The sequence below is a fragment of the Cellulomonas sp. Leaf334 genome, from assembly GCF_001424195.1.
In the GTDB taxonomy this organism is placed as follows: domain Bacteria; phylum Actinomycetota; class Actinomycetes; order Actinomycetales; family Cellulomonadaceae; genus Cellulomonas.
In genome coordinates, this window is sequence record NZ_LMOO01000001.1 from 1254864 (window position 1) to 1312534 (window position 57671).

Sequence of the window (57671 nt, forward strand, 5' to 3'; positions counted from 1 at the left end):
GTCCGGGTGTTCGGGTGCGTGCGCGGTGGCTCGGGTTCGCTCGTGCGGGAGCGACGCGACGGCGCGGGTCCCGTCGGCGGACCCGCTCAGTCGACGTCGAAGAGCGTGGGCACGACCGGCTGTGCCGGCCGACGCGTGGGAGCCGCCTTCGTGCCCTCCCAGCCGGGCCGGCGGTGCGTCGGCGCGTTCGTCCTCGAGCCGCGCCGGTTCGGCCGCGACTCGACGGCACCGGCCCCCTGCGGACCCTGCGCGCGTGTGGCCGAACGCAGCAGGGCGGTGATCTCGGCCTCGTCGAGCAGCCGCTCCGGGTAGACGGTCGCGCCTGCACCGACGTAGCAGAACGCCGCGCGCACCTGCTCCAGCGGCGTACCCGTCCAGCGCGACCACGCGAGCCGGTAGACGGCGAGCTGGAGCTCACGGGAGGCCCGGGCGGCCTCGTCCTTCGGCGGGGAACCCGTCTTCCAGTCGACGACGACGACGGCTCGCCGAGTGTCCCCAGCCGTGCGGGCGGGGTCGGGGAACACGGCGTCGATGCGGGAGCGCAGCACGTACCCGTCGACGGAGATCTCGATGTCCACCTCGACCGCGAGCGGTGACCTGTTGGCCCACTCGGTCGCCAGGAACGCGTCCCGGAGCGCCAGCTCGTCGAGGTCGAGTCCCGCCGAGTCGTCGTCGGCGCCCGGCAACGCGTCGACGTCCACCAGGGACGCGCTGCCGTACCAGCCCTCGACCCACGCATGGAACCGGGTACCCCGTCGGGCCTGCGGCGAGGGCTCGGCGGGCACCGGTCGGCGCAGGTGCTGCGCGAACTCTCCCGGGTCGCTCTCGAGTCTGACCAGCGCGGATGCCGACAGGTGCGCGGGGAGCTCCACCTCACCGGACGGCGTCCGCACCCGCTCGCGCTCGGCCAGCAACCGGTCGGCGAGGACGTCCCACGGGTGCGCGGCCGGCACCTCCGGGCCGCCGGACCGGTCGGGTACGTCGAGCGTCGTGTCCGGGACGACGACCACGGCCCGGCGGTCGTCGTGCGCCGCCATCGCCGCGCGGACCCGGACGGCCGCGTCCTCGACGTGCGCGCGGCGCGTCGACCCGACCTCGGTACCGAAGGGGTCCGCCGGCCAGGTCGCCGTCAGCACCAGTGACGCCCGGGGGTTGGAGCCACCCGCGTCCGGCACCTCCTCCCAGCCACCGGTCTCGACGAGCCCGGCCTCGGCGAGCTCGGTGAGGAACACGGAGACCTTGCGTACGCGGGAGCCGTCGCCCCACCACGCCGCGGTGAGGAGCAGGTCGGAGCGGGCACGGGTCAGCGCGACATAGGCGAGCCGACGTTCCTCGGCGACCTGGTGGTCCCCCGCGTCGAGCACGAACTGCTTGCGCCGCTCCTCCAGCTCCTTGGGGTCCTCCGCGCCCGAGTGCGCGAAGACCGGGAGGTCGTGACGGTCGCCACGCAGCGGGTACGGCAGCGAGCCCAGGCCGGTGAGCCAGGCCGAGTCCTTCGGTCCGTCCTTGCCCTGGGTCGCGGTGGCGGGCAGGCCGCCGTCGACCAGGCCCGCGACCGCGACGACGTCCCACTCGAGGCCCTTGGCGGCGTGCACCGTGATGAGCTGCACCGCGTCGGGATCGGGCTCCGAGACCGGCATGTCGAGGCCGTTCTCCCGGGTCTCCGCCGCTTCGAGCCAGGCGAGGAAGCCACCGAGGCTCGGGTGGTCGGCGGAGCGCGCGAACTCGACGGCCACGTCCCGGAACGCGTCCAGCTGCGCACGCGCCCGCCCCGGCGAGGTCCGTGCACGCGCGGCGACCTCGATGTCGAGCCCGAGCAGCCGCTCCGCCTCCCCGACCAGCTCCGGGACGGAGAGGTAGCTGTGCGCACGCAGCGCCCGCAGGGTCACCGCGAGGTCGGCCAGGCGGGCGCGACCGACCGCGCTGAGGGTCCGGCCGCCGCGGCTGGTCCAGCCCTCGGCGGGGAGCTCGGTGATCGCGTCGAGCGCGTCCACGATGCTGCGCTCGTCGACGGCGTCGGCCTCGACGACGACGTCGGACGCGTCCTGGGAGGGGTCGGTCGCGTCGGATGCAGAGGGCACGTCCAGCACCGGACCGCGACCCCCGTCACGCCGCCGGGTGCCGTGACGCGCGGCCAGCTCACCGGACCAGGCCGCGAGCGCGTGCAGGTCGGACGCCCCGAGCCGGGTGCGCGCCCCGGTGAGCAGCCGCATGAGCGCGTCACCGCGGGACGGGTCGTGCGCGGTCTGCAGGAGGGCCACGAGGTCGACGACCTCGGGGGCGGACAGGAGCCCGCCGAGGCCGACGACCTCGACGGGGAGCCCCGCATCCCGCAGCGCACGGCGCAGGGTCTCGAACTGGGACCGCTTCCGGCAGAGCACCGCGGCCGTGACCCGGTCCCGCCCCGCGCCGGCGGGCCGCCACCGGTCGCGGACGAACTGTGCGACGGCCCGCGCCTCGTCCTCGACGGTCTCCGCGACGTGGGCGTGCACCCGGCCGTCGCCGGCACCGGGCCGGGCGGCGAGCACGGGGACGGCCACGCGGGTCGCGGACGCACGCAGCGGCGCGGCGACGTGGTTGGCGGCCGCGAGGATCAGGCGGTCGTTGCGCCACGACGTGGAGAGCTGGTGCACGTCGGCCGGTGTACGGGTGCCGTCGGCGTGAACCTGCGGGAACGACGTGGGGAAGCCTTCCAGACCGCCCGCGCTCGCGCCGCGCCACCCGTAGATCGACTGGTTCGGGTCTCCCACGGCCGTCACGGGGTGCCCACCGCCGAACAGCGCGCCGAGCAGGGTGAGCTGGGCGTAGGAGGTGTCCTGGTACTCGTCGAGCAGCACCACCCGGAACCGCTGTCGTTCCCCGGCGCCGACCTCCGGCACGTCCAGGGCGAGCCGGGCCGCCAGGGCGACCTGGTCGCCGAAGTCGATCGCGTCGGCGGCGCGCTTGCGGGTGCGGTACTCGGCCACGAGCTCGAGGACGCGGACCCGCTCCCCCAGCGACCGCATCAGCTTCTTGACCTCCGCGTAGGGCTCACGCGGCGGTGTGCCCGCGGGCGTCGCGGCGAGCCCGTCGAGGATCTCCTCGATCCCGGACCGGGCCTGGACCGCGTCGAGCAGGTGCTCGTCCAGTGCGCCCGACAGCGCGAGGACCGCCTCGATCACGGTGGAGGTCGCGGCGTCGGTGTCGAGGTCGTCGCTCCAGGCCTCGACCACCTCGGAGGCCAGCTGCCACTGCGCGGCCTCGCCGAGCAGGCGTGCCGACGGGTCGAGACCGAGCCGCAGCGCGTGGTCGGACACCAGGGAGGCCGCGTAGGAGTTGTAGGTGGAGATCGTCGGCCGCGCGAGTCCCGCCAGTCCGTCGGTCCGTGCGGCGTCGACGGTTCCCCCGAGGACCAGCCCCTCGGCGGCTGCCGACCGCGCGAGGGTGCGCAAGCGCTTGCGCACCCGCTCCGCGAGCTCCCCGGCCGCCTTGCGCGTGAACGTGAGGCCGAGCACCTGGTCCGGCTCGACGATGCCGTTGGCCAGCAGCCAGACCACGCGGGCCGCCATCGTCTCCGTCTTGCCCGAGCCCGCACCCGCCACGACCAGCGACGGGGCGAGCGGCGCCTCGATCACGACCCGCTGCTCGGGGGTCGGCGGCGGCTGGCCCACGAGGGCGGCGATCCGTGCCGCGGACAGCGTCATGCGACCACCTGTCCGCCCTCGCCGCGGACCGGGCACGAGCGCCGGACCGGGCAGCGGTCGCAGAGGTCGTTGGCGGTCGCCTCGAACGTGGACGCGGCCATCCTGTCGGCCACCTGGTCGACCAGAGTCCGCGCCCAGCTGGGTCCGTCGACCTCGGGTCCGAGCGGCTCCTGGGACCGGGTCACCGCGGTCACCCCGGCACCGAGGAACACGAGCTGCGCACCGCCGCTCGTCGTGCCGTCGGGCAGCCCGTCGAACGCGCCGGCGTCGACCGCGAGCTGGTAGGCGCCGAGCTGCGGGTTCTCGGCGGCCTTGCTCACGCTCGGCGGGCTGGCACCGGTCTTGAGGTCGACGACGCGCACGACGGGCCCGCCGGCACCGTCCTCGACCAGCTCGATGCGGTCGACCGACCCCCGGAGCGACGCCCTGTCGGTGTCGACGGCGAAGGCGCCCTCGACCAGCAGCGGCTCACCCGCGTTCCGCAGGTACACGGCGAGCCGGTGCACCATCGCGTCCGCCTTGCGCCGGGTGGCCAGGGCGGGCCAGCCTGCGCCGAGCCCCAGCTCCGCCCAGCGCCGGTCGAGCGCGGCGGACAGCTCGGCCTCCGTGCCCTGCGGGTGCTCCTGCGCGATCGCGTGCAGCAGCGTGCCGAGGTTCTGCCCCCCGCTCGCGGTCGAGGTCCCGCCGGCGGCCTCCAGCGCCCACCGCAACGCGCAGCGCTGCGCGGTCTCGACCTTGGACGGCGAGACCGGCACGCGCGTGTCCGCGTCCCACAGGGGTGCGACGCTGGACGGCTCGGCGAGGCCGTGCCACTGCGCGGGGTCGGCGCCGGGCACGTCGGCCGCCGCGAGCCGTGCGAGCGTGCGCGCCGCCGCGGGGTCCGGATCGACGCCGTCGACCGCCGCCTGCTCGAGGTGCGCCCGCAGCTGCGCGACCAGGCCGCGCAGGTCGAGCGGCGCGGGCACGCTGGTGCGGCGGGTCTCGCCCTCGTCGTCGGACGGCTCCACGAGCTCGAGGAACGGCGACGGCTGCTGGTCGGTGTCGTCGACCGCCGTCACCAGCAGCGACCGGCGGGCACGCGAGCACGCCACGACGAACGACCGGAGCTCGTCGGCCAGCACCGCGTCGCGCGCGGCGGCCGCCGTCTCGGCGTCGTCGGCGGCGCCGGGCACAGCACGGCCGGCGACGACATCGACGAGCGCCTGCGCGCCGAGGAGCGAGTCGCGCAGGCGCAGGTCGGGCCACGCGCCCTCCTGCACACCGGCGACGACGACGAGGTCCCACTCCCGCCCTGCGGCCCCGGCCGGGGTCAGCACCTGCACGGACGCGCGGCGGGCGCGTGCCGCGAGGGAGTCCGACGGGAGGTCCTGGGCCTGCAGCCAGTCGACGAACGCAGCCGGCGTCGAGCGCGGCATGCGGTCCACGAACGTCTCGGCTGCGCGGAACAGTGCCAGCACCGCGTCCAGGTCGCGGTCCGCCCGCTCACCGGCCGCGCCCCCGGCGAGCGCGGACCGGCGCCAGGGCTCGGCCTGCTCGGCCGCGTCCCACAGCGCCCACAGGACGGTCTGCGCATCGGCGCCCACCACGGCCGCGGCCAGACGCCCCGCCTCGAGGACCCGGGCGAGGCGTGCGACCGGCCGGGCGCCCGGGACGTCGGTCGCCGCGTCCGACCCGAGCGCCTCGACGAGCAGCGAGTCGCTGGTCCGGCCACCCCCCTGCGCCAGCTCGTGGGCGCGCAGGGCGCGCCGGACCCGGCGCAGGCCGACCGTGTCCAGCCCTCCGAGCGGCGAGCACGCCAACCGGGCGGCGGTGGCGGCATCGAGCGTCGCCGCGCCGACGCAGACCCGCATGGCGTCCAGGAGCGGCCGTGCCGCCGGCTCCTCGCGCAGCGGCACGTCGCTGCCCAGCACGCTCACCGGGACCGAGGCCCCCGCCAGGGCCCGCCGCAGCGCGGTCACCTGGGCGCCGGACCGCGCGACGACGGCCATCTCGGACCACGCCATCCCGCGTTCGACGTGCGCGCTGCGCAGCGCGTGCGCCACGAACGCCGCCTCCTGCGCGGTGCTCGGCAGCACCGCGACCCGCACGTCCCCGTCACCGGGCCGCGCCGCGACCGCCCGCCGGTGCTGCACCGCACCGACCGCACCGACGCGCTCCGCGACCCGCCCGACGACCGACCGCAGCCCGGCGTCGTGCCGCCACGCGGTCCGCAGGACGATCGTGCGCGCACCGAGCTCGCCGGGTCCCGACCCGTGCACCGCAGCCCGCCCGACGAGCGACGGCGTCGCACCCCGGAACGTCTGCACCGCCGCGTCCGGGTCCGCCAGCAGGAGCACCCGCGCGCCGTCGGCGGCGAGGACCTGCAGCAGCCGGGCGGTGGCCGAGGTGCTCTCCTGATGGTCGTCGACGACCACGAGCCGCCAGCGCGGGCGCACCGCACCGGACACCTCGTCCTCCCACGTCAGCAGCGCCTGGGCGGCCTCGTCCACGACGACCGCCGGGTCCAGCCGGGCGCCGAGGTCCGGGGTGCCGGCACGCAGCTGCACGACGTCGAGGTACTCCTCGTAGAGGCGGGCCGCGCTGGCCCAGGCAGGACGGCGGTGCGCGTCGGCGAGGGCCGCGAGGTCCACCGGGGTCAGGCCGCGCTCGGCCGCGCGCATCAGCAGGTCGCGCAGCTCGTCGCGGAACGGGCGCAGGCCGAGCACGTCGGGCCGGACCTCGGGGGGCCACGCGAGCGGCACGCCCTCACCCGCGGCGTGCCCCGCGAGCAGGTCTCCGAGCAGCAGGTCCTGCTCGGCGCCGGAGACCAGGGTCGGGACCGGGTCGCCCAGGAGGGACGCACGTGCCCGGAGCACCGAGAACGCGGCCGCGGCGGCGGTCTGCACGAGCGGTCGCCCCGACGTCCGCCGCAGCCGTGCGGACACCCGGTCCCGCAGGTCGGCCGCGGCCCGCCGGCCCGACGACAGCACCAGCACGTCCTCCGGGGACAGGCCGCCCTCGACCGCGGCGACGACCGCCTCGAGCGCGACCGTCGTCTTGCCGGTCCCGGGAGCACCGAGCACGAGCACCGCGGGGTCCGTGGCAGCGACCGCCTCAGCCTGCTCGGGATCCAGCTCCACGAGGGCACCGGCACCGTGCTCGGGGACGTCCGCGAACGCCGGGCGCACGAGGCGCAGGGCGTGCGGGGAGCCGGTCACGTGCCGATCCCATCACGAGCCACCGACACCCCGGACGTACGACCCGCGCACCGGGGCGAGCTGTCAGGGGAACGGCCAGGGGTTCGGCACGCACGGCGCCGCCCGGTAGCTCTGCTGCTGCATCAGCGGCGCCGGCTGACCTGCACCGGGACACGTCTCGTGCCGGTGCCCGAGCAGGTGGCCGACCTCGTGGTTGACGAGGTACTGCCGGTACCCCGTCTTGTCGACGCCGTACTCCTGCGTGGCCAACACCCAGCGGCGCAGGTTCAGCACGGCACGGCCGCGCGTCCCGCACGACACCTGGCCCTCGGTCTCCAGCGGCGCGCACAGGTCGTCGACCGTGGTGGGCGAGGCGAGCAGGACACGGAACTCGGCCTCGCCGTCGGTCCGCGCGAACGACAGCGACCCGTCCGCGCCCCACCCGCGGGGGTCGTTGAGCGTCGCCATGACGGTCGCGGCGAAGGTGGGCCCGTCCACCTGCAGCCCGTCCTCCACCTCGACCCGCACCGTGCGGACGGCACCCGTCCCCGGCCCCGGGTCGGCGCCCGGGACGACGCTGAACGTGCCTGCGGCGGCCTCGACGACGTCGGCCGAGAGCAGCCCTGCCGCGACGTCCTGTGCGGTCAGACCCGGAGGCAGGGCGACGATGCCGGGCGGCGGGTCGGTCGGCAGCATCCCCGGCGGCACCTCCACCGGCTCGAGGACGCGCAGCTCACGGCCGGCGGACGCCCGGCTCTGCGACCCCGCCCGGTCGACGGTCTCGGCAGGTGCGGGCGACGCGGTGCCGAGCGCCGCGTCGACCAGCGCGGCGGTCCGCGGGGCGTCCGCGGCCCAGAGCGCGCTGCCCGCACCGACCGTGAGCCCGACGACCGCCACGACGGCGGGCAGGAGACGCCCTGCGGGCCGGCCCCGGCCCGTGCGGAGTCGACGACGAGGGACCGACGGTCGCAGGGACGCGCGCGTCGGTCCCTGGTCCGTCCGGAGCGGTTCCGGGGTCGTCACCCGGTCATCGTCGCATCTCGGACACGTCCCGTGGCTACCATCGCGGGATGACGGACGGGACAGACGACACGACCCCGCGGGCACGCAGCCCGCGGATGGCTCGCGACGAACGCCGCGCCCAGGTGCTGCGCATCGCCCAGGAGCTCTTCTCCTCCGAGGGCTTCCACCACGTCTCCATGGACGACATCGCCGAGCGGGCGGAGGTCAGCAAGCCGGTCCTCTACCGCCACTTCCCCTCGAAGCTCGACCTGTACCTCGCCGTCGTCGACCAGAACGGTGCGGACCTCCTGGTCGCCGTCGACGCCGCCGTGCAGGGGATCGAGCAGGGCCCGGTGCGCCGGGGCGACGGGCGCGACGTCATCGCCGCGATCGTCGAGGCGTACATCATGTTCGTCGAGGGCGCAGGAGAGTCGTCCGCGCTGCTCTTCGAGTCCGACGTGACGCACGACGCCGACGTGCGCGCCCGGGTCGAGCACGCCTCCTCCGAGGCGGCCCGTCGCATCTCCGTGGTCCTGTCGCAGGTCACAGCGCTGCCGCTGGACGACGCGAGCATGCTCGCGGTCTCGTTGATCTCCATGGCGCAGGGCGCGGCGACGTACCGGCTGCGCCAGCCGTCGGCCGCCGGGCCGGAACGCACCGTCGAGCTCGTCACCCAGCTGGCCTGGGGCGGGGTGTCCGCGTTGATCCGGCCCGACTTCGAGTACGAGGACGCCTAGGATCGGACGACGTGCCACGGCCCACCGGCAGTGGCAGACCGGAACGACCCCCGAAATACCACAGCGTGGAGTGAGGACGTGAAGGAGATGACGGTGGAGATCACCATCGGCGTGCAGAACCTGCCTCGGGAGATCAGCCTCGAGTCCGACCAGACGCCGGACGAGGTCGCTGCCGCCGTGGCCGCCGCCCTGAGCGGACGGCCGGCCCTGGAGCTCGTGGACGTGCGTGGCCGTCGGGTCATCGTGCCGACCGCGAGCCTCGGCTACGTCGAGATCGGCTCCGAGTCGAAGGGCCGCGTCGGCTTCGGCAACATCTGACAGCGCGCACGACGAAGCCCCGCACGGATCCGTGCGGGGCTTCGTCGTGCGGTCAGGCCCTCAGGCGGTCAGGCGGTCAGGCCGAGGCGGCTCATCCGACGCGTGTGCTGCGCCGTCAGCTCGCCGAAGAGCTTCGTCGGCGGGTTCGCGGACCCGCTGGAACCGACGGAGACGAGTCGGACCAGGGCCGGCCGCTGCACCAGGAGCCGCTGCACCACGCCGAGCGCCTCGCCCACCAGCCGCCGGCCCCACAGCGCGAGCCGGGCGGTGAGCACGCCGTCGGCGGACCCTGCGGCGTCGAGCTCCGCGACGGCCAGCTCCGCGTGGGAGGCGTCGTCGAGGACCTCGAGGACCACCGCGCGCGAACCCGCGTCGAGGCCCTCGGCCGCGAGCCGGCAGAAGTCGTCGGCGACGCCGTACCCGACGTAGGCCTTCAGCAGCCGCTCCCACCACGAGCCGGGCTGCGTGCGGGCGTCGAAGTCGTCGAGCACGTCGTCGTACTGGCGCACCGCCGCGACCGGGTCGCCGCCGATCTCGGTGATGCGGGCCAGGACCCGGTCTCGTCGTTCGACCGCGGCCGACGCGAAGCGGCTGAGCTCGAGACGCTGCTCGATGGTGGGGGCCAGTGCGGAGTCGGCGGCGAGCCGGGCGAAGGCCACGTGCTCGAGCTGCGCCACGAGGCCGAGGAGCTCGATCGCGTCCGAGTGCTCCAGGGTGCCCACCTCAGGAGTGGCCTCAGTGCGCGTCGTCGTCATCCGAGGATCGTAGCCCCGGCGGGGCGACGACCGGCCTGCCGGAGGCGTCGGATAGACTGTGCAGGTAATTCGGTTGCCCGGTCGTCTAGGAATCCCCGTTCGTTCGACGATCAGACCCATTCTCGCGCAGCCCCGGACCCGTCCGGACGACGCGCGCGAGTCGACTTGCACGATCGGCTGCCGGCCAACCCGCGTGGTGAACTCCGCTGTCGCCCGGGACGCTCCGACACCCGTCGGCCCCGGCCGCGCGCGGCACACCACCCTTCGCAGTGAAGAGTCCTCGTGACCACCACCGACGAGACGCCGGAGCAGGTCTCTGCTCTGGCCGAGCCCATGACCCGACCCCTCAAGAACACCTGGTCCTCCGTGCAGGCCGTCGAGGCCTCCTTCGCGGACTTCGACGTCCGCCCGGAGATCGTGCAGGCGCTGGCCGACGCCGGCATCACGCACCCGTTCCCCATCCAGGCGATGACGCTGCCCGTCGCGCTGTCCGGCCACGACATCATCGGCCAGGCCAAGACGGGCACCGGCAAGACCCTCGGCTTCGGCGTCCCGCTGCTGCACCGCGTGGTCGCCCCCGGCGAGGAGGGCTACGACCAGCTCCCCCACGCCGGCAAGCCGCAGGCGCTCGTCGTCGTCCCGACGCGTGAGCTCGCCGTCCAGGTCGCCGGGGACCTGGCCACCGCCAGCTCCCGCCGCAAGGTCCGGGTGCTCCAGGTCTACGGCGGGCGCGCGTACGAGCCGCAGATCGCCGCGCTGAACACCGGTGTCGACGTGGTCGTCGGCACGCCCGGCCGCATGATCGACCTGCTCAAGCAGAAGCACCTCGACCTGTCGCACGTGAAGGCGGTCGTGCTCGACGAGGCCGACGAGATGCTCGACCTGGGCTTCCTGCCCGACGTCGAGACGCTGCTGGCCGCCACCCCCGCGAGCCGTCACACCATGCTGTTCTCGGCGACGATGCCGGGCGCCGTCGTCGCGATGGCCCGCCGCTACATGACGCAGCCGACGCACATCCGCGCCGCGGACCCGGACGACGACGGCCAGACCGTCAAGAACATCAAGCAGGTCGTCTACCGCGCGCACGCCCTCGACAAGGTCGAGATGCTGGCGCGCATCCTGCAGGCTCGCGGCCGTGGCCTGACCATCGTCTTCGCCCGCACCAAGCGCACGGCCGCCAAGGTGGCCGACGACCTGGTCGAGCGCGGCTTCGCGGCCGGTGCGCTGCACGGCGACCTGGGTCAGGGTGCCCGCGAGCAGGCGCTGCGCGCGTTCCGCCACGGCAAGGTCGACGTGCTGGTCGCCACCGACGTGGCCGCGCGCGGCATCGACGTCGAGGCCGTCACGCACGTCATCAACTACCAGTGCCCCGAGGACGAGAAGACCTACCTGCACCGCACCGGCCGCACCGGCCGCGCGGGCGCCAAGGGCACCGCGGTCACGTTCGTCGACTGGGACGACATCCCGCGCTGGGGCCTGATCGACAAGGCACTCGGCCTGGGCATCCCCGAGCCCATCGAGTCGTACTCCTCGTCGGCCCACGTCTACGAGGACCTCGACATCCCCGAGGGCACGAAGGGCCGCCTGCCGAAGTCGCAGCAGACCCGTGAGGGCCTGGGCGCGGAGGTCCTGGAGGACCTGGGCGAGACCGGCAAGCGTGGTGGGGGCAGTGGCGGGCGTCCGGGGGGCTCGCACTCGGACCAGATCCGGGGCAACCGCGGTGGCGACTCGCGTCGCGGCAGCGACTCCCGCGGTGACTCCCGCCGGGGTAGCGACACCCGATCCGGTGACACCCGGTCCGTCGAGAACCGGACCGCGTCCGCCCCGCACGCCCAGGCGTCCGCACCGAGCGCCGAGCGCCCGGCCGACGAGTCCGGTGAGCCGCGCGAGAGTGGCAGCCGCCGCCGCCGTGGCGGCCGTGGCCGGGGTCGCGGTGAGGGCGGTGCCGAGGGTACGGAGACGACCTCGAACGCACCTGCCGCGGAGCAGGGCACCGACGGCCCGACGACCGGAGGCAGCCGGCGCAGCCGCAGCCGTCGGCGCACGCGCAGCGGTCAGACGGTCGAGGGCGGCAGCGCCCCGCAGGCGTCGGCCACCGAGGGCTGACAGCAGACGGACGGACGGGGTGCGGCTCACCTGAGCCGCACCCCGTCCGTCTATGCCGCTTTGATGAAGGCTTCCACCGCGTCGGCCACGAGCTGCACCGCGATGGCGGCGAGCAGGAGGCCCGCGATCCGGGTCACGAGGATGGTGCCGGAGTCGCCCAGGATGCGGTGGATGACGTTCGCGAACCGCATCGCCAGGTAGAGCGAGACGTGCACCGCGACGACCCCGGCGGCGATCGCGGTCCAGTCGGGGAGGGTCTTGTCGGACTGCTGGACGAACACCATGGTCGCGACGATGGCACCGGGGCCGGCCAGCAGCGGGGTGCCGAGCGGCACGAGCGCGACGTTGACCTTCCCGTTCCCCGACGGTTGTGGCTCCTCCATCTTGCCGGTCAGCAGCTCCATGGCGATGAGCAGCAGGAGCAGCCCGCCGGAGGCCTGCAGCGCGGGCAGCGTGATGTGCATGTAGTCGAGCAGCGACTGCCCGAACAGGGCGAACGCGACGATGACGCCGAGCGCGACGAGGACGGCCTGCCGTGCGGCCCGGTTGCGCTGCTGGCGGGTCATCGCGCCGGTGAGCCCGAGGAAGATCGGGACGACACCGGGCGGGTCCATGATCACGAACAGCGTGATGAACACGGACGCGAACAGGTACGCGTCGAAGAACTCGCTCACGGCCGGACCACCTCCGTCGCGCCCTGCTCCTCGATCGCCGCGAGCACCTCGGGCGTGGTCACGTTCTCCCCGAGCCGGTTGGCCTTCCCGGTGCCGTGGTAGTCGCTGGACCCGGTGACGAACAGCCCCAGCCGGTCGGCGATCGCGGTCAGCCGCTCGCGCTGCGCCGGCGAGTGGTCGCGGTGGTCGACCTCGAGGCCGCCCAGGCCGGCCGCGGCGAGCCGGTCGAACACGCGGTCCGGCACGATCCGGCCGCGGGCGTCGGCCCCGGGGTGCGCGAAGACGGGGACCCCGCCGGCCACGCGGATCGCGCGCACGGCGTCGGGCCCGTCGGGCGCATAGTGGGGGACGTGGTACGGCCCGGCGGCGGACAGCAGGTGGAGGAACGCGGTGTCCCGGTCGGGCACGATCCCGAGGGCCACCAGGGCGTCGGCGATGTGCGGGCGGCCGACGACGACCGCGTCGCGGGAGTGTGCCAGCACGTCGTCCCAGGTGATCGGCACGTCGACCGAGAGCAGGTCGACGATCGCCCGCGCCCGGCTGAGCCGCGCGTCGCGGGTCCGGTCCAGCTCGACGGTGAGCGCCGGGTGCGTCGGGTCCTGCAGGTAGGACAGCAGGTGGATGCTGATCCCGTGGGCGCGGGCCGAGACCTCGGTCCCCCGCACCAACGCGATCCCGTGCTCGTGGGCCGCCTCGGTCGCCTCGGCCCAGCCCGCCGTCGTGTCGTGGTCGGTGAGGGCGACCACGTCGAGCCCGGCCGCGGCCGCCTCGGCCACCACCCGTGCGGGTGCACCGGTCCCGTCCGACGCCGTCGAGTGGGTGTGGAGGTCGATGCGCACGGCCTCACGCTAGTCGGGCTGAGTGGGAGGATGACGCCATGAGCGAGGACCTGACGCCCGAGACCCCCACCGAGCAGCCGCTGGCCGATCGCGGGAGCAACCGCTCCCAGCGCCCCAGCTCGCCGGAGTTCGTCCGGTTCATCACGTCCGGCTGGGGCGAGCGGGCGTCGTCCACCCTCGAGCGCAGCCCGGCCGCCGACCACACGTCCGCGCGGCGTTCTGCGCTGTCGGCGCAGTTCCCCGGTGAGCGGCTCGTCGTCCCCGCCGGCACGTTCAAGCAGCGCTCCAACGACACGGACTACCGCTTCCGCCCCCACTCCGCGTTCGCACACCTCACGGGCCTCGGGTCCGAGCAGGAGCCGGACGCCGTGCTCGTCCTGCACCCCGTCGAGGACGGCTCCGGCGACGACGGCAGCGGCCACCACGCCGTCCTGTACATCCGCCCGCTGGCGGGACGGGACACCGAGGAGTTCTTCTCCGACGCGCGCTACGGCGAGTTCTGGGTCGGTGCGCGCCCCACCCTGGAGGACCTCGAGACGCTCACCGGGGTCAGCACCGCGCACCTCGACGACCTGCGTGACGCGCTGGCCAAGGACGTCGGCGTGGACGGCGTGCAGGTGCGGGTGGTCCCCGAGGCGGACGCGGCGATCGAGGAGCTGGTCGAGGAGATCCGCGCGACCGAGGCCGCCGGCGAGCGGGACGAGAGGCTGGCCGAGGCCCTGTCCGAGCTGCGGCTGGTCAAGGACGCGCACGAGATCGAGCAGATGCGCCTGGCCGTGGACACCACGATCGACGGCTTCGAGAAGATCGTCCGTGCCCTCCCCCAGGCCGTCGCCCACCGCCGTGGCGAGCGGGTCATCGAGGGCACGTTCATCGGCCACGCCCGGGTCGAGGGCAACGCGGTCGGCTACGAGACCATCGCCGCGTCCGGCGAGCACGCCACGACCCTCCACTGGACCGACAACGACGGCCAGGTGCGTGCGGGCGAGCTCGTGCTCGTGGACGCGGGGGTCGAGGTCGACTCGCTCTACACCGCGGACATCACGCGCACGCTGCCCGTCGACGGCAGGTTCACCGAGGTCCAGCGCCGCATCTACCAGGCGGTCCTCGACGCGGCCGACGCCGCGTTCGTCGCCGCCGTGCCGGGCGCCCGGTTCCGGGACGTCCACGCGGCCGCCATGAAGGTCATCGCCGAGCGCCTCGCCGAGTGGGGGCTGCTGCCCGTCACCGCCGAGGAGGCGCTGCTCCCGGAGAACCAGCACCACCGCCGCTGGATGGTGCACGGCACCAGCCACCACCTCGGTCTCGACGTGCACGACTGCGCGCAGGCGCGCGCGGAGCTGTACCTCGACGGGATCCTCGAGCCGGGCATGGTGTTCACCATCGAGCCCGGCCTGTACTTCAAGTCCGACGACCTGCTCGTCCCCGAGGAGTTCCGCGGGATCGGCGTGCGGATCGAGGACGACGTCCTCGTCACCTCCGACGGCAACGAGAACCTGTCGGCCGCGCTGCCCCGCGAGCCGGACGCCGTCGAGGCGTGGATGGCGGGCCTGCTCGGCCGCTGAGGGTGTCGATCGGGGTCACCGGTCGACGTCACCTCGTGTGAAGGGACATCCCGACACAGGAGGCTGACATGGACCCGAACCTCGCCCTGCTGTTCTCGAGGGCCGCGACGATCCGCCTGGTGCACGGCGGCATGGCCGACGGGCCGCAGGTCGACCCCGCCCCGACCTTCCGGGAGCGCCTCAGGGCGCGGTCGGCGGGCCGGACGACGGCCCGGGCTGGTCGGAAGGCGGTCCGCTCGGCGGAGCGGGTGGTCCGGGCGGCGGAGGCGGCGGCACGCTCGGCGAGCCCCACGGCTGGGACCCCGCAGCCGGTGGGTACGCACCCGACGGATCCGACGGGCTGGTGGTGGTGAGCGGGGCCGGTGGGCGCGCCGGCCAGCCGGACTGCACGCCACCGATCTCACGCAGCAGCTCGCGCGCCTTGTGCGCCTGCTCCTGCCGGCACAGCACCGCGTACGACGACGCGACGATCTGGCTGGTCGACGTGAAGTCGCGCTTCCCGCGGGAGAACGAGTACGTGAGGATCGCGAACAGCAGGCCGAACGCGCCACCGATGAAGATCGCGGGGACCAGCGGGCTCTGCGCACCGGGCGTCGTGAAGAGGCTGAGCAGGAGCCCGACGAACAGGCCGAACCACGCCCCGGACAGGAACCCGCCGAGCGCCACGCGAGGGTAGGAGAGGCGTCCGGTGACGCGCTCGACCATCTTGAGGTCCGTGCCGACGATGGTCACCAGCTGCACCGCGAACGCGTTGTCCGCGAGGTGGTCGACGGCCTTCTGCGCCTCGAGGTACGTGGAGTAGGCCGCGACGGTCTCACCCTGCGGTGGTGTAGGGGTGCGCGGGGGGCGGGCGTTACCGGAGAACGACATGTCGCGATCCTCTCCCAGGGCCGCACGGATCGCCAGGCCCGGTCGACGTGCGGGTGACGTGTGGTCCACCACCCGGCGGTGCGGCGGCTGACGTCGGGTGCCCGGTCTAGGCTGACCGCGTGAGCAGCGTCGGGACCAGGGTGTTCGTCGCGCGCCTTGCCGGGACCAACGTGTTCGACCCCCTCGGAGACCAGGTGGGACGGGTGCGCGACGTCGTCGTGCTGGTGCGTCCCAAAGGGCTGCCCCGCGCCGTCGGGCTCGTCGTCGAGGTGGCCGCGCGCCGCCGCGTGTTCCTCCCGCTGACCCGCGTCACCGCCATCGACGCCGGGCAGGTCATCTCGACCGGCCTGGTGAACATGCGCCGGTTCGAGCAGCGGGCCTTCGAGACCCTCGCCGTCGGCGAGCTGCTGGACCGGACGGTCGAGTTCGTCGACGGCTCCGGGCAGGCGAGCATCGAGGACGTCGCCATCGAGCTGCAGCGCAACGGCGACTGGGTGATCTCCAAGGTGTTCGTCCGTCGCAGCCCCGCCGGACGCTCGGGCATCCTGCGCCGCCGCGGCGAGACGCTGCTGGTGTCCGTCGACGAGGTCACGGGGCTGGGTCAGGCGAGCGCCGCCCAGGGAGCCGAGCTGCTGCTCGCGCAGTACGAGGACCTCAAGCCCGCCGACCTCGCCGACGTCCTGCACGACCTCGGCCTGACCCGGCGTCTGGAGGTCGCCAGCGCGCTGGACAACGAACGGCTGGCCGACGTGCTGGAGGAGCTGCCCGAGGACGACCAGGTGGGCATCCTGCAGGGCCTCGCCCTGACCCGTGCGGCCGACGTGCTGGAGGCGATGCAGCCCGACGACGCGGCCGACCTGCTCGGTGAGCTGCCCGAGAGCCAGGCCGCGGAGCTGCTCGAGCTCATGGAGCCCGACGAGGCGAAGGACGTCCGGCGCCTGCTCGCGTACGAGGACAACACCGCGGGTGGCCTCATGACCACCGAACCGGTGATCCTCGGCCCGGAGACGCCCATCGCCGCCGCGCTCGCGCACGTGCGCCGGCAGGACCTCACGCCCGCGCTGGCGTCGATGGTGTTCGTCGCGCGCCCGCCGCTGGAGACGCCGACCGGTCGGTTCATCGGCGTCGTGCACCTGCAGCGGCTGCTGCGTGAGCCCCCGCACGAGGCGATCGGCTCCATCGTCGACACCGACATCGAGTCCATCCCCGTCGACGCGCCGCTGCTGTCGGTGACCCGCAACCTGGCCACCTACAACCTGCTGGCCCTGCCGGTCGTGGACGCCGAGAAGCGTCTGCTCGGCGTGGTGTCCGTCGACGACGTCCTCGACCACCTGCTGCCCGAGGACTGGCGGGAGACCGACGACGAGGGCAACTTCCCGGACACGAGCGTCCTGGGCATCACGCGACCGGGGGCGAGCCGTGGCTGACCGCCTGGACACGCCGCTGGAGACGCGTCGACGGTTCATCCGTCGGCCCCAGCTCGACGAGGACGCGTCGGGCAAGGTCTCGGAGAGCATCGCCCGGTTCCTGGGCACCCCGCGGTTCATCATCTACCTGACGGTCTTCTGCCTCGTCTGGATCATCTGGAACGTGTGGGCGCCGCCCGAGATGCGGTTCGACTCGGCCGCGCGCGGGTTCACGGCCCTCACCCTGATGCTCTCCCTGCAGGCGTCGTACGCCGCGCCGCTGATCCTGCTCGCGCAGAACCGGCAGACGGACCGCGACCGCGTGCAGGCCGAGCAGGACCGTCAGCGCTCCGAGCGCAACCTCGCGGACACCGAGTTCCTGGCCCGCGAGATGGCGGCGCTGCGCATCGCGCTGTCCGAGGTGGCCACCCGCGACTTCGTCCGCTCCGAGCTGCGCAACATGCTGGAGGACCTCACGGCGGAGCGCGACGGGGACAGGGACCACGACAGCGAGCGTCCCGACAAGAAGGGCGACCGCACCCGCGGCGGCGGCGACCGGCAGGGACGGGCCTGACCACCGCCCGACCTACGATGGGCCCATGCCGGACCCCACCGACCCCCTGATCGACGCCATCCGCGACGCGCTGACGCACGTCCTCGACCCGGAGATCAAGCGTCCGATCACGGACCTGGGCATGGTCCGTTCCGTCGAGGTCGTCGGGTCTCGCGCGACGGTCGGCATCGACCTGACGACGCCGGGCTGCCCGCTGAAGGACACGCTGACGCGCGACGTCAGCGCCGCGGCGGCGACCGTCGACGGGATCGAGGACGTCGCGGTCGTGTTCGGTGTCATGTCGGCGGAGCAGCGGGCGGCGCTGCGGACCCTGCTGCGTGGTACCGACTCCGAGCCCGTCATCCCGTTCGCGCAGCCCGGCTCGCTGACGAAGGTGTTCGCGATCGCGTCGGGCAAGGGTGGCGTCGGCAAGTCGTCCGTGACGGCCAACCTGGCGGTCGCGATGGCCGCCGACGGGCTCAAGGTCGGCATCGTCGACGCCGACATCTACGGCTTCTCGATCCCGCGGATGCTCGGGGTCACGCGGCAGCCGACGCGGGTCGACGACATGCTGCTGCCGCCCGAGGCGTTCGGGGTGCTCGTCGTCTCGATCGGCATGTTCGTCCCGCCCGGGCAGCCGGTCGTGTGGCGCGGGCCGATGCTGCACCGGGCGCTGCAGCAGTTCCTCGCGGACGTCTTCTGGGGCGACCTCGACGTGCTCCTGCTCGACCTGCCCCCCGGTACCGGGGACATCGCCATCTCGGTGGCGCAGCTGCTCCCGAGCTCCGAGATCGTCGTCGTGACCACGCCGCAGGTCGCGGCCGCCGAGGTGGCCGAGCGCGCCGGGTCCGTTGCCGTGCAGACCCGGCAGCACGTGGTCGGCGTGGTGGAGAACATGTCCTGGCTGGAGCAGCCGGACGGGTCGCGGCTCGACGTGTTCGGCACCGGCGGCGGGCAGACCGTCGCCGACAACCTCACGCGCATCACCGGTGGCGACGTCCCCCTGCTCGGTCAGGTGCCGCTCGACGTGCGCCTGCGTGAGGCCGGCGACGCGGGGACGCCCGTGGTGCTCAGCGCCCCGGACTCCCCCGCCGCCCAGGCGCTGCTGGGCGTCGCCCGGTCCCTGACCGCCCGTCGCCGCGGCCTCGCGGGCCGCTCCCTGGGCCTGACCCCGGCGGTCCGGTAGCCGGACCGCGGGTGCACGACGCCCCGACGCCACCGCCCCGCTCGCAGCCCCCGCGCCCGCGCCCGTGCCCGTGCCCAGGAGCGTTCCGGGCGGTAGGCGCGTGTCCAACCCAGCCGCACTTGGTTCGAGAGTGACGGGTGTGGCGACGGCGGCGCCCCGGGAGTGCGCTCCCGCACCAGGTGCGGCGGGGTTGGACACCCGCAGCGCTAGCACGCGGACGTGCCCATGTTGAAGTTTGTTCGATCCAGTGCGATGCTGTTCGGGTGCTTGCGTCGCAGCGTCAGGAGCGGATCCTCGCTGCCGTGCGTGCCGACGGGGCCGCTCGCGTCGCCGACCTGGTGGAGAGCCTCGACGTCTCGGACATGACCGTCCGGCGGGACATCGCGGAGCTCGCGCGTGCGGGCCTGGTCCGTCGCGTCCACGGCGGTGCCGTGGCCGCGGACGCACTGGGCCGCCCCACCGATGAGCCGGGCTTCGACGCGAAGCGCTCCTGGGCCGGCCCCGAGAAGGCGGCGATCGCCCGTGCCGCGCTGGCCACCGTCGAACCGGGGCAGGCGGTCGCCCTGTCCGCGGGCACGACGACGTTCCTGCTGGCCGAGCTGCTCGCCGGAGCCGGCATCCCGGACCTCACGGTCGTCACCAACGGCCTGCGCATCGCCGACGCGCTGCACGGTGCGGCAGGGGTCGAGGTCATCCTCACGGGCGGCGTCCGCACCCCCTCCGACGCGCTCGTCGGCCCCGTCGCGGACGCCACGCTCGCGAGCCTGCGCGTCGACCGCACGTTCCTCGGCGTCCACGGCCTCGACGCCAGCGGACTGACCACCCCCAACCTCGCCGAGGCGGCCACCGACCGCGCCCTCATGGCCTGCGCCGCCGCGACCACGGTGCTCGCCGACCACACGAAGTGGGGGGTCGTCGGCCTGGCCAGGATCGCCCCCCTCGACGACATCGACACCCTGCTCACCGACGACGCCCTGCCCGCCGACGCCCGACGACACCTGACCGGCACCGCCCTCCGCCTGGTCACCACCCCAGGAGCCACCTCGTGAACACGACCGCGCGCATCACCCCGACCACGCTGGCCGACGGCCGCGAGCTGGTCTACTTCGACGACTCCGAGCCGTACGTCTCGGGCGCGGCGACCCGCACCCTGACCGACGCGCGCCCGCTGGCGGACCGGTTCGCACCCGTGCCCGACGCGGACGGCGTACCGCAGCCGGTGACCGGCCCCGAGCTGCGTCGCGACCCGCTCACGGGCGAGTGGATCCCGATGGCCGCACACCGGATGAACCGCACGTTCCTGCCGCCCGCCGACGCCAACCCGCTGGCGCCCGCGAAGCCCGGTGCGGTCTACCAGGACGGCGAGATCCCCGCCGAGGACTACGACGTCGTCGTGTTCGAGAACCGCTTCCCGTCGCTGCTCGCCGTCCCCGGCGTGCCGGACGCCCCCGTGCAGCGCGACGGSGAGCCGCTCTGGACCGTCCGGCCCGCCGCCGGCCGGTGCGAGGTCATCTGCTTCTCGTCGGACTCGACCGCGTCCCTGAGCACCGTGACCCCCCGCCGGATGCGCACGATCGTCGAGGCCTGGACGCAGCGGACGGAGGCCCTGAGCGCACTGCCGGGCATCGAGCAGGTGTTCGTGTTCGAGAACCGCGGCAAGGAGATCGGCGTCACGCTGCACCACCCGCACGGGCAGATCTACGCGTTCCCGTACGTCACGCCGAGGACGACCGCGATGCTCGCGCAGGCGCACGCCCACCACGAGCGGACCGGCCGCCTGCTGGGCCGGGACGTGCTGGACGCCGAGCTCGCCCACGGGGAGCGGATCGTCCTGGAGTCGGAGCACTGGGTGGCGTACGTGCCGTTCGCGGCGCGCTGGCCCGTCGAGGTGCACCTGGCGCCGCGGCGCGACGTGCCCGACCTGCCGGCCCTGACCGACGCGGAGCGCGACGACCTGTCGACCGTCTACCTGTCGCTGCTGCAACGGCTGGACCGGTTCTTCGTCGGCCCCGACGGCGAGGCCATCCCCCTGCCGTACATCTCCGGCTGGCACCAGGCACCCACCCGCGAGGGCCGGGACGTCTCGCGCCTGCACCTGCAGCTGTTCTCGGTGCTGCGCGCACCGGGCAAGCTCAAGTACCTGGCCGGCGTCGAGTCCGGCATGGGCGCCTGGATCAGCGACACCACCCCCGAGCGCATCGCGACCCGACTGCAGGAGCTGGCATGACCGCCGACGTGACCTGGCTGGACGTCTGGACCCCGCAGGAGGGCGCCGACCGGGTCCGCGGCCTGTTCGCGGGCCGGTTCGACGCCGAGCCGGAGGGCACCTGGTCGGCACCCGGTCGGGTCAACCTGATCGGTGAGCACACCGACTACAACGGCGGCCTCTGCCTGCCCATCGCGCTCCCCCACCGGACGTACACCGCCGTGCGGCGTCGCGACGACGACGTGGTGCGGCTCGTGAGCGCGCAGGAACCCAACGGGATCCGGACCGTCGACCTCGCCGGCGTGGCCCCGGGCACCGTCGACGGTTGGGTGGGCTACGTCGTGGGGGTCGCGTGGGCGCTGCGGCAGGCGGGTCACCCCGTCGCCGGCTTCGACGTCGCGATCGACTCGTGCGTGCCGTACGGCGCCGGGCTGTCGTCGTCCGCGGCACTGGAGGCGTCGACCGCGGTCGCGCTCGACGCGGTGTTCGGGCTCGGCCTGTCGGCGTCCGACGAGGGTCGCGCCACGCTCGCCGCCCTGTGCGTGCGCGCCGAGAACGAGATCGCCGGTGCGCCCACCGGCGGCATGGACCAGGCGGCGTCGTTGCGGTCGCAGGACGGGCACGCGCTGCTGCTCGACTGCCTCGACGGCTCCGTCCGGCACGTCCCGTTCGACCTCGCGGCGCACGACCTGGCCCTGCTCGTGGTCGACACCCGCGCCGAGCACGCCCTCGTCGACGGGCAGTACGCCGCGCGACGGGCGTCGTGCGAGGCGGCGGCCGCGCGGTTGGGGGTCGCGACGCTGCGGGAGGTCTCCGACGACCCGCGCGGGCTGGAGTGGGCCCTGGGCAAGCTCGACGACGAGGTCCAGGTCCGCCGCGTCCGGCACGTGGTGAACGAGATCGACCGCGTGACCTGGTTCGTCGCGCTGCTCGACGCCGGGGAGGTCGGGCTGGTCGGGACGCTGATGAACGCGTCCCACGCCTCGCTGCGCGACGACTACGAGGTGTCCTGCCGCGAGCTGGACCTCGTGGTCGACACGGCCCGCGCAGCCGGTGCCGTGGGAGCGCGGATGACCGGCGGCGGGTTCGGCGGGTCGGCGATCGCGCTGGTCGCGTCCGACGAGGTGGACCGCGTGGCGCAGGCCGTGGCGGACGCGTTCGCCGACGCCGGGCTGCGGGCGCCGGGCTTCCTCGTGGCAACGGCGTCGGACCCGGCCGCCTGACGCGACGACCGACGGCGGCGTTTCGTTGTCCACCCGTCGGTCCATGCGAGGAGCGGTCGGCAGCGCCTAGGGTGCAGAACCATGCGTGGACGTCGAGTGGTGACCGCGGTGGGCCTCCTCGTCCTTGCGGGCTGCTCGAGCGGCCCGAGCGCGTCGGACGAGGGCGCGCTCTCCGCGTATCTCGGGGAGTACGCGGCGCGGATGCACGCCGGGGATGCGGCGCGAGCGGTCGCCGTCGAGGAGGAGATCGCGTCCTGCATGCACGCGCAGGGTTTCGACTACGAACCCCGCCCGGACGGCGCCTGGCAGTCCGAGCTCTCCGTGGTCCCGCGCCAGCAGAACCCCCTGGCGTGGGCGAAGGAGCACGGCTACGGCATGGTCGACGCGAGCACGACGTCGGTGCAGCTCGCACCGCCCGACCCGAACGCCGACCTCCTCGCGGCGATGTCCGCGAGCGAGCGTGATGCCTACGACGAGGCCATGGTCGGCGCGGCGGCCGACGATCCGCTCGCGCCGGTCGACGGGTGCGCCGCACCGGCGGAAGCGGCCATGACGGGCGCGTGGCAGGACCCAACCTACGAGCACTACCTGGACGAGGCGCTGCGGATCGAGGAGTCCGTGAGGGACCACGCGCGCGTGACAGCCGCCACCACCGCCTGGCGCGATTGCGTCGCCGAGCGCGGGCACCCCGAGCTCGAGGAGCCGGGCGACGGGAGGCTGCTGATGGACGACGAGATCGCCCCGTTCCAGTCCGGCGGCCCGGGGCACATCCCCGCCGCGCAGAAGACGCGGCTCCTGGCTCTGGAGATCGAGCTGGCGACCACCGAGGCGGAGTGCGACGACGAGGTCGGGCTGACCCGCACCCGGGACGAGTTGATCAGCGCCGCGCAGGAGGCGTTCGTCGAGGAGCACCGCGGCGAGCTCGCGGACTGGGAGCTGAGCTGGCCGGCGCCGTCGCCGTCGTCGTGACACGCGGCCACGGTCGTCGATTCTAGTGCGTATCGCGCAGTAGTGTCTGCCCCGCAGTATCACGAACGCATCATCCCCACGACGGATCCTCCGGGCCTCGCCGGGTCGGTACGTTCCCAGCGCACGTCCCGACGACTAACCGAGGAGCCCGACCGTGGGGGTCACCCGCAGGATCATCTTCCCGACCATCCGCCTGATCCTGTGGGCGGTCATCGCGGCCGCCCTGGTGAAGATCGCGTTCGCGGGCGCAGACGTGACCACGGTCGACACGTCGCTGCAGCCCACCGGCGCCGTCGTCGAGCCCACCGTCGAGGTGTCCACCGCGACCGTGACCAACGCCGTCACGGTCCAGGCCTCGGTGACGGCGGACCCGGCCGTCGTCGTGCGCGCCACGCTCGCCGGCACGGTCTCCAAGCTGCTCGCCGCCGACGGTGCCGTCGTCGCGGTCGGGACACCGGTCCTTGAGATCCGGCAGGAGACCCCGCAGGACCCGATCGTCCGGACGGACCCGGCGACCGGCGAGCAGACCACCACCGAGCGCCGGCCCAAGGTCACGCTCGAGACGGTGAAGGCGCCTGTCGCCGGCACGCTGACCCTGCCGACCCTGAAGGACCAGGTCGTCTCCGTCGGCGACGAGGTCGGCAAGGTCGCACCCGGCACGCTGTCGGTCACGGGCACGCTCACGCCCGACCAGCAGTACCGCCTCGTGGGCGCTCCGACGCAGGCAGCCGTGACCCTCACGGGTGGGCCGGCGCCGTTCGAGTGCACCGGCCTGCGGGTCGGCGCGACACCCACCACCGGGACCCAGCAGGTCTCCGACGGCACGACGAGCTCGTCGGGCTCGGTCACCTGCGCGATCCCGGCGGGGATCACGGCGTTCCCCGGCCTCGGTGCGACGGTCGAGATCACCAACGGCACGGCGGCCGACGCGGTGGTCGTCCCGATCACCGCGGTACAGGGCACCGTGCAGGCGGGGAACGTCTGGGTGGTCGCCGCCGACGGCACGAACGAGAAGCGCGCCGTGGTCCTGGGTCTGACCGACGGGAAGAACGTGCAGGTCACCGAGGGCCTGGCCGCCGGCGACACCATCCTCGAGTTCATCCCGGTGCCCGGCGGCACGGGCAAGCAGGTCGACTGCAGCGTCGACTACGACCCGATGGTCTGCGGCGGATGAGCCTCCTCGAGCTCACGGACGTCACCCGGTCGGTGCGGCTGCCCGACGACCGGCTGCTGCACATCCTGCAGGGCGTGACCGTCGCGGTCGACGCCGGCGAGCACGTCGCGATCGTCGGCCGGTCCGGCACCGGCAAGTCGACGCTGCTCAACATCCTCGGCCTGCTCGACGCACCGACCACCGGGCAGTACCTCCTCGAGGGCGTGCCCATCGGCACCCTCTCGAACGGTGCCCGCACCAAGCGACGCGGCCGCGACTTCGGCTTCGTGTTCCAGCAGTTCAACCTGCTGCCCGGCCGCACGGCCCTGGAGAACGTGTCCGCTCCCCTGCTCTACGCGCGCGGCCGGCAGTTCTGGTCCCGGACGCGGCTGGCCGCGGAGATGCTCGAGCGGGTCGGCCTGGGCGACCGCGTCGACACGATGCCCGACAAGCTGTCGGGCGGTGAGCAGCAGCGCGTCGCGATCGCCCGGGCGCTCGTGCGCGGCCCCCGCGTGATCCTCGCCGACGAGCCCACCGGCGCCCTCGACGTCGAGACCGGCGGGGAGGTCATGGACCTCCTCGACGAGATCGCGTCGCAGACCGGTGCCGCCCTGGTGACGATCACGCACGATCTCGCCGTCGCCGCCCGCGCCGAGCGCCAGTACCGGCTCGCCGAGGGGATCCTGCTGCCCATCAGCCTGGACACGACGTCCGAGTGGATGGGCGACGTGCCGCTCGTCGCCGACCGGTCCTCCCACACCGAACGGCGCCTGCCCGACGCGGAGGTGCACGCATGACCGGCGTCGTCGGTGCGGTCGTCGAGGCCTGGGGCGAGCTGCGGATCCACAAGCTGCGCGTCCTGCTCGCGCTCATCGGGGTGGCGTGCGCCGTCACCGCCATCACCGGGGTCACCGCGCTCGTGTCGATGCTCAACCAGTCGTTCACGGAGCAGACCGAACGCCAGTCGGGGCGGTCGGTGACGCTCAACGTCAACGCCTGGCCCCAGGGCGCGCAGGCCACGGCACCGGCCGGCTGGGACGAGGCATTCGGACGCGTGCTCGAGCGCTACGACATCACCTACGCCAGCCGCGACGAGTGGACGCAGGCGGCGATGCGGTTCCCGGACGGCACCCGATCGACGCAGGTGCGGGCCGTGGACGCGGACCTCGGCGTCATCAACCGCATCGTGCCCGAGCAGGGTCGCTGGTTCACCGGCGCCGACGAGGAGGCCCTCGCGCCGACCCTCGTCGTCAACGAGGCGTTCCTGCGTGCGTCCGGGCTCACCGACCTGTCGTCGCGCCCGACCGTCCAGCTGGGCGACCGTGCGCCGGTCACCGCGACCGTCATCGGAGTCCTGCGCGACGAGTGGCCGGGCGCCGAGCCGTCGGCGTTCGTCCTGTACGAGCATCTCCACCGCTGGATCGGCCCGGACGGGTCCGGCGCACGCTCGGGCGGCTCGGGGCCCGCCGTGGCGGACCCGATGATGCCCGTGCAGGTGCCGGCGATGCTCCTGTGGGTGCCCGCCGAACGGTCGGCGGAGATCGGCGAGAGCATCCAGCGCGACCTGCAGGCGACCGCGCCCGGCTGGCAGGTGGACGTCATGGACAACCACTGGGACGACGGAGGGCTCGACCGCGCGACGAAGTGGGTCGGCATCGGGGTCGGGGGCTTCGCCCTGCTGCTCGGCGGGCTCGGCCTGGTCAACATCGCGCTGGTGACCGTGCGGTACCGGATCCGGGAGATCGGGATCCGCCGGTCGTTCGGTGCGACGTCCGGACGCGTGTTCTTCGGGGTGCTGCTCGAGTCGGTGGTGGCGACCGTGGTGGCCGGGCTCGTCGGCGTGGTGCTGGCCGTCGCGATCATCAAGAACATCCCCGTCGAGCGGGTGTTCGGCGGGGGGATCCAGGACATGCCTCCCTTCCCGTTCAGCGCCGCGATGGTCGGGATGGCCGCCGCCGTCGCGGTCGGCGCCCTGGCAGGACTGATCCCCGCGACGTTCGCCGTCCGGGTCAAGGTCATCGACGCCATCCGCTACTGACGTATGACATCCCGAAAAGGTTGTGCACCCCACGGTGGATGTTTCACCGCGAGCCGTCTCCCTAGGCTCGGGTCGCACGACAGCGCACGTGAGGACCGCGCCGGGCGCCCGCGGAGGGCGGGCGTCCGGCGTCCTCCCTGCGCGGCAGCGAGATCACCCCGGGGGATGATCTTTTGTCCCGATCTCGCCCGATATCGTCCAGGGCGACACCCCAGTGAGAGCGACTGTGACTCCCCCCTGCCGAAAGGGCACGCCACGATGAGAACCACGCCGACCTTCACCGCGATCGCCACGGGGGCCGTCGCCCTGGCTCTTCTCACGGGCTGCAGCTCCGGCGGCGGCCCGACGGGCGACGCGACGCTGACCTACGAGGACAGCCCGCTCGCGGCGTACTGGGAGAAGCTGGGCGGGTCCCAGGACGAGGCGGAGATGGACGCCCAGATGGCCCGCTCCGAGGAGATCGTCGCCGCCTGCATGCAGGACGAGGGCTTCGAGTACACCCCGCAGGACACCTCGGGCATGAGCAGGAGCTTCGACGACAGCGACGACGACATGCCCGCGTGGGACTCGCTCGAGTTCGCGGAGCAGTACGGCTACGGCGCCACCACGTCCCAGGACATGCCGATGAACCAGGGCGACGGCGAGGAGTGGGTGGACCCGAACGCCGACTACGTCGCCACGATGAGCGAGTCCGAGCAGCAGGCCTTCTGGGAGGCCCTCTACGGTGCGCAGTCGATGGATCCGGTGCCGGTCGACGAGGAGACGGCCGAGGAGGACATCCCGGAGTACGACTGGACGACCGCCGGCTGCCAGGGCAAGGCCCAGCACGAGGTCTACGAGGCGGGCCAGATCTGGGACGACCCGGAGTTCAAGGACCTCACGGAAGCGATGAACGAGCTGTGGCAGGACACGCAGACCGACGAGCGGACGACCACGGCGTACGCGAAGTGGGCCGACTGCATGGCTGACGAGGGGTACGACTTCGCCAACCCGCAGGAGGCCCAGGACAGCATCTACGAGCTGACCGGCGAGATCCCCTACGACGAGGAGACCGGCACGCAGGACGAGGCCGCCCTGGCGGAGATCCGCGAGCAGGAGATCGCGACCGCCGTCGCCGACCGCACCTGCCAGGACAGCACGGGTTCCGCCCGCGCGGCGCTCCAGGCGCAGTTCGACATCGAGCAGGAGTTCATCGACGCGCACAAGGACGAGCTCGACGCCATGGTCGAGAAGGCGGCACAGGCCTCCAAGTGAGCAACCGCATCGTGGTCCTGCCAGGAGGAGAGAAATGAGCACGCAGGTCACCGGAGGGCGGCGCACCATCGTCGTGATGGCGGTCGTCGCCGTCGTCTGCCTCGCCGCAGGAGTGCTCCTGAGCAGGCTGATCGTGTCGCCGGGCAAGGCGGCCGCCGACGCGGCACCCCCCACGGCCGGTCCGATCACCGTGCCGGTGGAGAGCCGGGTCATCGCGAACGAGCTCGTCATCCGTGGCGACATCGGGTACGACGACCCGGTCGCCCTGCGGGTCGAGACCGGGGACCTGGGCGGGCCGGCCGTCGTCACCGGCCAGGTGCCGGTGGTCGGTGCCGAGATCGGTCCGGCCTCGGTCGCGCTCGAGATCGTCGGCCGGCCGGTCATCGTGCTGCCGGGCGACCTGCCGACGTACCGCTCGCTGCGGGCGGGGGTCTCGGGGCCCGACGTCCGTCAGCTCAAGGCCGCACTGGTCGCCCTCGGCATCGACACCGGCAACGCGGAGAGCGACGCCTACGACGCCGCGACCGCCGCGGGTGTCCGCGCGCTGTACCAGCGCGTCGGGTACGAGCCGCCGTCGGCGGGCGAGGAGCTCCAGGACGCCGTCGCGGCGGCACGCGACGGTGTCCGGTCGGCGCAGGACGCGCTGAGCGCCGCCCAGCGTGAGCTGGCGGCCGCGGCCGTCGGCCCGCTGCAGTCGGTGATCATCGGCCTGGACACGTCGGTCACGGTCGCCCAGGCGACGCTCGACCAGGAGCAGGCCCGGTGCACCGCCCCGACCGAGGAGGCTCCGTGCAGCCCTGTCGCGGTGGTGGAGGCGCAGGGTGCGCTCGCCCAGGCGAAGGCGGCGCGGGCCGAGGCGGGCAACCCGGCGGACACGGGCGCCCAGCGCGCGGCCGTCGCGTCGGCGCAGTCGCTGCTGTCGGCGGCCCGCGAGGACCAGGCCGAGGCGCAGACCGCGACGCTCACCCCGCTCCCGGCCAGCGAGATCGTGTTCGTCCCGACCCTCCCCCGCCGCGTGGACGTCGTCCAGGCGACCCGCGGCGGGACCATCACCGGGGAGTTCATGAGCGTGTCGGGGGCCACGATCCAGATCACGGGGAGCGCGACCCGTGCGGACGCCGAGCTGCTCACGGTCGGCACGGTCGGGTCGATCGTGCTCGACGACCAGGAGCTGCCCGTCACCGTCGCCGAGGTCACGGACCCGAAGGCCGCGCCCACGACACCTGAGGGGGAGACGGAGGGCGAGGAGCAGGAGCAGGAGAACGAGCCGAAGGGTGACCGTCGGGCGGTGATCTTCACCCTGGGCAACCTCACGCCGGAGCAGGTCATCGCGCTGCAGAACACCAACGTCCGCGTCCGGGTGCCGGTGAGCTCCACGGAGGGTGAGGTGCTCGCCGTGCCCCTCGCAGCGCTGACCGCCGGTCCGGGTGGAGAGTCTCGGGTCGAGCTCGCCGGGAGCAGCGGGAAGGCCAGCTCGCTGGTCACCGTCACCACCGGCCTCGCCGCCGACGGGTACGTCGAGATCGCGGGCTCGGAGACACCGCTGACCGCGGGCGACCTCGTCGTGGTCGGCGTTGCCGGCACGGACGAGAAGTCGGCCGACGCCGAGGCGGACGAGTGACCGTCCTCGACCTGCTCGAACCCGCCGAGCGCCTCGAGCCGATCCCCCCGGTGCTCGAGCTGCGCGGTGCTGCCCGGCAGTTCCCGGGCGACCCACCGGTCCACGCGCTGCACCCGGCCGACCTCGCGGTCGGGTCCGGCGACTACCTCTCGGTGGTCGGTCCGTCGGGCTCCGGCAAGTCCACGCTCCTGAACCTGCTCGGCCTGCTGGACAAGCCCACCGACGGCGAGTACCTGCTCGACGGCATCCCGACGGCCGGCGCCGGCGAGCGCGAGCGGGCTGCCCTGCGTGCCGGCCACATCGGGTTCGTGTTCCAGGCGTTCCACCTCATGCCGCACCGGACGGTGCTGGAGAACGTCCTGCTCGCCACGCTGTACAGCGGGGTGCCGCGGGCGGAGCGGCGGGACCGCGCCCTGGCCGCGTTGGACCGGGTCGGGCTGAGCCACCGCATCGACTTCGTCCCGACCGTGCTGTCCGGTGGTGAGCGTCAGCGGGCCGCCGTCGCACGCGCGGTCGTCGCGCAGCCTCGCGTGCTGCTGGCCGACGAGCCGACGGGCAACCTCGACTCGGAGAGCTCGGCGAGCGTGCTCGACCTGTTCGACGAGCTCCACGCGGGGGGTCTGACGCTGCTGGTCATCACGCATGACGACGAGGTGTCCGCGCGCGCGGAGCGCCGGGTCCGGATCGCCGACGGGTACCTGCGGGAGATCCCGTGACCGCGGTGACCGAGCGCGTGGCGCGGTCCGACAGGTTCGGGCTGCGCGACCTGCTCGCCGAGGCCGCTGCCGGGATCGGCGCCCGGCCGGGACGGCTGCTCCTGACCATCCTGGGCACCGTGCTCGGCATCGCCTCGGTCGTGGTGACCATCGGGCTGGCGCAGACCGCGTCGGGGCAGATCAACAAGCAGTTCGACGCGGTCGCGGCCACGCAGGCGGTGGCCAAGCCCGAGACCAGCAACGGCTGGGACGGGTCCGCGCGCGCCCTCGGGTCGCTGCCGTGGGACGCGTCGGCCCGCGCCGAACGGCTCGCGGGCGTCGAGGCCGCCGGGACCTTCTCGACGGTGGATGTCGGCGGCGCGGAGATCACCGCGGTGCCCGTGCACGACCCGTCGGCCGCCCGTACCGTCGCGCCGGACGTCGTCGCGACGTCGCCGGGGGCACTCGAGGCCGTCCGTGGACGCATCGTCCAGGGCCGCTACTTCGACGCGGGTCACGACGCCCGCGCCGACCGCGTCGTCGTGCTGGGTGTCACCGCCGCCGAGCGCCTCGGCGTCGTCCGGGTCGACCGGCAGCCGTCGATCTTCATCGGCGACCGCGCGTACCAGGTCATCGGCATCGTCGACGACGTGCAGCGACGGTCCGACGTGCTCTCGTCGGTGCTGATGCCCGAGGGGACCGCCCGGGCGGACTTCGCGCTGGTGTCACCGGACGAGCTGCACCTGCACCTCGCGGTCGGCGCCGGTCCTGTGGTCGGCAGCCAGCTGGCGACCGCCCTGAGCCCGAACGCGCCCGAGACGATCGACGTCCAGACCCCGCCCGCGACCTCCACGGTGCGGCAGAGCGTGCAGGCGGACGTGAACACGATCTTCCTGGCCCTCGGCGGTGTGGCGCTGCTGATCGGTGGCGTCGGGATCGCGAACGTGACCCTGTTGTCGGTGCTGGAGCGCGTCGGCGAGATCGGTCTGCGGCGGGCGCTCGGCGCGACGCGGCGGGACATCGGTGCGCAGTTCATGGTCGAGTCGGTGGTGGTCGGCCTGCTCGGCGGGATGCTGGGCGCCGCGCTCGGGGTCGCCGTCGTCGTCGGGGTCAGCGCCGCCCAGGAGTGGACGCCCATCCTCGACCTGCGGATGGTCGGCGTCGCCGCCCTGGCGGGTGGGGTGATCGGTCTGCTGGCCGGGCTCTACCCGTCGCTCAAGGCCGCGTCGATCGAGCCCATCGCGGCGCTGCGTGGGGGCGTCTGACGCGTCATGTCCTCGTGCAGCGCCCAGAACACGGAGTAGGGCGTCCCGTCCGCGGTGGGCGGCCGACCTGCGAAGTCGTCGAGCACGTCGCCGATCCGGGCGATCAGCTCCTCGAACCCCGCAGGGTCGAGCCGCAGGCCCAGACGGGTGGCGATGACGTCCTGCGAGTCGACGAGCGCGACCTCCTCGAGGAACGTGTCGATGAGGATGCGGCTCATGCCCGGCCCGCCGGGGGTGCGCCACGACTTGCCGGTGGACCGGTACGGCACCTCGCGGGACCCGCGGGTACCCCGCCGCGCGGGCTGCGCCACGAGGAAGCCGCGGTCGACGAGGGTGCGGACGTGGTGCAGGACGGTCGCCGGGTTGCGGCCCAGGCGCTCGGCGATCTCACGGTTCGTGAGGGCATCGTCCAGGCACAGCCGCAGGATGCGGATGCGGACCGTGCTCGCGAGGGCGCGCGCGTCGGCGTCGATGTCGGCCGTGTCACGGGTCGCAGGCTCGGTCATGGGTCGATCCTCGCACAGTGATTGACATTTCCCAATCAGTTGTCGATGCTGGGCCGCGTGAGCACCTCCGACGCCACGACCCGCCGGTCGCTGATCCACCACCCGGACTTCCGCCGGCTCTGGACCGGTGACGCCTTCGGCCAGCTGGGCGCGCAGCTGACGGCCCTGGTGCTGCCGATCTTCGCGGTCCAGCAGCTCGCCGCGACCGAGTGGGAGATGGGCGTCCTCAACGCCGCCGAGTACGCCGCGTTCCTCGTCATCGGCCTGCCCGCCGGCGCGTGGGTGGACCGCATGCGCAAGCGGCGCGTGCTCGTCGTCGCGGACCTCGTGCGTGCCGCCGTGCTGGCCACCGTCGTCGTGACCGCGGCCACGGGACACGCCACGGTCCCCCTGCTGATCGTTGCTGCGCTGATCGTCAGCGTCGCCACCGTGTTCTTCGACGTGTCGCACCAGAGCTACATCCCCGGTCTCGTGGGCCTCGACCACCTCGTCGAGGGCAACTCCAAGCTGCAGGCGACCGCATCCGTCGCGCAGGTCGTGGGACCCGCGCTCGGTGGTCTGCTGCTGCGGGTCATCGCGGCACCGGCCCTCATCGCCGTGACGGTGGTGACCTACCTGATCTCGGCGTTCGCCGTCGGTCGGATCCGGCAGCAGGAGACCCCGCCGCACCCGGACACCCGTCGCCCGCTGCGCGTCGAGATCGCCGAGGGCCTGCGGTTCGTCGTCCATGAGCCGTACCTGCGCCGGATCGTCGCGTGCACGTCGCTGGCCAACTTCGCGAACGCCGTCGGCGGCGCCGTCCTCGTGATCTACGTGCTGCGCACCCTCGGTCTCGGCACGGCGGCCTACGGCGCCATCCTGTCCGCCGCCGCGGTCGGCGGTCTGGTCGGTGCCGTGGTCGCGGGCAGGCTCGCACAGTGGATCGGTGAGGGCCGGATCATCCCCCTGTCAGCGCTCGTCACGGCACCTGCGGCCGCGCTCACCCCGCTCGCCGCCACCGGTCTCGTCCCGGCGTGGCCACTGCTCATCGCAGGCGGAGCGACGTTCGGCTTCGCCGTCATCGTCTACAACGTCGCGCAGGTCAGCTTCCGGCAGCGTGTGTGCCCTCCCCCGCTGCTCGGCCGCATGAACGCCTCCGTGCGGTTCATCGTCTGGGGCTCGATGCCGATCGGCGGGCTGCTCGGCGGCTGGCTGGGCACCTCCCTCGGCGTGCTCCCGACGCTGTGGGTGTCCGTCGGCATCACCGCGCTCGCTGCGCTCCCCGTCGTCGTCTCTCCGCTGCTCCGGATGCGCGACCTGCCGGGCGCCCCCGCACTCGACGCCTGAACCGCCGGACGCGCGCCGTCGGCAGTCGCTAGGTTCGGACGGCACCCACCCCGACGCCGACCACGGAGGAGCCACATGCCGCACCGCCGCCGCGCCGTCGTCGTCGTCGCCACCCTCGCGGTGCTTGTCGGGGGGTGCACGCCGTCAGCCCCGTGGACGACCCCTGGGACCGCCGAGCCGTCCGCGAGCACCACGACCCGCACCCCCGTCCGCACCCCACGCCCACCCGGGCCCCTGTGGAGCTACCTCGAGCAGGTCGACGCCGTCTCGCAGGAGAACGAGGCCCGGATGCACCGGGAGTCCGAGGACGTCATCGCGGAGTGCATGGCTGACGAGGGCTTCGAGTACTGGCCGCGGGAGCAGCCTGCCGAGTGGGACGAGTCGGAGCAGTACACCCTCGAGTACGCGCGGCAGTACGGCTACGGGTCGACGACCACTGTGCCGGAGCCCGAGCTGTCCGAGGCGGACCGCAAGAACGAGGAGTACCGGAGGTCGCTGTCGGCCAGCGCCGCGACGACGTACGACCAGGCCATGTGGGATCACACCGACTCCGAGGGGAACCCCGCCGGGTGCACGCAGGACGCCTGGGTCGCCGTGTACCAGGAGAGCAACTGGCAGGAGGACCCTGCCTTCGCCGACCTGCACGCCCAGTTCGAGGCCTGGTTGGTGGCGATGCTCCAGGATCCCCGGATGACCGAGGCCGCCACGGACTGGTCCGCGTGCATGGCGGAGGCCGGGTACGACCTGGCCACACCGAGCGATGCCCAGGACAGCGTCATGGGCAACGGTGTGGTCACCCCGGAGAGGGACGCGAAGGAGATCGACACCGCGGTCGCCGACCTCACCTGCCAGCTGGAGACCGACTACCAGACCTCGATGCTCGCGGCGCAGCACGTCATGGAGCAGGAGTTCGTCGACGCGCACCGGGACCAGCTCGAGGCCCTGGTGGACGCGCACGCCCTCGAGCAGGACTGAGCGTCAGAGGTCGTACTCGACCACCACGGGGGCGTGGTCCGAGAACCGCTCCGCGTAGGTGGCAGCCCGGTCGACGGTCGCACGCACGGCGGCGTCGGCCAGGTCCGGCGTGGCCAGCTGGTAGTCGATGCGCCAGCCCGCGTCATTGTCGAACGCCTTCCCGCGCCACGACCACCACGTGAACGGCCCCGGCCCCTCGCCGCCCAGCTTGCGGCCGAGGTCGTGCCAGCCCAGGTCGTCGAACCAGCGGTCCAGGTAGGCGCGCTCGCGCGGGAGGAACCCCGCGGACTTGAGGTTGCCCTTCCAGTTCCTGATGTCCGCCTCACGGTGCGCGATGTTCACGTCCCCGGCGACGACCGCGTAACCGCCCTGCTCCGCGATCTCCGCCAGCCGGCCGGTGACGTGGTCGAGGAACGCGTACTTGTCATCCATCGACGGCGTCCCTGCGGTGGCGGAGTGCAGGTACGTGGACACCACGGTGAGCGTCCGCGCCGGTGCGCCGTCGTGCGCGGGGAGCTCCAGGTCGGCCTCCACCCAGCGCCCGGAGTCACCGGTCACGCCGGTCCCGAGCCCGATCCGGACGGCCCGCATCGGCAGCCTGCTCGCGATCGCGACACCCGCCCGGCCCTTGGTCTCGCTCGCCTCGTGCGCCAGGTCCCACTCCCCCGACGGTAGGTGGTCGGCCAGGATCTCGTCCGACGCCCGCACCTCCTGCAGCAGGATCACGTCGGGCTTCCGGGCCTCCAACCAGGTCCCCATCCCGCGCTTGTAGGCAGCCCGGATCCCGTTGACGTTCACGCTCGCGATGGTCAGCACGCATCGATCTTCCCAGGCACCGTCGACACAACCGTCCGTCGTCCACGCCGATGGTCGGCGCGCTCCGGCGCCCGACGTCAGGCGTCGAGGTCCGCGAGGACGTCCAGCAGACCGGCCGCGGCGCGACGCCGCGACACGTCGCCCGAGCGCATCCAGCTGTTCGCCAGCGGAGCCAGTGCGCGTGCTGCCTGGGCAGTCGCACCTGCCAGGTCGCACTCGGCGCCATCCGGTCCCGTGAAGGCGGGTTCGTCGAACGTCCAGGAGACGCAGTCGGTCAGAGCCTCCATGCCTGCCGCCCCTCCGGCGCCGAGATGCGGGACGAGGCGTGCGAGGAGACGTGCACCGGGGGCCATCGCGGCGTGCGGGGTTCCGCTGTGGTTGTGGCCGACGGCGTCGAGGAACAGGTTGTAGGCGTCGTCCGCCTGCCTGGGCGTCGACGCCTTCGCGAATGCCTCGAAGGCGGGAACGACGCGCGAGCTGTCGTAGGCGGACCGCCGGTGCGGCAGCGGCATCGCCCATGCCTGCCAGTCCGCACGGCGGACCTCAGTCAGGACCGACTCGAGCGACTCCGACGGGGTGTTCAGAGCGACCTCCACGACTCACCGTGCTCCACGACGGACAGTCTGCCGCGCGGGGCCTCGATCAGTCCCCCCGGTACGCGGCCTCGAGGGCGGCGACGTCGAGCTTGCCCATCGTCAGCATCGCGGCCATGGCGCGCGCGACACCCTCGGCGTCCGGGCGGGACATCACGTCGTCCAGCTGCACGGGGACCACCTGCCAGGAGACCCCGAACTTGTCGACGAGCCACCCGCACTGGCTCGGCCGGCCGCCGTCGGCGGTCAGGACCTCCCAGTAGTGGTCGACCTCGGCCTGGTCGGCGCAGTCGAGGACGAACGAGAACGCCTCGTCGAGCGTGAACACGGGGCCGGCGTTGAGGAACGTCGCCCGCATGCCGTCGATGGTCAGCTCGACGATGAACTCGGTGCCCTCAGCGACGCCCGGCGTGCCCGGTGGCGCCGTCACGACCGAGTGGACGACGGTGTTCGGGATCACCGAAGCGTAGAACCGCGCGGCGGACACGGCCTGGTCGTCGAACCAGAGGTGCGGGCGGACGATGCCCATGGCGGGCTCCTCTCCGACGACCGGGGCCGGCCGTCCTCTCGACAGCCTGGCCCCGGTCACGAAGGTTTGTCAGCCCAGCAGTCGTTCCGCGGTGTCGACCACGTTGCTCAGCAGCATCGCGCGTGTCATCGGACCCACCCCGCCGGGGTTGGGCGACACCCACGAGGCGACCTCGCGCACGCCGGGGTCGACGTCGCCGACGACACGGCTCTTGCCGGTCTCCGCGTCCGTCGACCGGGAGACGCCGACGTCGATGACGACCGCGCCCGGCTTGATGATGTCCGCCGTGATGATCCCCGGCACCCCGGCGGCCGCGATGACCACGTCGGCGTTCCGGGTGTGCTCCGCGAGGTCCTCGGTGCCCGTGTGCGTGAGCGTCACGGTCGCGTTGATCTCGCGGCGGGTGAGCAGCAGCCCGATCGAGCGGCCCACGGTGACCCCGCGACCCACGATCACGACGTCCGCACCCCGCAGGTCGATGTCGTGCCGCAGGAGCAGGTCGATGATGCCCCGCGGCGTGCACGGCAGCGGTGAGGTCACCGGCTCGTTGACCCGCAGGACCAGGCGCCCGAGATTGGTCGGGTGCAGCCCGTCGGCGTCCTTGTCGGGGTCGACGAGCTCGAGCACCCGGTTGGCGTCGATGCCCTTCGGCAGCGGCAGCTGCACGATGAACCCGGTGCACTCCGGGTCCTCGTTGAGGCGCTGCACCGCCGCCTCGATCTCGTCCTGCGTGGCCGTGGCCGGCAGGTCCTCACGGATCGAGGCGATGCCCACCTCGGCACAGTCCTTGTGCTTGCCGGCGACGTACCAGCGCGAGCCGGGGTCGTCACCGACGAGCAGCGTGCCCAGCCCGGGGCGGACGCCCCGGGCCGCGAGCGCGACGACCCGTTCGGTCAGCTCGGCCTTGATCCGGGCCGCGGTGGCGGTCCCGTCGAGGAGCTGGGCCGTCATCAGTACTGCTGGAGGTCGGAGTACAGCGGGAAGCCGTCGGTCAGCTTGAGCACCCGGGCCTTGAGCGCCGCGACGTCCGTGGCGGCACCGTTGATCAGCGCGGTCGCGATGATGTCCGCGACCTCGGTGAACTCGACGTCGCCGAAGCCGCGCGTGGCCAGCGCGGGCGTGCCGATGCGCAGGCCCGAGGTGACGCGCGGGGGCCGCGGGTCGAACGGGACGGCGTTGCGGTTCACGGTGATGCCGGCCGAGTGCAGGAGGTCCTCGGCCTGCTGGCCGTCCAGGTCGGAGTGCCGCAGGTCGACCAGGACCAGGTGCACGTCGGTGCCGCCCGTGAGGACGGAGACCCCGGCCGCGGCGACGTCCGGCGCGGAGAGCCGCTCGGCGATCAGGCGGGCACCGTCGAGCGTGCGCTGCTGACGGTCCTTGAACTCCTCGCTCGCGGCCACCTTGAACGCGACGGCCTTGGCGGCGATCACGTGCATGAGCGGACCGCCCTGCTGGCCGGGGAACACGGCCGAGTCGATCTTCTTGGCGTACTCCTCACGGCTCAGGATGAAGCCCGAGCGCGGGCCGCCGATCGTCTTGTGCACCGTGGAGGACACGACGTCCGAGTGCGGCACGGGGCTCGGGTGCAGGTCCGCGGCCACCAGGCCGGCGAAGTGCGCCATGTCGACCCAGAGCTTGGCACCGACCTCGTCGGCGATGGACCGGAACGCCGCGAAGTCGAGCTGGCGCGGGTACGCGGACCAGCCGCCGATGATGACGTCGGGACGCTGCTCGAGCGCCTTCTCCCGGACGACGTCCATGTCCACCAGGAACGTCTGGGGGTCCACGCCGTAGGCGCCGACCTGGTAGAGCTTGCCGGAGAAGTTGATCTTCATGCCGTGCGTGAGGTGGCCGCCGTGCGCCAGCTCGAGGCCGAGGATCTTGTCGCCCGCGTTGATCAGGGCGTGCAGCACGGCGGCGTTGGCCGTCGCACCGGAGTGGGGCTGGACGTTGGCGTGCTCGGCGCCGAACAGCTCCTTGGCGCGGGCGATCGCGATGGTCTCCGCGATGTCGACCTGCTCGCAGCCGCCGTAGTAGCGACGGCCCGGGTAGCCCTCGGCGTACTTGTTGGTCAGCACGGAGCCCTGCGCCTGCAGGACCGCGCGGGGGACGAAGTTCTCGCTCGCGATCATCTCGAGCGTGCCCTGCTGGCGGGCGAGCTCGCCGTCGAGGACGGCGGCGATCTCCGGGTCCAGCTGGGCGATGTTCTGATCCATCAGAGGGATCTGGTCGGCGCTCATGAAGCACTCCTGTCGGCAGTCAGCGTGTACGCGCGCGTCCGGCACCCGCACACTCGTGTGTGGTGACCGGGGGCCCAGGCGTCCGACCCGTTGGTCTGCTGCTGCGTCGCTCCCCGGTGGTGACCCACCTTGCTGCGCCAGTCGCGACCGCCACAGAGTAGCAAGCCGACGGCGCGGGTGGTCACCCGTTCTCAGGCCTGCGCCACGCCGTCCCCGTCGCCCAGGATCTTGCGCAGGTACGCGTACGTCAGGTCCCCGGCGGTCTGGTCGTGCTGGTGCTCGTAGCCGTGCTTGGCGTAGAGCGCGAGGTTGTGGACAGAGTCGCGGCCGGTGAACACCCAGACCTCCTCGATGCCCTCGGGCAGGTGCGGCAGGATCGCCATGAGCAGCTGCGTCCCGAACCCCTGGCCCTGCAGGTCGGGGGCGACCGCGAACCGGCCGAGCGTGGCCTTCGGGCCCTCGATGAGCATCCGGATCGACCCGACGAGCCGGTGCCCGTACCAGCCACCGAGCGTGATGACGCCGTCGCGCTGCAGGTCGGCCTCGAGCTCCTCGAGCGTCTGCGTGAGCGGGGGGATGTGCGGGTCCCCGTACTGCTGGGCCTCGGTGACGAAGGCGGCACGGCGCAGCGTCAGGAGCTCACCGGCGTCGTCGATGGTCACCGAGCGGATGTCGAGGTCGGGCTGCGTCATGCGGCCCATCGTGTCAGCCGATCCGCCCGACCACTACTCTCGGACCTCGTGTCCCACGTCTCGCTGGATCCCACCCACCTGGTCCTGACGTTGTCCTGCCCCGACCGCCCCGGGATCGTGCACGCGGTCGCCGGGCTGCTGGCAGAGCACGGCGGGAACATCACCGAGTCGCAGCAGTTCGGGGACCCGCTGTCGGGGCTGTTCTTCATGCGGGTGCAGGTCACGGCGGCCACGCCGCGCGACGCGCTGGAGACGGCGTTCGCCCCGGTGGCGCGGCAGTTCGAGATGGACTGGTCGCTCGACGTGGTCGGGCGGCCGGTCCGGACGCTCGTCATGGGCTCGACGGCCGCACACTGCCTGAACGACCTCGCGTTCCGCCAGCGGTCAGAGAACCTGCCGATCGAGCTGGTCGCGGTGGTGTCCAACCACACCGCCCTGGCGCCGCTGGCCGAGTTCTACGGCATCCCGTTCCACCACGTGCCGGTGACGTCGGCCACGAAGGTGCAGGCGGAAGCACGGCTGCTGGAGCTGGTCGAGGAGCTGGACGTCGAGCTCGTCGTGCTGGCGCGCTACATGCAGATCCTGTCCGACGACCTGTGCCGTCGCCTCGCCGGCCAGGTCATCAACATCCACCACTCGTTCCTGCCGTCGTTCAAGGGCGCTCGCCCCTACGCGCAGGCGCACGACCGTGGCGTCAAGCTCATCGGTGCGACGGCGCACTACGTCACGGGCGACCTCGACGAGGGGCCGATCATCGAGCAGGACGTCGAGCGCGTCGACCACTCCCGGCACGTCGATGACCTGGTGGCGCTCGGGCAGGACGTCGAGCGGCGCGCCCTGGCCCGGGCGGTGCGGTGGCACGCGGAGCACCGGGTGCTGCTCGACGGGCACCGCACGATCGTCTTCCGCTGAAACGGTTCGTCGGCTGACCTGCGGGGACGCCGACGGGCACGCTCCGGGGATGACACCGTCCCTGCGTCGCGCCGTCGCGGCCGCCACCACCCTCGCCCTCGGCGTCGTCGGGCTCGTCGCCGCCGCGCTGACCACCGCACCGGCCGCGCAGGCCGCGTCGCTGGTGAGCGTCTCCAGCTTCGGCAGCAACCCCGGCCAGCTGGGGATGAGCCTGTTCGTGCCGGACTCCCTGCCGGCGAAGCCCGCGGTGCTCGTCGCCGTGCACTACTGCACCGGCTCCGCGCAGGCGATGTACAACGGGTCCCAGTTCGACGAGCTGGCCTCCCGGTACGGCTACATCGTCATCTACCCGCAGGCCAACAGGAGCGGGAGCTGCTTCGACGTGAGCTCGTCGGAGGCGCTCGTCCACGGCGGCGCGAGCGACCCGACCAGCATCGTGTCGATGGTCAGGTACGTGCAGCAGCGGTACACCACCGACAACAGCCGGGTGTTCGTCACGGGGGTGTCGTCGGGCGCGATGATGACGCAGGTCCTGCTGGCCACGTACCCGGACGTCTTCGCGGCGGGCTCGGCGTTCGCGGGTGTCCCGGCGACGTGCTTCTCGACGTCGTCCCCGCCGCCGGGCACCGGCTCGCAGGCGCCGTGGAACAGCGACTGCTCGGGCGGTCGCCTGGTGCGGACCGGCCAGCAGTGGGGTGACCTCGCGCGGGCCGCGTACCCCGGCTACACGGGAGCACGGCCGCGGGTGCAGCTGTGGCACGGGTCGCAGGACACCACGCTCAGCTACGTCAACCACGGCGAGGCCGTCAAGCAGTGGACCAACGTGCTGGGCGTCAGCGAGACACCGGTGTCGACGGACTACCCGGCGAGCGGGCAGGTCCGGACGCGCTACGGCGCGACGGGCGACCGTGCGCCGGTCGAGGCGATCACGTTCCAGGACGTCGGCCACAACCTGCCCGTCGACGCTGCCGCCGCGGTCCACTTCTTCGGGCTGGACTCGACGACGACGCCCTCGCCGACGACTCCGGCTCCGACGACACCGGCTCCGACCACCCCGGCACCCACGACTCCGGCTCCGACGACCCCCGCACCCACGACGCCGGCACCGACCACCCCGCCCCCCAGCCCGACGCCCTCGATCGGCTGCACGGTCACCTACACCGTGAACCAGTGGAACACCGGCTTCACCGGGAACCTCACGGTCAGGTCGAACGTGGCGCTCAACGGGTGGACGCTCACCTGGACGTGGCCGTCGGGTCAGGTCGTGACGCAGGCGTGGAGCTCGGTGACCACCCAGACCGGGTCGTTCGTCTCCGCGAAGAACGCGGCGTGGAACAGCTCCGTCCCGGCGGGCGGCTCGTTCCAGTTCGGCCTGAACGGCTCGCACCCGGGCACCAACGCGGCACCGACGGACTTCGTGCTCAACGGCGCACCCTGCTCGCGCGGCTGACGCACGTACCCAGGCCCGGCCGGGCGGACGCTCGGCCGGGCCTGGCGTCGCTCACGCCTCGCGCGCCCGGCGCTGCAGGGCGTCGATCGTGACGGCGACCGCCAGGACCAGACCGGTGACGACCAGACGGGCGGACTGGTCGAGGTTGAGCAGGGTGAGCCCGGTGGAGATGGACTGGACGACGAGGATGCCCACCAGAGCGGACCATGCCGACCCGCGTCCGCCGAACAGGCTGGTCCCGCCGATCACGGCGGCCGCGATCGCGGTGAGGTTGGTGTCCCCGGCGCCGCTGCCCTGGTTCGCGGCCGCGAGCCGGCCGACCGCCAGCACCCCGCCGAGGGCGGCGAGCGTCGAGCACGCGACGAACGCGGACACGAACACCCGGCGCACCGGCACGCCGGCCTTGCGCGCCGCCTCGGCGTCACCGCCGACGGCCCGGACGGACCGGCCCCAGCGCGTCCGGCGCAGCATCAGGTCGGTGAGCGCGACGAGCCCGACGAACAGCGCGAAGACCGCGCCGACGCCCCGGTTGGTGCCGAGGTAGGCGACGACGAGCGACAACCCGGCGGCGAGCGCGACGACCCGCGCGACGACCTGCCACAAGGGCGCGACGGGCAGCCCGGCCCGCTCGCGGCGCACCCGGTCGGTCACGCGGCCGGCGGCGTACCCGGCCACGACGAGCGCGACGATCACCCACGACGTCGCGGGTGCCAGGAACGCCGTCTGGCAGAACCGCACCAGCCACCACTCGAACGGCAGGTTCACGGAGCCGGTGGGGCCGAGCACGCGCATCTGCAGCCCGGTGATCACCAGCAGGCCTGCCAGGGTGAACACGAAGCTGGGCACGGCCAGCCGGGTGTGCAGCGCCGCGTAGATCGACCCGACGAGCACCCCGACCGCGAGCGCAGCCAGGACCGCGAGCCACAGCGGCCAGCCCAGCTGGACCGAGCCGACGGCGACGACGGCCGCGGCCAGCCCGGAGACGGCGCCGACGGACAGGTCGATCTGCCCGACGTGCAGGGTGAGGACCACGCCGAGCGCGATCACGCCGGTCGCGGCGGACTGCTGCGTGAGGTTGACGAGGTTGTCCGCGGACAGGAAGTGCGGGTTGAGCGCCTGGAACACGAGCCCGATCAGCACGAGCACCACGGCGACAGGCAGCACACCGAGGTCGCCGGTGCGCAGCCGCTGCCAGGTGGCGGCGGAGAGCCCGGTCGCGGTGTCGACGCCGGTCACCGCTGGATCCCCGTGACGGCTGCCAACAGCTCTTCGTAGCTGGTCTTCGCGGCGTCGAACTCGCCGTTGGTGCGGCCGAGCCGCAGGACGACGATGCGGTCCGCGACGGCCTGCACGTCGGCCAGCGAGTGGCTGGTCAGCAGGACGCCGTGCCCGCGCTCGCGCAGCCGCTCGACGAGCGTGAGGAACTCGGCCGTCTGTCGTAGCCCGAGGGCCGCGGTGGGCTCGTCGAGCACGATCACGCGCGGCTCGCCCAGCAGGGACCGGGCGATCGCGACGGCTTGGCGCTGCCCGCCGGACAGCGCGGCGACGGGCACCCGGACCGACGGCACCCGGGCGGCGAGCTGGTTGAGCAGCTCCCAGGCGTGCTTCTCCATGGTGACCTCGTCGAGCAGCAGCCCGCGCTGCGCCTCGTGCCCCAGGTACAGGTTCTCGACGACGTCGAGGTTGGCGCACAGGGCGAGGTCCTGGAACACCGCCGCGATCCCGAGGCCGCGCGCGACCGACGGGTCGGACAGCGTGACGGGGCTCCCGTCGACCAGCACCTCGCCCTCGTCGGGGACGAGAGCGCCGGTCAGCGCGCCGACGAGGGTGGACTTGCCGGCGCCGTTGTCGCCGATGACGGCGACCACCTCGTGGGCGTGCACCTGCAGGTCGACGTCGACGAGCGCGCGCGCGGCGCCGTAGCTCTTGGACACCCCGCGCAGCGCGAGGATCGGTGCGGTCATGACGTCCCCCCGTCGAGCAGGCCTGCGGCGGCGCAGGCGTCGGTGTAGGGCTCCACGCAGATCTCCTCGGTGGTGTAGACGCCGCCGTCGACGATGACGCGGCGCACGTTGTCCAGGGTCACGGGCACGGGGCTGAGCAGCAGTGCCGGCACTCCCTGCACCCGGGCGGTGGTGACCGGCACCTCACCGCGCAGCACGCGGACGGCGAGCTCGGCCGCGGTGCGCGCCTGCTCGCTGATCGCCTTGTAGACGGTCATGGACTGGTCGCCGGTGACGATCCGCTGGATGGCCGCGAGCTCGGCGTCCTGCCCGGTGACGGGAGGGACGGGATCGAGCCCGGCAGCTCTCATCGCCGAGATCGCGCCGCCGGCGGTGCCGTCGTTCGCGGCGTACACGGCGTCCACCTGACCGGCGTACTGCGTGAGCTGGCCGGTCACCCACTCCTGCGCCTTGTCAGGGCTCCAGTCGGGGGTGTCGTACGCGGCCAGGACCTCGATCGGGGCGCCCTCGAACGCGTCCGCGACCCCGGCCTCGAGCGCCGCGGAGTTCGGGTCGGTGGCGGACCCGTTGACCAGGAGCACGCCCTGCGGTGCCTCGTCGGGGCCGGATCGGTCGGCGGCCAGCTCACGGACGAGCGCGTCCCCCTGGAGGCGACCGATCCGTCGGCTGTCGAACGAGACGTAGTAGTCGAGGTCGGCGTCCGCGATGAACCGGTCGTAGGCGATGACGGGGACGCCGCGGCGGTGTGCCTGCCCGACGATGCTCACGGCCGCAGCCGCGTCGACCGCGTCGAGCACGAGCACCCCGGCGCCCTGCGTGAGCGCCGACTCCGCCTGCTGCTGCTGCGCGGCCGCGTCCTGGTTGGCGTTGGCGTAGATCACCGTGCAGTCGGGGCAGCGGTCGGTCACCACCTTCTCGAACTGCGGGCGGTCCACAGCCTCGTACCGGGCGGTCTTCGACTCCGGGAGCAGCAGCGCGATGATCTGGTCGGAGGGGGCAGATCCCGGTGGCGCGGTGGCGCACCCCGCGAGGGCGAGGAGCAGCGCGAGGGCGGCGAGCAGCGCGCGCGTCACACGACCACCGCCCCGGCGCCGGCGATCGTGACCGTGTCGAGCGCTACCGCGAGCGCGCCGCGTACCTCGGCCGCGGCGCCGAGCTCCGCGCCGACCACGGGCACCGGTCCGGCGGTGCTCGAGATGGTGCGCTGGGTGAGCGCCGCGCGCAGCGGTTCCAGGAGCAACTCCCCCGCGTCCGCGAGCTCTCCGCCGACGACGAGGAGCTCGGGGTCGACGAGGTTGCACACGCCCGCGGCGGCCACGCCGAGGTGGTGCCCGGCGTCGGCGATGACTCGCCGGCACCCCGCGTCGCCGGCCTCCGCACGCGCGATGACGTCGCGGAGGGTGAGGTTGCCGTGGCTGGGCCGCAGCATGTCGAGCAGCACCGGAGCGCCGACGTACATCTCCAGGCATCCGCGGTTCCCGCACCGGCAGATGGGCCCCTGGTCGTCGATCGTCGTGTGGCCGATCTCCCCCGCGGCGCCGACCCGGCCGTGGAACACCTCGCCGCCGAGCACGAGGCCGCCGCCGACGCCGTGGGACGCCCGCACGTAGACGACGTGCTGCTTGCCGCGCGCGGCGCCGAGGCGGACCTCGGCGAGCGCGCCGAGGTTGGCGTCGTTGTCGATGTAGACGGGCAGGCCCAGCCGCTCGCCGAGCAGCTGCGGCACCGCGGCGCCGTCCCACCCGCGGAGCATGCCGAGCGAGGACAGCTGTCCGGTGCGGACGTCGACGGGCGCCGGCACCCCGACACCGACGGCCAGCACCTCGGACAGCACGGCGTCGACGGAGTCCACCATCTCGGTCAGGAGCAGCGCCGCGCGCTCGAGCCCCTGGTCGGCGCGGTGGTCGGGGGGCAGCGGCATGCGCTGCTCGGCGACGATGCGGTGGGCCACGTCGGACAGGGCCACGCGCAGCGAGCGGGTGCCGAAGTGCATGCCCGCGACGAGCCCGAGGTTGCGGGCCAGGGTCACCTGCTGCGCACGTCGGCCGCTGCGCGAGGTGGGGGCCGTGTGCAGGACGCCGGCGCTCGTCAGCTCCTTGACGATGTTGGACACGGTGGCCGGGGACAGGCCGGTGACGCCGGCCAGCTCGACCTGCGTGAGCGACCCACGCTGCTGGACGGCGCTGACGATCCGCGCCCGGTTGGCTTCACGCAGTGAAGTCTGGGAGCCCGGCGTAACCCGGTCAATGCCCACGCGCGAAGGATACACAGGCCGTTCCGGGCCCGACGCGGGCCACACCGGAGGCGCAGGAGATCGCCGGGCAGACAGCCGACGGTATCTCTCGGCCAGTTCGCCGACCTGCACAGATACGTCGGTATTGCGCTCGATGCGGCTTGCGTCGGCTTCGTGGTGGAGCGATTGGCTCCAGAGGGTGAACCTCAGATCACGATTCGGCGTCGTATGCGTTCACTTCTTGACTTCAATGTTCAAGCGCCTATGAGATGTGACCCGGATCGGGCCGAGGCGCGCAGACGAGCCTCCGACCGATCGTCCGGCCGGCGCTCCCCGCGCTGCCGGGCGAGCACACCGGCCTGGGAGCTCCCGCCCCGGCCAGCAGCACCAGTACCCCTTTCCACGGCAACGAAGGCGTAGGAGTCACATGCGTACAGCACGCAAGTTCACCGCCATGGCCGCAGGTCTCGCCGTCGCCAGCCTCGCGCTGGCAGCGTGCAGCTCCGGCGACACGGGCGACGACACAGGCAGCGGCAAGAGCGAAGAGGTCGAGGTCTTCACCTGGTGGGCCAGCGGCTCCGAGAAGCTCGGCCTCGACGCCCTCGTGGGCGTGTTCGACGTCCAGAACCCGGACGTCGAGTTCGTCAACGGCGCCGTCGCCGGTGGTGCGGGCTCCGCGGCCAAGGACCTGCTCCAGTCGCGCCTGCAGGCCAACGACCCGCCGGACACGTTCCAGGCCCACGCGGGCGCCGAGCTGACCGACTACATCAACGCCGGCCAGGTCGAGGACGTCTCTGCCCTGTACGACGAGTTCGGTCTGCGTGACGCATTCCCGGCCGACCTGGTCGAGCGCCTTACCGTCGACGGCAAGATCTACTCGATCCCCTCGAACATCCACCGTGCGAACGTCGTCTGGGCCAACACCCAGCTCCTCACGGACTCGGGTCTCGACCCGGCCGCGACGTACGACACGCTCGACGACTGGTTCGTCGCGCTCGACGCCGTCCGGGAGAAGACGGGCCGCACGCCGCTGTCGCTGGCGACGACGTGGACACAGGTCAACCTGCTCGAGACCATCCTGCTCTCCGACCTCGGCGCCGACGGCTACAACGGCCTCTGGGACGGGTCGACCGACTGGTCCAGCCCCGAGGTCACGGACGCGCTCGCCGACTTCGAGAAGCTCATCAGCTACACCAACGAGGACCGGGACGGCCTCGACTGGCCGGACGCGACCCAGCAGGTCATCGACGGCAACGCCGCGTTCAACGTCATGGGCGACTGGGCCGTCGCGGCGTTCGAGGAGGCCGGCAAGAAGTCTCCGGCCGACTACGTCTACATGCCGGTCCCCGGCACCGACGGCGTGTTCGACTTCCTGGCCGACTCGTTCACGCTGGCCGTGGGTGCCCCGCACCCCGTGGGCGCCAAGGCGTGGCTGAAGACGATCGGGTCGCTCGACGGCCAGGTCGCGTTCAACAAGGCGAAGGGCTCGATCCCGGCCCGCAACGACGCCAAGCCCGAGGACTTCTCGGCCTACCAGCAGTCCGCCATGGCGTCGTTCGGTCAGGACACCATCGTGTCCTCGCTGGCGCACGGTGCCGCGGCGCCGACCGCCTGGGCGAACGCGATCTCCGACGCCACCAGCAAGTTCACCACCGGTGGCGGCGACCTCGCCGGCTTCCAGGCGGACCTCGTGTCCGCCGCTGAGGCCAACGCGAGCTGATCCGGCTCACGGCGTGACCGGTCCGTCCCGGTCCTGGTGATCCCAGGACCGGGGCGGGGCCGCGTCCCGCACCCGCACAGCAGCAGCACCGTCCGTTCGCTCGTCACGACTCAGGAGGCACTCGTGCCCCGACAGATCCGTAGGTGGGGCCCTCCTCTCCTGCTCATCTCACCGACCTTGATCCTGCTCGGCGTCTTCGTCTACGGACTCCTCACCATCAACGCGACGACGTCGATGAAGGACGTCCACAACGCCGCCCAGGCGAACGGCCGTGAGCCCGTCAGCTTCGTGTGGTTCCAGAACTACATCGACCTGTTCGGCTCCGAGGAGTTCCAGCACTCGCTGAAGAACCTCGTCATCTATACGGTCGTCTTCCTCGCGGGGACGATGATCTTCGGGTTCCTCTGGGCCTGGCTGCTGGACCGCCCGGTGCGGTTCGAGGGCGTCTTCCGCTCGATCTACCTGTTCCCGATGGCGGTGTCGTTCGTCGCGTCCGGTGTCGTGTGGCGCTGGCTGCTGAACTCCAACCAGGGCGAGAACGCCTCCGGCCTGAACCGCTTGTTCCAGATGATCGGACTGCCGTTCCTGCAGAACAACTGGTGGAACAACGTCGACGTCGGCATCGCCGCCATCGCGATCCCCGCCATCTGGCAGCTGTCGGGCTACGTCATGGCCCTGTTCCTGGCCGGCTTCCGGGGCGTCCCCGAGGAGCTGCGCGAGGCCGCGCGCATGGACGGGTCCAGCACGTGGCAGATGTACCGCCACGTGATCTTCCCGCAGCTGAGCCCCGTCGCCCTGTCCGCCGTGATCATCGTCGGGCACATGTCGCTCAAGGCGTTCGACCTGATCATGTCGATCTCGAAGCCGGCGAACTACCAGACCAAGGTGCCCGCGATCGACATGTACGTCTTCAAGTCGAGCTTCGACTACTCCAACGCGGCCGCCGTCGGCGCGATCCTGCTCGTCATCGTGGCGGTGCTGATCGTCCCGTACCTGGTGCACCTCAACCGGACGGAGACGCACAAGTGACCGTCGTGACCCCCGCAGAGCTCACCGCCCCCCTCGGCGAGCCGCTCACCGTCGAGCCGGCGAAGACGACCGGCCGGTTCTCGAAGGGCAGGACGGCCAAGTACGCCCTGCTCATCTTCTTCACGCTGATCGTGCTGATCCCGGTGTACGTGCTCGTCGTCACCAGCTTCAAGGGCCAGGGCGACGCCTCCCCCGCACGTGCGTGGAACCTCCCCCAGGTGTGGGTGACCGAGAACTGGACCGGCGCGTGGCAGGCCCTGTCGCCGTCGCTGTGGCGCACGTTCCAGATGGTCATCCCGGCCGCGATCATCTCGTCGTTCCTCGGCTCCATGAACGGCTTCGTGCTGGCGCGCTGGCGCTTCAAGGGTGCGGACATCGTCTTCACCCTGATCCTGTTCGGGATGTTCATCCCGTACCAGGCCGTGATGATCCCGCTGCTGCAGCTCATGCTCGGCGCCGGCATCCCGTCGGGTGTCCCGTCGCTGATCATCCTGCACGTCATCTACGGGCTGCCGATCACGACGCTGATCTTCCGCAACTACTACATGTCGATCCCCGACGAGCTGGTCGAGGCGGCACGCGTGGACGGGGCCGGGATGCTGCGGACGTACTGGTCCGTCGTCCTGCCGATCTCCGTCCCCAGCTTCGTGGTCGTCCTCATCTGGCAGTTCACCTCGGCGTGGAACGACTTCCTGTTCGCGGTGTTCTTCTCCTCCAGCCAGAACGGCCCGGTCACCCTGGCCCTGAACAACCTGGCCAACGGCGCCCTGCTCACCAACTACGGCATCTCGATGGCCGGCGCACTGCTCGCGTCGCTGCCGACGCTGCTGGTGTACGTCCTGCTCGGGAAGTACTTCATCGGCGGCCTCATGTCCGGGTCGGTCAAGGGCTGACGCCCCTGGCACGACCACCCGCCGCGGTCTCCGCAACCCGGCACAGCGCAAGGGCCCCCGGCAGTCACTGGTCGGGGGCCCTTCGTGCGCGCCGGTGCTCAGCGCAGCGCAGCCATCCGCTTCAGCATCTCGTTGTCCTGGGACGTCGCCCCGGTGATCGCCGCGAGGATCGACTCGTAGCTGGCCGTGTCGGCGTCGAACGACCCGTTGTTACGACCGTGCCGCAGGACGACGATCCGGTCGGAGACGGCGCGGACGTCGTTCATGTTGTGGCTGATGAGGATCACGCCGTGCCCGAGGTCGCGCAGACGTTCGATGTACGTGAGGACCTCGGCCGTCTGGGCGACGGACAGTGCGGCGGTGGGCTCGTCCAGCACGACCAGACGCGGGGAGCCGATCAGGGTGCGCGCGATCGCGACGGCCTGCCTCTGCCCGGCGGACAGCTCGGACAGCGGGGTGCGCACGGACGGGATCCGCAGGGTCAGGTCCCGCAGGATCGACCGTGCCATCTGCTCCATCCGGCCGTCGTCGAGCAGCGCGCCGTCGGTGAGCTCGCGGCCGAGGAAGATGTTCGACGTCACGTCGAGGTTGCCGCACAGCGCGAGGTCCTGGAAGACCGTCGCGATGCCGAGTGCGTGCGCCGCGGAGGGCGACGGGATCGTCTGCTCCTCGCCGTCGATCTCGATCAGGCCGGAGTCGGGGGTGAGCACCCCGGAGATCACCTTGGCGAGGGTCGACTTGCCCGCGCCGTTGTCGCCGACGAGCGCCACCACCTGGTGGGCGTGCACGTCGAGGTCGACGCCGACGAGGGCCTCGACCGCGCCGAAGCGCAGGCTGACCTGCCGGAGGGACAGCAGCGGGACCCGTGGGTTCTCGCTCATGACCTCACCTGCTCCTCGTTGGGCACGTACGTGCAGTGAAACCCCGACCGGTGCGTGCGTCAATCCGTGACCTCCTCTTCACCCGCGCGCTCGTCCGCAGAGCGCGCCTGCTCGTCGGACCGGACCACGAAGTCCGTCGACCGCAGGACGAGCTCGAGCGCCCCGGCGACCTCGGCACGCTGGCCGAGCTCGGCGGGGACCACCTCGAGCGGCGCTATCTGGTTGAGCAGCACCCGCTGGCGGATCGCCTCGCGCAGCGGGCCCAGCAGGAGCTCCCCGGTCTCGGCGAGCTCTCCCCCGACGACGATGCACTGCGGGTTGACCGCGGTCGCCAGGCCGGAGACCACCTCACCGATGATCGACCCGGCGTCCGCGACGACCCGGGCGCACCCGGGGTCCCCGTCGATCGCCCGCTGGATCACGTCCCGCAGCGCGAGGGTGCCGTGGCTGGACCGCAACGGCTCGAGCAGCGCGGGGCCGCCGACGACGGTGTCGAGGCAACCTCGGCTGCCGCACCGGCAGATGTCCCCCTGCGGGTCGACCTGCACGTGCCCGATCTCGCCCGCCGTCCCGCCGAACCCGCGGTGCACCTGCCCGCCGATCACGATCCCGGCGCCGGTCCCGTGGGACGCCCGCACGTAGACGGAGTCGCGGTAGGCCCGGGACGCACCGTGCGTGCTCTCGGCGAGGGCACCGAGGTTCGCGTCGTTGTCGACGAACACCGGGCAGCCCAGCCGCTTCGACAGGACGTGGCCGACGTGGACCTCGTCCCAGCCGCGCATGATGCCGCGGACGGAGACCATGCCCGTGGCGCTGTCGACGGGAGCCGGCAGGCCGATGCCGATCCCGACGACCTCGTCGAGCGTCGACCCCACCCGCTCGAGCAGGTCCGCCACGAGCAGGGCCGCGCGGTCCAGGCTCGTGTCGAGGCGGTGCTCGTTCGGCAGCGGGAGGGTCTGCTCGGCGACGACCTCGTTCATGACGTCGCCGAGCGCGATCCGCAGGTGCCGGGGGCCGATGTGGATGCCGACGGCGAGCCCCACCCGGTGGGCGATCGTGACCATCTGGGCACGACGCCCGCTCCGGGTGGTGTTCCGGGTGTCGACGACGCCGGCGGCGAGCAGCTCCTTGACGATCGTGGAGACGGTCGCCGCCGACAGGCCCGTCGACCCGGCGAGCTCGACCTGCGTGAGCCCGCCGTGCCGGTGGACGGTCTCGACGATCAGCGCGCGGTTGGCCTCACGGAGCGAGGACTGCGAGCCTGACATCGCAACCCGCCCTCTCACGCCCGCGAGCATAGCCGCGGGCCCCGTCCGTGCTGGTCAGCTTGCCGATCGTCAGCGCGCCGCGCCTGCGCGACGCTTGTTGTAGATGTCGAACGCGACGGCCAGGAGCAGGACCAGACCCTTGACCATCTGCTGCACCGACTGGTCGATGCCCATGAGCTGCATGCCGTTGCTCATGACCGCCATGATCAGGCCACCGACCATCGCCCCGGTCACCCGTCCGACACCACCCGTGGTCGACGCGCCACCGATGAAGCACGCGGCGATCGCGTCGAGCTCGAACATGTTGCCGGCCGCGGGCTGCGCGCTGTTGGAGCGGGACGAGTAGACGACGCCGGCCACCGCGGCCAGCATGCCCATGTTGACGAAGATCCAGAAGTTGACCCGCTTGACCTTCACACCGGACAGCTGGGCGGCGGACAGGTTGCCACCGATCGCGTAGACGTGGCGGCCGAACACGGTCTTGGTGGTGACGATCGTGTACGCGATCACCAGGACGCCCAGGATGATCAGCACGATCGGCAGGCCACGGCTACGAGCCAGCTGGTAGGTGAAGGCCATGCCGACGAGCCCGACCAGCACGATCTTGGTGATGAAGATCGGCATCGACTCGACGACCTGCTGGTACTTCAGGCGACCCAGCCGCGTCCGGTACTGGCTCACGGCGTAGCCGAGCACCGCGATGGCGCCGATGACGAGGGTGAACACGTCGATGCCCTCGCCGCCGAGGAAGCCGTTGAGGAAACCGCCTGCGATGCGCTGGTACTCCGCGGGGAACGGCGACAGGGAGATGTTGCCGAGCACCTGCAGCGTCATGCCGCGGAAGAGCAGCATGCCCGCCAGGGTCACGATGAACGACGGGATCCCGACGTACGCCACCCAGAAGCCCTGCCAGATGCCGACCAGGAAGCCGACCCCGAGCCCGGCGAGAACGCCGAGCCACCACGGACCGTTGTTCTGGATCACGACGACCGCCGACACGGCCCCGGTGAGCGCGACCACCGACCCGACCGACAGGTCGATGTGACCGCCGATGATCACGATGACCATGCCGATGGCGAGGATCAGGATGTAGGAGTACTGCAGGACGATGTTCGTCACGTTGCCCGGGCTGAGCAGCACGCCGTCGGTGAGGATCGTGAACAGACCCACGATCGCCACGAAGGCGACGAAGATCCCACTCTGGCGCAGATTCCTCGTGAAGAGGTCCTTCAGGCCTGCCATGGCGGTCATCGAACCTGGTCCCTTTCCTTGGTCATGAGCTCCATCAGGTTCTCCTGAGTCGCCTGCTCGCGGGGCATCACGCCGGTGATCCGGCCGGCCGCGAGCGTGTAGATCCGGTTGCAGATACCGAGCAGCTCGGGCAGCTCCGAGGAGATGACCAGGACGGCCTTGCCCTCCTCCGCGAGCTTGTTGATCAGCGTGTAGATCTCGTACTTGGCTCCGACGTCGATGCCGCGCGTCGGCTCGTCCAGGATCAGCACCTGCGGGTCCGTGAAGAGCCACTTGCTCAGCACGACCTTCTGCTGGTTGCCGCCGGAGAGCTTGCCCGTCAGCGCGAGAACCGTCGGGGCCTTGATGTTCATGCTCTGGCGGAAGCCCTCGGCGACCTTGATCTCCTCGTTGGAGTTCACGAAGCCGCTGGTCGAGACCTTGCTGAGGCTGGCCGCGGAGATGTTGCTCTTGATGTCCTCGATGAGGTTGAGACCGTACTTCTTGCGGTCCTCGGTGGCGTAGGCGATCCCGTGCGAGATGGCCTCGCTCACGCTCGCGACCCGGATCTCCTGGCCGTGCAGGAAGACCTTCCCGGTGATGCGGCTGCCGTAGGAGCGGCCGAACACCGACATCGCGAGCTCGGTGCGCCCGGCACCCATGAGCCCGGCGAGCCCGACGATCTCGCCCGCTCGGACCGTGAGGTTGGCACCTTCGACGACGACCCGCTCCGGGTCGGTGGGGTGGTGCACGGTCCAGTCCTCGATCCGCAGCACCTCGTCGCCGATGTGCGACTCGTGCGGCGGGAACCGGTGGCCGAGGTCGCGCCCGACCATGCCGCGGATGATCCGCTCCTGGGTGACCTCGTCGGCCACCATGTCGAGCGTCTCGACCGTGCGGCCGTCGCGGATGATCGTGGTGGTGTCCGCGATCTCGGCGATCTCGTTCAGCTTGTGGGAGATCATGATCGACGTGATCCCCTGCTCCTTGAGCTGGCGCAGGAGGCCGAGCAGGTGCTCGGAGTCGTTGTCGTTCAGGGCGGCCGTGGGCTCGTCGAGGATCAGCAGCTTGACCTGCTTGGACAGGGCCTTCGCGATCTCGACGAGCTGCTGCTTGCCGACGCCGAGCTGACCGACGGGGGTGACGGGCAGCTCGTTCAGGCCCACCCGGGCCAGGAGCGCCGCAGCCTCGGAGTTCGCCAGGTTCCAGTCGATGAGTCCCCGGTGCGACCGCTCGTTGCCCAGGAAGATGTTCTCCGCGATGGAGAGGAAGGGCACCAGCGCGAGCTCCTGGTGGATGATCACGATGCCCTTGGCCTCGGAGTCGTTGATCGACCCGAACTGGACCTCGTCGCCCTCGAACAGGATCGAGCCCTCGTAGGTGCCGTGCGGGTAGACCCCCGACAGCACCTTCATCAGCGTCGACTTCCCGGCGCCGTTCTCCCCGCAGATCGCGTGGATCTCGCCACGCTCGACCGACATCGACACGTCCTGCAGAGCCTTGACGCCGGGAAAGGTCTTGGTGATGGCTTGCATCTCGAGAATGGGGTTCGCCACGCGGCTTCCACCGTCCTTCGTCGTGCAGGGCGCCGTCTCCGGCCACCCCTCGCTGGTGGGGGTCGACCCGGGCCGACCGGCCGGCACCGTGGGACGGCGCCGGCCGGTCGTGGGTCGGGACGGACGGTCAGGCCTGGCCGCTGGCGACCTGGTCCTCGGTCCAGTAGCCCGAGTCGATCAGGAGCGACTGGATGTTGTCCTTGTAGACGATGTCCGAGTCGAGCAGGAAGGACGGGACGACCTTGACGCCGTTGTCGTAGGACTCGGTGTCGTTGGCCTCCGGCTCCTCACCGGCGAGGAAGGACTGGGCCGACAGGACGGCCTGGTCGGCCAGCTTGCGGGTGTCCTTGAAGATCGTCGAGAACTGCACGTCGTCGTTGATCAGCTTGACGGACGCGATCTCGGCGTCCTGGCCGGTCACGATCGGCATGCCGTCGGCGATCGCCGGGCCGTAGCCGGCGTTCTGCAGCGCGGTCAGGATGCCGCGGGACAGGCCGTCGTACGGGGACAGGACGCCCTGCACCTTGCTGCCGTCGGAGTAGGTCGACGTGAGCAGGTCCTCCATGCGCTTCTGCGCGGTCTCCTGGAGCCAGCGCAGCGTCGCCGCCTGCTCGATGTCGGTCTGGCCCGACTTCACGACGAGCGTGCCGGCGTCGATGTACTCCTTCAGGGTGTCCATCGCGCCCTGGAAGAAGAAGTGCGCGTTGTTGTCGTCCAGCGAGCCGGCGAACAGCTCGATGTTGAACGGGCCGGTGGCGTCGCCCGCCGAGCCGTCGGCGTTGAGCAGGCCCAGGCCGACGAGCAGCGACGTGGCCTGCTGGACGCCGACCTTGTAGTTGTCGAACGTCACGTAGAAGTCGACGTTCTCGCTGTCGCGGATCAGGCGGTCGTAGGCGATGACAGGGATGTTCGCGTCCGCGGCGGCCTGGAGCTGCGTGGCCAGCGCGGTGCCGTCGATCGACGCGAGGATCAGCAGGTCGGCGCCCTTGGTGATCATCTGGTCGATCTGCTGCTGCTGGGTGGGGATGTCGTCGCCGGCGAACTGGAGGTCGACCTTGTAGCCGGCCTCCTCGAGGCCCGCCTTCACGGCGTCGCCGTCCGCGATCCAGCGCTCGGACGTCTGGGTCGGCATCGCGACGCCGACCGTGAGGTCGGCGGGGTCGACACTCTCGCCGTCGCCCGCGCCGCTGCCTCCGCCTGCGCCGCTGCCCGAGCACGCGGCCAGTCCGAGTGCGACGACCGCACCCATTGCCGCGATGGTGATCCGTCGCATTGCTGTGCTCCTTCTCATCGTTGAGAGGTCCGGTGATCGGACCTGACGAGCTCGGGTTCGTCGGCCACGGTCAGCGTCTGCGCTGCCTCGACCGGTGTCCCGGCTGCGTTCCCCGGTGGTGCCCGGTGATCGCTGCGGTGCCCACCTTCTTCTCTTCGAGTCTCGAAGTCAAACCCACCTGAACCGTCAGCTGATTACGAATCCATCACGATGTGAGCGCCAACATCACGGTTATCTCACGATCTGACCCGCACTTGGCTTCGTAGCGCGAACCTATTGCGGTCCAGCGGCCGGCAGCACGACGGGCCCGCGACCGAGGTCACAGGCCCGTCGGGCGTCGCCGTCAGCTGCGGTGCGTGCCCCACCATCCGTGACCGTGGCCCCACGTGGCACGGTTCTCCACGAGCACCGCGACGGTGCGTGGCGGGACGGTCACCGTGCCCGTCGCCCTGTCCCAGGTCGTCGCCTTGACGACGGGGTCGCTGCCCTTCGCCTGGACCGGAGACAGGGTCAGCCGGTGGCCGGCCAGCGACGAGACCGTCTGCGTGGTCGCCTCGTCGGACGCGTTGAGCACCACCAGGACGCCGTCGAGCTTCTTGTCCACGTCCTTGGCCCAGCGCTTCGTCGACCGGTCCCAGCCGGGCTCGTCGTCGATCGTCATGACGACCACCCCGGGGTCGGCGTCGGGACCGGAGCCCGGGAAGCCGACCTTCTGCTCGATCAGGTCGGCGGAGCCGAGCCGGAACAGCGGCGTCGAGAACCGCAGCTCCAGCAGGTCCTCCGCGGCCTTCGAGGCCGTCGCGATGTCCGCCGGGGTCGGCTTGAGCGCCGGGTCGGCCAGCAGCGGCTGCTGGAACGACCACTTCGCCTCGTTGTCGGCCGCCGGGGGCAGACCGCGGCCGAAGCCGTTGTCCTGGCCGGACAGGTCGAGCAGGTTGAACCAGTCGCCCGAGTTGTAGCTGTTCCGGTCGAGCGACTTGCTGCGCAGCAGGTCTGCGCCCGCGTGCCAGAACGACGGCGTCTGGGCCAGGGCGGTCGTCGCCAGGGACACGGTGTTCATGCGCACGCGGTCCGCCATCGGGGTGTCCGTGGGCAGCTTGTACGTGAGCGAGTCCCACAGCGTCTCGTTGTCATGGGCGTCGACGTAGGTGATGACCTCCTCCGGGGAGTCCGCGTACCCGGCGGGCTGGCCGTTGTAGTCGAGCTCCTCCCCCGTCTGGACGGTGCCCGCGCTGCTCAGGAACGCGAAGTCGCGCAGGTTGCCCGCCATCCCGAGGCGGACCAGGTCGCCGTCGTGCGCCGCCCGGGCGAGCTGGTCGGCCTCCGACCCGTTGATCGGGTCGCCGTTCGGGTCGGTTCCGCCACCGGACCCGAAGCCCTGGATGCGCGGGTTCTCGTCGAACGGGCCGCCGCCACGGACCGAGTCACGCAGCCGGTCGGAGAACGTGCCGATCCCCGTCCCGCCCAGCTGGCCCTGGGTGGCCTGCGTGAAGAGCCGGTTGTCGGCCACCTCACCGAAGTTCCACCCCTCGCCGTACAGGTAGACCCGCTTCCCGTCGACGCCGTCCTTCTTCGGCGTGAGCGTGTCGAGCGCGGTCCGGACGGCCTCCATGTTCTCCACCGAGTGGTGACCCATGAGGTCGAACCGGAAGCCGTCGACCTTGTAGTCCCGGGCCCACGTGACGACCGAGTCGACCATGGCCTTCTCGGCCATCAGGTGCTCCGTCGCGATGTTCTGGCAGCACGTCGAGGTCTCGACGTTGCCGGTCGCGTTGAGCCGCTGGTAGTAGCCGGGCACCACGCGGTCCAGCACCGACTGTGGCGACTGGCCGCTGGCGGTGGTGTGGTTGAACACCTGGTCGAGCACCACCTGCAGGCCGTCCGCGTGCAGCGCGCCGACCATCGTGCGGAACTCGGCGACCCGCGCGCCGCCCTCCGCGTCCACCGCGTACGACCCCTCGGGGGTCGTCCAGTGGAGCGGGTCGTAGCCCCAGTTGAAGCCGTCCGCGTCGGCGACCGCCGTGACGCACGCCTGCTGCTGGTCGGAGTCCGGGGCGTACGACGCGAGGTCGCAGTCCGGGGTCTCCTGCAGATCCTTGTCCTCCTGGATGGAGGCGATGTCGAACGTCGGCAGCAGGTGGACCGTGGTCAGGCCCGCCTTCTCGAGGTCGCGCAGGTGCGCGCGCCCGTTGCCGTTGCTCGCGAACGCGAGGTACGTGCCGCGCTTGGCGGCCGGGACCTTCTCGTCGTTGATCGAGAAGTCCCGCACGTGGAGCTCGTAGATCGTCTGG

49 protein-coding genes and 1 riboswitch (1 of these 50 only partly in view) are annotated in these 57671 nt (G+C 72.3%); of the genes, 25 read left to right on the top strand and 24 right to left on the bottom strand.

Annotated features, from left to right (window positions below; genetic code table 11):
• Positions 1-86: 86 nt before the first annotated feature.
• The 3 genes from ASF78_RS05540 to ASF78_RS05550 form a co-directional block, all read right to left on the bottom strand.
• Complete coding sequence (locus ASF78_RS05540; RefSeq protein WP_082494807.1) at positions 87-3683, bottom strand: ATP-dependent DNA helicase; 3597 nt, start codon at positions 3681-3683, stop codon at positions 87-89.
• Positions 3680-6880 carry an ATP-dependent DNA helicase gene (locus tag ASF78_RS05545; protein WP_082494808.1) on the bottom strand — a complete coding sequence of 1067 codons (3201 nt, stop codon included), beginning with the start codon at positions 6878-6880 and terminating at the stop codon, positions 3680-3682. The genes ASF78_RS05540 and ASF78_RS05545 overlap by 4 nt, the downstream gene beginning before the upstream one ends.
• 63 nt (positions 6881-6943) lie before the next feature.
• Positions 6944-7882 (bottom strand): DUF3152 domain-containing protein, encoded by a 939-nt coding sequence (locus ASF78_RS05550; protein WP_235518404.1) that lies wholly within the window; start codon positions 7880-7882, stop codon positions 6944-6946.
• A gap of 47 nt (positions 7883-7929) precedes the next feature.
• On the opposite strand from ASF78_RS05550, the gene ASF78_RS05555 reads away from it, so the two are divergent.
• On the top strand, positions 7930-8598 hold the full coding sequence (locus ASF78_RS05555) for a TetR/AcrR family transcriptional regulator (RefSeq protein ID WP_056585563.1): 669 nt from the start codon (positions 7930-7932) through the stop codon (positions 8596-8598).
• Positions 8599-8691: 93 nt separating this feature from the next.
• A complete protein-coding gene (locus tag ASF78_RS05560) occupies positions 8692-8916 on the top strand; it encodes a DUF3107 domain-containing protein (protein WP_055915598.1) in 225 nt (74 codons plus the stop codon).
• A 68-nt stretch (positions 8917-8984) separates the two neighbouring features.
• Here the strand turns inward: ASF78_RS05560 and ASF78_RS05565 are convergent, their stop codons facing one another.
• Positions 8985-9671 carry a ferritin-like fold-containing protein gene (locus ASF78_RS05565; protein WP_056585565.1) on the bottom strand — a complete coding sequence of 229 codons (687 nt, stop codon included), beginning with the start codon at positions 9669-9671 and terminating at the stop codon, positions 8985-8987.
• A 333-nt stretch (positions 9672-10004) separates the two neighbouring features.
• Between ASF78_RS05565 and ASF78_RS05570 the strand changes: the two genes are divergently transcribed.
• Positions 10005-11777, top strand: a complete 1773-nt coding sequence (locus ASF78_RS05570; protein ID WP_082494951.1) for a DEAD/DEAH box helicase — start codon at positions 10005-10007, stop codon at positions 11775-11777.
• Positions 11778-11827: 50 nt separating this feature from the next.
• Here the strand turns inward: ASF78_RS05570 and ASF78_RS05575 are convergent, their stop codons facing one another.
• Both ASF78_RS05575 and ASF78_RS05580 read right to left on the bottom strand, forming a co-directional pair.
• Entirely contained in the window at positions 11828-12451 is a 624-nt protein-coding gene (locus ASF78_RS05575) for a MarC family protein (protein ID WP_056585568.1), read from the bottom strand.
• On the bottom strand, positions 12448-13290 hold the full coding sequence (locus ASF78_RS05580; protein WP_056585569.1) for a PHP domain-containing protein: 843 nt from the start codon (positions 13288-13290) through the stop codon (positions 12448-12450). Before ASF78_RS05580 ends, ASF78_RS05575 begins: the two co-directional genes overlap by 4 nt.
• A 38-nt stretch (positions 13291-13328) precedes the next feature.
• On the opposite strand from ASF78_RS05580, the gene ASF78_RS05585 reads away from it, so the two are divergent.
• Entirely contained in the window at positions 13329-14855 is a 1527-nt protein-coding gene (locus tag ASF78_RS05585; RefSeq protein WP_056585571.1) for an aminopeptidase P family protein, read from the top strand.
• 180 nt (positions 14856-15035) lie between these two features.
• Here the strand turns inward: ASF78_RS05585 and ASF78_RS05590 are convergent, their stop codons facing one another.
• Positions 15036-15725, bottom strand: a complete 690-nt coding sequence (locus ASF78_RS05590; RefSeq protein WP_056585573.1) for a general stress protein — start codon at positions 15723-15725, stop codon at positions 15036-15038.
• Positions 15726-15844: 119 nt separating this feature from the next.
• Here ASF78_RS05590 and ASF78_RS05595 point away from each other — a divergent pair, with 119 nt between their 5' ends.
• The 14 genes from ASF78_RS05595 to ASF78_RS05660 all read left to right on the top strand — a co-directional run bounded on the left by ASF78_RS05595 (position 15845) and on the right by ASF78_RS05660 (position 31294).
• Positions 15845-17152: a magnesium transporter MgtE N-terminal domain-containing protein gene (locus ASF78_RS05595; protein WP_056585575.1), complete on the top strand. Its 1308-nt coding sequence runs from the start codon at positions 15845-15847 to the stop codon at positions 17150-17152.
• Positions 17145-17705 carry a DUF1003 domain-containing protein gene (locus ASF78_RS05600; RefSeq protein WP_056585576.1) on the top strand — a complete coding sequence of 187 codons (561 nt, stop codon included), beginning with the start codon at positions 17145-17147 and terminating at the stop codon, positions 17703-17705. The genes ASF78_RS05595 and ASF78_RS05600 overlap by 8 nt, the downstream gene beginning before the upstream one ends.
• Positions 17706-17730: 25 nt before the next feature.
• Complete coding sequence (locus tag ASF78_RS05605; protein ID WP_056585578.1) at positions 17731-18870, top strand: Mrp/NBP35 family ATP-binding protein; 1140 nt, start codon at positions 17731-17733, stop codon at positions 18868-18870.
• 263 nt (positions 18871-19133) lie between these two features.
• Entirely contained in the window at positions 19134-19919 is a 786-nt protein-coding gene (locus ASF78_RS05610) for a DeoR/GlpR family DNA-binding transcription regulator (RefSeq protein ID WP_056585580.1), read from the top strand.
• Entirely contained in the window at positions 19916-21097 is a 1182-nt protein-coding gene (galT, locus tag ASF78_RS05615) for a galactose-1-phosphate uridylyltransferase (protein ID WP_056585582.1), read from the top strand. Before ASF78_RS05610 ends, galT begins: the two co-directional genes overlap by 4 nt.
• Positions 21094-22299: a galactokinase gene (galK, locus tag ASF78_RS05620; protein ID WP_056585584.1), complete on the top strand. Its 1206-nt coding sequence runs from the start codon at positions 21094-21096 to the stop codon at positions 22297-22299. The genes galT and galK overlap by 4 nt, the downstream gene beginning before the upstream one ends.
• 81 nt (positions 22300-22380) lie before the next feature.
• The gene (locus tag ASF78_RS05625; protein ID WP_156374048.1) at positions 22381-23268 is read left to right on the top strand and encodes a hypothetical protein; all 888 of its coding nucleotides are present in this window, start codon (positions 22381-22383) and stop codon (positions 23266-23268) included.
• 154 nt (positions 23269-23422) lie between these two features.
• Positions 23423-24442, top strand: a complete 1020-nt coding sequence (locus tag ASF78_RS05630; RefSeq protein ID WP_056585589.1) for an efflux RND transporter periplasmic adaptor subunit — start codon at positions 23423-23425, stop codon at positions 24440-24442.
• Positions 24439-25218 carry an ABC transporter ATP-binding protein gene (locus ASF78_RS05635; protein ID WP_056585591.1) on the top strand — a complete coding sequence of 260 codons (780 nt, stop codon included), beginning with the start codon at positions 24439-24441 and terminating at the stop codon, positions 25216-25218. The genes ASF78_RS05630 and ASF78_RS05635 overlap by 4 nt, the downstream gene beginning before the upstream one ends.
• The gene (locus ASF78_RS05640; RefSeq protein ID WP_056585593.1) at positions 25215-26459 is read left to right on the top strand and encodes an ABC transporter permease; all 1245 of its coding nucleotides are present in this window, start codon (positions 25215-25217) and stop codon (positions 26457-26459) included. Before ASF78_RS05635 ends, ASF78_RS05640 begins: the two co-directional genes overlap by 4 nt.
• A 258-nt stretch (positions 26460-26717) precedes the next feature.
• The gene (locus ASF78_RS05645) at positions 26718-27713 is read left to right on the top strand and encodes a hypothetical protein (protein WP_056585595.1); all 996 of its coding nucleotides are present in this window, start codon (positions 26718-26720) and stop codon (positions 27711-27713) included.
• A 34-nt stretch (positions 27714-27747) separates the two neighbouring features.
• A complete protein-coding gene (locus tag ASF78_RS05650) occupies positions 27748-29334 on the top strand; it encodes a hypothetical protein (RefSeq protein WP_056585597.1) in 1587 nt (528 codons plus the stop codon).
• Entirely contained in the window at positions 29331-30050 is a 720-nt protein-coding gene (locus tag ASF78_RS05655; protein ID WP_082494809.1) for an ABC transporter ATP-binding protein, read from the top strand. Before ASF78_RS05650 ends, ASF78_RS05655 begins: the two co-directional genes overlap by 4 nt.
• A complete protein-coding gene (locus tag ASF78_RS05660; protein ID WP_056585599.1) occupies positions 30047-31294 on the top strand; it encodes an ABC transporter permease in 1248 nt (415 codons plus the stop codon). Before ASF78_RS05655 ends, ASF78_RS05660 begins: the two co-directional genes overlap by 4 nt.
• Here ASF78_RS05660 and ASF78_RS05665 read toward each other — a convergent pair.
• Positions 31234-31800, bottom strand: a complete 567-nt coding sequence (locus ASF78_RS05665; RefSeq protein ID WP_056585601.1) for a transcriptional regulator — start codon at positions 31798-31800, stop codon at positions 31234-31236. The genes ASF78_RS05660 and ASF78_RS05665 overlap by 61 nt on opposite strands.
• Positions 31801-31857: 57 nt before the next feature.
• Here ASF78_RS05665 and ASF78_RS05670 point away from each other — a divergent pair, with 57 nt between their 5' ends.
• Both ASF78_RS05670 and ASF78_RS05675 read left to right on the top strand, forming a co-directional pair.
• A complete protein-coding gene (locus tag ASF78_RS05670) occupies positions 31858-33126 on the top strand; it encodes an MFS transporter (RefSeq protein ID WP_235518405.1) in 1269 nt (422 codons plus the stop codon).
• 75 nt (positions 33127-33201) lie between these two features.
• Positions 33202-34101 (top strand): hypothetical protein, encoded by a 900-nt coding sequence (locus ASF78_RS05675; protein WP_056585605.1) that lies wholly within the window; start codon positions 33202-33204, stop codon positions 34099-34101.
• Between the two features lie 3 nt (positions 34102-34104).
• Here the strand turns inward: ASF78_RS05675 and ASF78_RS05680 are convergent, their stop codons facing one another.
• The 6 genes from ASF78_RS05680 to ASF78_RS05705 all read right to left on the bottom strand — a co-directional run bounded on the left by ASF78_RS05680 (position 34105) and on the right by ASF78_RS05705 (position 38971).
• Positions 34105-34917 carry an exodeoxyribonuclease III gene (locus ASF78_RS05680; protein ID WP_056585606.1) on the bottom strand — a complete coding sequence of 271 codons (813 nt, stop codon included), beginning with the start codon at positions 34915-34917 and terminating at the stop codon, positions 34105-34107.
• Positions 34918-34994: 77 nt separating this feature from the next.
• Positions 34995-35513 (bottom strand): hypothetical protein, encoded by a 519-nt coding sequence (locus ASF78_RS05685; RefSeq protein WP_056585608.1) that lies wholly within the window; start codon positions 35511-35513, stop codon positions 34995-34997.
• A 46-nt stretch (positions 35514-35559) separates the two neighbouring features.
• Complete coding sequence (locus ASF78_RS05690; RefSeq protein WP_056585610.1) at positions 35560-36039, bottom strand: VOC family protein; 480 nt, start codon at positions 36037-36039, stop codon at positions 35560-35562.
• A 69-nt stretch (positions 36040-36108) separates the two neighbouring features.
• A complete protein-coding gene (locus ASF78_RS05695) occupies positions 36109-36990 on the bottom strand; it encodes a bifunctional methylenetetrahydrofolate dehydrogenase/methenyltetrahydrofolate cyclohydrolase (RefSeq protein WP_056585612.1) in 882 nt (293 codons plus the stop codon).
• A complete protein-coding gene (gene glyA, locus ASF78_RS05700; protein WP_056585614.1) occupies positions 36990-38279 on the bottom strand; it encodes a serine hydroxymethyltransferase in 1290 nt (429 codons plus the stop codon). Before glyA ends, ASF78_RS05695 begins: the two co-directional genes overlap by 1 nt.
• A 65-nt stretch (positions 38280-38344) precedes the next feature.
• Positions 38345-38434, bottom strand: a riboswitch (ZMP/ZTP riboswitch).
• A 36-nt stretch (positions 38435-38470) separates the two neighbouring features.
• Positions 38471-38971, bottom strand: a complete 501-nt coding sequence (locus ASF78_RS05705) for a GNAT family N-acetyltransferase (protein ID WP_056585616.1) — start codon at positions 38969-38971, stop codon at positions 38471-38473.
• 48 nt (positions 38972-39019) lie between these two features.
• Between ASF78_RS05705 and purU the strand changes: the two genes are divergently transcribed.
• Together purU and ASF78_RS05715 are read left to right on the top strand one after the other, a co-directional pair.
• Positions 39020-39883, top strand: coding sequence for a formyltetrahydrofolate deformylase (gene purU, locus ASF78_RS05710; RefSeq protein WP_056585618.1), 864 nt, complete (start codon positions 39020-39022; stop codon positions 39881-39883).
• Between the two features lie 49 nt (positions 39884-39932).
• The gene (locus tag ASF78_RS05715) at positions 39933-41333 is read left to right on the top strand and encodes a PHB depolymerase family esterase (protein WP_056585620.1); all 1401 of its coding nucleotides are present in this window, start codon (positions 39933-39935) and stop codon (positions 41331-41333) included.
• 51 nt (positions 41334-41384) lie between these two features.
• Here the strand turns inward: ASF78_RS05715 and ASF78_RS05720 are convergent, their stop codons facing one another.
• From ASF78_RS05720 to ASF78_RS05735, 4 genes are read right to left on the bottom strand one after another with little or no spacing between them, the layout of a single operon-like run.
• Positions 41385-42569: a sugar ABC transporter permease gene (locus tag ASF78_RS05720; RefSeq protein WP_056585622.1), complete on the bottom strand. Its 1185-nt coding sequence runs from the start codon at positions 42567-42569 to the stop codon at positions 41385-41387.
• On the bottom strand, positions 42566-43297 hold the full coding sequence (locus tag ASF78_RS05725; protein ID WP_056585624.1) for an ATP-binding cassette domain-containing protein: 732 nt from the start codon (positions 43295-43297) through the stop codon (positions 42566-42568). Before ASF78_RS05725 ends, ASF78_RS05720 begins: the two co-directional genes overlap by 4 nt.
• Positions 43294-44370 carry a substrate-binding domain-containing protein gene (locus ASF78_RS05730; RefSeq protein WP_056585626.1) on the bottom strand — a complete coding sequence of 359 codons (1077 nt, stop codon included), beginning with the start codon at positions 44368-44370 and terminating at the stop codon, positions 43294-43296. The genes ASF78_RS05725 and ASF78_RS05730 overlap by 4 nt, the downstream gene beginning before the upstream one ends.
• Positions 44367-45551 (bottom strand): ROK family transcriptional regulator, encoded by a 1185-nt coding sequence (locus ASF78_RS05735; RefSeq protein WP_056585629.1) that lies wholly within the window; start codon positions 45549-45551, stop codon positions 44367-44369. Before ASF78_RS05735 ends, ASF78_RS05730 begins: the two co-directional genes overlap by 4 nt.
• 406 nt (positions 45552-45957) lie before the next feature.
• On the opposite strand from ASF78_RS05735, the gene ASF78_RS05740 reads away from it, so the two are divergent.
• The 3 genes from ASF78_RS05740 (at position 45958) to ASF78_RS05750 (ending at position 49172) form a co-directional block, all read left to right on the top strand.
• The gene (locus ASF78_RS05740) at positions 45958-47250 is read left to right on the top strand and encodes an ABC transporter substrate-binding protein (protein ID WP_056585631.1); all 1293 of its coding nucleotides are present in this window, start codon (positions 45958-45960) and stop codon (positions 47248-47250) included.
• A gap of 123 nt (positions 47251-47373) precedes the next feature.
• A complete protein-coding gene (locus ASF78_RS05745; protein ID WP_056585633.1) occupies positions 47374-48279 on the top strand; it encodes a carbohydrate ABC transporter permease in 906 nt (301 codons plus the stop codon).
• A gap of 5 nt (positions 48280-48284) precedes the next feature.
• Positions 48285-49172 (top strand): carbohydrate ABC transporter permease, encoded by an 888-nt coding sequence (locus tag ASF78_RS05750; RefSeq protein WP_056588225.1) that lies wholly within the window; start codon positions 48285-48287, stop codon positions 49170-49172.
• Positions 49173-49270: 98 nt separating this feature from the next.
• Here ASF78_RS05750 and ASF78_RS05755 read toward each other — a convergent pair whose 3' ends face one another.
• From ASF78_RS05755 to pulA, 6 genes are all read right to left on the bottom strand, one after another.
• On the bottom strand, positions 49271-50053 hold the full coding sequence (locus tag ASF78_RS05755) for an ATP-binding cassette domain-containing protein (RefSeq protein ID WP_056585635.1): 783 nt from the start codon (positions 50051-50053) through the stop codon (positions 49271-49273).
• A 59-nt stretch (positions 50054-50112) separates the two neighbouring features.
• Complete coding sequence (locus ASF78_RS05760) at positions 50113-51321, bottom strand: ROK family transcriptional regulator (RefSeq protein ID WP_056585637.1); 1209 nt, start codon at positions 51319-51321, stop codon at positions 50113-50115.
• Positions 51322-51390: 69 nt separating this feature from the next.
• Positions 51391-52572 (bottom strand): multiple monosaccharide ABC transporter permease, encoded by a 1182-nt coding sequence (gene mmsB, locus ASF78_RS05765; protein WP_056585639.1) that lies wholly within the window; start codon positions 52570-52572, stop codon positions 51391-51393.
• Entirely contained in the window at positions 52569-54086 is a 1518-nt protein-coding gene (mmsA, locus tag ASF78_RS05770; protein ID WP_056588228.1) for a multiple monosaccharide ABC transporter ATP-binding protein, read from the bottom strand. The genes mmsB and mmsA overlap by 4 nt, the downstream gene beginning before the upstream one ends.
• A 148-nt stretch (positions 54087-54234) precedes the next feature.
• The gene (gene chvE, locus ASF78_RS05775; protein WP_056585641.1) at positions 54235-55380 is read right to left on the bottom strand and encodes a multiple monosaccharide ABC transporter substrate-binding protein; all 1146 of its coding nucleotides are present in this window, start codon (positions 55378-55380) and stop codon (positions 54235-54237) included.
• 343 nt (positions 55381-55723) lie between these two features.
• On the bottom strand, positions 55724-57671 hold the final stretch of the coding sequence (gene pulA / locus ASF78_RS05780) for a pullulanase-type alpha-1,6-glucosidase (protein ID WP_056585643.1). Its footprint extends 3824 nt past the window's final position; only the last 1948 of its 5772 coding nucleotides appear in the window; the start codon falls outside the window, past its right edge — the gene reads right to left on this strand; it ends in the stop codon at positions 55724-55726.

What these genes read in the sequence shown, in the direction of transcription:
- ASF78_RS05540 (WP_082494807.1), bottom strand. Translation starts at nt 3,683, where the DNA reads ATGACGCTGTCCGCGGCACGGATCGCCGCCCTCGTGGGCCAGCCGCCG.
- ASF78_RS05555 (WP_056585563.1), top strand. Translation starts at nt 7,930, where the DNA reads ATGACGGACGGGACAGACGACACGACCCCGCGGGCACGCAGCCCGCGG.
- ASF78_RS05565 (WP_056585565.1), bottom strand. Translation starts at nt 9,671, where the DNA reads ATGACGACGACGCGCACTGAGGCCACTCCTGAGGTGGGCACCCTGGAG.
- ASF78_RS05570 (WP_082494951.1), top strand. Translation starts at nt 10,005, where the DNA reads ATGACCCGACCCCTCAAGAACACCTGGTCCTCCGTGCAGGCCGTCGAG.
- ASF78_RS05585 (WP_056585571.1), top strand. Translation starts at nt 13,329, where the DNA reads ATGAGCGAGGACCTGACGCCCGAGACCCCCACCGAGCAGCCGCTGGCC.
- ASF78_RS05590 (WP_056585573.1), bottom strand. Translation starts at nt 15,725, where the DNA reads ATGTCGTTCTCCGGTAACGCCCGCCCCCCGCGCACCCCTACACCACCG.
- ASF78_RS05605 (WP_056585578.1), top strand. Translation starts at nt 17,731, where the DNA reads ATGCCGGACCCCACCGACCCCCTGATCGACGCCATCCGCGACGCGCTG.
- galK (WP_056585584.1), top strand. Translation starts at nt 21,094, where the DNA reads ATGACCGCCGACGTGACCTGGCTGGACGTCTGGACCCCGCAGGAGGGC.
- ASF78_RS05625 (WP_156374048.1), top strand. Translation starts at nt 22,381, where the DNA reads ATGCGTGGACGTCGAGTGGTGACCGCGGTGGGCCTCCTCGTCCTTGCG.
- ASF78_RS05635 (WP_056585591.1), top strand. Translation starts at nt 24,439, where the DNA reads ATGAGCCTCCTCGAGCTCACGGACGTCACCCGGTCGGTGCGGCTGCCC.
- ASF78_RS05640 (WP_056585593.1), top strand. Translation starts at nt 25,215, where the DNA reads ATGACCGGCGTCGTCGGTGCGGTCGTCGAGGCCTGGGGCGAGCTGCGG.
- ASF78_RS05645 (WP_056585595.1), top strand. Translation starts at nt 26,718, where the DNA reads ATGAGAACCACGCCGACCTTCACCGCGATCGCCACGGGGGCCGTCGCC.
- ASF78_RS05650 (WP_056585597.1), top strand. Translation starts at nt 27,748, where the DNA reads ATGAGCACGCAGGTCACCGGAGGGCGGCGCACCATCGTCGTGATGGCG.
- ASF78_RS05665 (WP_056585601.1), bottom strand. Translation starts at nt 31,800, where the DNA reads ATGACCGAGCCTGCGACCCGTGACACGGCCGACATCGACGCCGACGCG.
- ASF78_RS05675 (WP_056585605.1), top strand. Translation starts at nt 33,202, where the DNA reads ATGCCGCACCGCCGCCGCGCCGTCGTCGTCGTCGCCACCCTCGCGGTG.
- ASF78_RS05690 (WP_056585610.1), bottom strand. Translation starts at nt 36,039, where the DNA reads ATGGGCATCGTCCGCCCGCACCTCTGGTTCGACGACCAGGCCGTGTCC.
- ASF78_RS05695 (WP_056585612.1), bottom strand. Translation starts at nt 36,990, where the DNA reads ATGACGGCCCAGCTCCTCGACGGGACCGCCACCGCGGCCCGGATCAAG.
- glyA (WP_056585614.1), bottom strand. Translation starts at nt 38,279, where the DNA reads ATGAGCGCCGACCAGATCCCTCTGATGGATCAGAACATCGCCCAGCTG.
- ASF78_RS05705 (WP_056585616.1), bottom strand. Translation starts at nt 38,971, where the DNA reads ATGACGCAGCCCGACCTCGACATCCGCTCGGTGACCATCGACGACGCC.
- ASF78_RS05715 (WP_056585620.1), top strand. Translation starts at nt 39,933, where the DNA reads ATGACACCGTCCCTGCGTCGCGCCGTCGCGGCCGCCACCACCCTCGCC.
- ASF78_RS05725 (WP_056585624.1), bottom strand. Translation starts at nt 43,297, where the DNA reads ATGACCGCACCGATCCTCGCGCTGCGCGGGGTGTCCAAGAGCTACGGC.
- ASF78_RS05740 (WP_056585631.1), top strand. Translation starts at nt 45,958, where the DNA reads ATGCGTACAGCACGCAAGTTCACCGCCATGGCCGCAGGTCTCGCCGTC.
- ASF78_RS05755 (WP_056585635.1), bottom strand. Translation starts at nt 50,053, where the DNA reads ATGAGCGAGAACCCACGGGTCCCGCTGCTGTCCCTCCGGCAGGTCAGC.
- ASF78_RS05760 (WP_056585637.1), bottom strand. Translation starts at nt 51,321, where the DNA reads ATGTCAGGCTCGCAGTCCTCGCTCCGTGAGGCCAACCGCGCGCTGATC.
- mmsB (WP_056585639.1), bottom strand. Translation starts at nt 52,572, where the DNA reads ATGACCGCCATGGCAGGCCTGAAGGACCTCTTCACGAGGAATCTGCGC.
- mmsA (WP_056588228.1), bottom strand. Translation starts at nt 54,086, where the DNA reads ATGCAAGCCATCACCAAGACCTTTCCCGGCGTCAAGGCTCTGCAGGAC.
- chvE (WP_056585641.1), bottom strand. Translation starts at nt 55,380, where the DNA reads ATGCGACGGATCACCATCGCGGCAATGGGTGCGGTCGTCGCACTCGGA.